At 67.7% G+C, this 57,287-nt stretch carries 51 protein-coding genes, 3 tRNA genes and 2 pseudogenes; 18 read left to right on the plus strand and 38 right to left on the minus strand.

Translation table 11 applies throughout. The features are described from left to right. Positions 1-324: 324 nt before the first annotated feature. The 8 genes from GH2_RS13995 to rsmD all read right to left on the minus strand — a co-directional run bounded on the left by GH2_RS13995 (position 325) and on the right by rsmD (position 6,553). Positions 325-1,293 (minus strand): NADP-dependent oxidoreductase, encoded by a 969-nt coding sequence (locus GH2_RS13995; RefSeq protein ID WP_066169238.1) that lies wholly within the window; start codon positions 1,291-1,293, stop codon positions 325-327. Positions 1,294-1,408: 115 nt separating this feature from the next. Then, on the minus strand, positions 1,409-2,260 hold the full coding sequence (locus GH2_RS14000; protein ID WP_066169594.1) for a helix-turn-helix transcriptional regulator: 852 nt from the start codon (positions 2,258-2,260) through the stop codon (positions 1,409-1,411). Positions 2,261-2,367: 107 nt separating this feature from the next. Further along, positions 2,368-3,246 carry a bifunctional DNA-formamidopyrimidine glycosylase/DNA-(apurinic or apyrimidinic site) lyase gene (gene mutM / locus GH2_RS14005; RefSeq protein WP_066169240.1) on the minus strand — a complete coding sequence of 293 codons (879 nt, stop codon included), beginning with the start codon at positions 3,244-3,246 and terminating at the stop codon, positions 2,368-2,370. 9 nt (positions 3,247-3,255) lie between these two features. Continuing rightward, complete coding sequence (gene rnc, locus GH2_RS14010) at positions 3,256-3,957, minus strand: ribonuclease III (RefSeq protein WP_066169242.1); 702 nt, start codon at positions 3,955-3,957, stop codon at positions 3,256-3,258. Next, the gene (locus GH2_RS14015) at positions 3,954-4,529 is read right to left on the minus strand and encodes a YceD family protein (protein ID WP_169802460.1); all 576 of its coding nucleotides are present in this window, start codon (positions 4,527-4,529) and stop codon (positions 3,954-3,956) included. The genes rnc and GH2_RS14015 overlap by 4 nt, the downstream gene beginning before the upstream one ends. Before the next feature lie 45 nt (positions 4,530-4,574). Continuing rightward, positions 4,575-5,363: a DivIVA domain-containing protein gene (locus GH2_RS14020; protein ID WP_066169244.1), complete on the minus strand. Its 789-nt coding sequence runs from the start codon at positions 5,361-5,363 to the stop codon at positions 4,575-4,577. A gap of 118 nt (positions 5,364-5,481) precedes the next feature. Next, a complete protein-coding gene (coaD, locus tag GH2_RS14025) occupies positions 5,482-5,970 on the minus strand; it encodes a pantetheine-phosphate adenylyltransferase (protein ID WP_066169246.1) in 489 nt (162 codons plus the stop codon). A 37-nt stretch (positions 5,971-6,007) separates the two neighbouring features. Then, on the minus strand, positions 6,008-6,553 hold the full coding sequence (gene rsmD / locus GH2_RS14030) for a 16S rRNA (guanine(966)-N(2))-methyltransferase RsmD (protein WP_066169248.1): 546 nt from the start codon (positions 6,551-6,553) through the stop codon (positions 6,008-6,010). Between the two features lie 65 nt (positions 6,554-6,618). On the opposite strand from rsmD, the gene GH2_RS14035 reads away from it, so the two are divergent. The 4 genes from GH2_RS14035 (at position 6,619) to GH2_RS14050 (ending at position 9,890) form a co-directional block, all read left to right on the plus strand. Further along, the gene (locus tag GH2_RS14035; protein ID WP_066169250.1) at positions 6,619-7,521 is read left to right on the plus strand and encodes a Sir2 family NAD-dependent protein deacetylase; all 903 of its coding nucleotides are present in this window, start codon (positions 6,619-6,621) and stop codon (positions 7,519-7,521) included. A gap of 106 nt (positions 7,522-7,627) precedes the next feature. Beyond that, the gene (ectA, locus tag GH2_RS14040) at positions 7,628-8,155 is read left to right on the plus strand and encodes a diaminobutyrate acetyltransferase (protein WP_066169252.1); all 528 of its coding nucleotides are present in this window, start codon (positions 7,628-7,630) and stop codon (positions 8,153-8,155) included. Between the two features lie 35 nt (positions 8,156-8,190). Beyond that, on the plus strand, positions 8,191-9,471 hold the full coding sequence (gene ectB / locus GH2_RS14045) for a diaminobutyrate--2-oxoglutarate transaminase (RefSeq protein WP_066169253.1): 1,281 nt from the start codon (positions 8,191-8,193) through the stop codon (positions 9,469-9,471). After that, complete coding sequence (locus GH2_RS14050; protein WP_066169255.1) at positions 9,468-9,890, plus strand: ectoine synthase; 423 nt, start codon at positions 9,468-9,470, stop codon at positions 9,888-9,890. The genes ectB and GH2_RS14050 overlap by 4 nt, the downstream gene beginning before the upstream one ends. A 284-nt stretch (positions 9,891-10,174) precedes the next feature. On the opposite strand, the gene proB is transcribed toward GH2_RS14050, so the two are convergent. From proB to GH2_RS14105, 11 genes are all read right to left on the minus strand, one after another. Next, positions 10,175-11,335 carry a glutamate 5-kinase gene (gene proB, locus GH2_RS14055; RefSeq protein ID WP_157086095.1) on the minus strand — a complete coding sequence of 387 codons (1,161 nt, stop codon included), beginning with the start codon at positions 11,333-11,335 and terminating at the stop codon, positions 10,175-10,177. After that, complete coding sequence (gene obgE / locus GH2_RS14060) at positions 11,325-12,827, minus strand: GTPase ObgE (protein ID WP_066169257.1); 1,503 nt, start codon at positions 12,825-12,827, stop codon at positions 11,325-11,327. Before obgE ends, proB begins: the two co-directional genes overlap by 11 nt. Before the next feature lie 107 nt (positions 12,828-12,934). Further along, positions 12,935-13,198 carry a 50S ribosomal protein L27 gene (gene rpmA, locus GH2_RS14065; RefSeq protein WP_066169259.1) on the minus strand — a complete coding sequence of 88 codons (264 nt, stop codon included), beginning with the start codon at positions 13,196-13,198 and terminating at the stop codon, positions 12,935-12,937. Positions 13,199-13,234: 36 nt separating this feature from the next. Then, a complete protein-coding gene (rplU, locus tag GH2_RS14070; RefSeq protein WP_066169262.1) occupies positions 13,235-13,546 on the minus strand; it encodes a 50S ribosomal protein L21 in 312 nt (103 codons plus the stop codon). A gap of 225 nt (positions 13,547-13,771) precedes the next feature. Further along, positions 13,772-17,143: a translation initiation factor IF-2 N-terminal domain-containing protein gene (locus GH2_RS14075; protein WP_066169264.1), complete on the minus strand. Its 3,372-nt coding sequence runs from the start codon at positions 17,141-17,143 to the stop codon at positions 13,772-13,774. Between the two features lie 315 nt (positions 17,144-17,458). Next, a complete protein-coding gene (gene ndk, locus GH2_RS14080) occupies positions 17,459-17,875 on the minus strand; it encodes a nucleoside-diphosphate kinase (protein WP_066169266.1) in 417 nt (138 codons plus the stop codon). Positions 17,876-17,938: 63 nt separating this feature from the next. Further along, positions 17,939-18,409, minus strand: coding sequence for a hypothetical protein (locus tag GH2_RS14085; RefSeq protein ID WP_066169267.1), 471 nt, complete (start codon positions 18,407-18,409; stop codon positions 17,939-17,941). A gap of 171 nt (positions 18,410-18,580) precedes the next feature. After that, positions 18,581-18,988, minus strand: coding sequence for a DUF4233 domain-containing protein (locus tag GH2_RS14090; protein WP_066169269.1), 408 nt, complete (start codon positions 18,986-18,988; stop codon positions 18,581-18,583). Continuing rightward, positions 18,985-20,394, minus strand: coding sequence for a bifunctional tetrahydrofolate synthase/dihydrofolate synthase (gene folC / locus GH2_RS14095; protein ID WP_066169271.1), 1,410 nt, complete (start codon positions 20,392-20,394; stop codon positions 18,985-18,987). The genes GH2_RS14090 and folC overlap by 4 nt, the downstream gene beginning before the upstream one ends. Next, entirely contained in the window at positions 20,391-23,084 is a 2,694-nt protein-coding gene (locus GH2_RS14100; RefSeq protein ID WP_066169273.1) for a valine--tRNA ligase, read from the minus strand. The genes folC and GH2_RS14100 overlap by 4 nt, the downstream gene beginning before the upstream one ends. A gap of 122 nt (positions 23,085-23,206) precedes the next feature. Then, entirely contained in the window at positions 23,207-23,662 is a 456-nt protein-coding gene (locus GH2_RS14105) for a MarR family winged helix-turn-helix transcriptional regulator (protein ID WP_066169275.1), read from the minus strand. An 81-nt stretch (positions 23,663-23,743) separates the two neighbouring features. Here GH2_RS14105 and GH2_RS14110 point away from each other — a divergent pair, with 81 nt between their 5' ends. Both GH2_RS14110 and GH2_RS14115 read left to right on the plus strand, forming a co-directional pair. Then, entirely contained in the window at positions 23,744-24,133 is a 390-nt protein-coding gene (locus GH2_RS14110) for a YidH family protein (RefSeq protein WP_066169279.1), read from the plus strand. Continuing rightward, the gene (locus GH2_RS14115; RefSeq protein WP_066169281.1) at positions 24,130-24,441 is read left to right on the plus strand and encodes a DUF202 domain-containing protein; all 312 of its coding nucleotides are present in this window, start codon (positions 24,130-24,132) and stop codon (positions 24,439-24,441) included. Before GH2_RS14110 ends, GH2_RS14115 begins: the two co-directional genes overlap by 4 nt. Positions 24,442-24,458: 17 nt before the next feature. Here GH2_RS14115 and mobA read toward each other — a convergent pair whose 3' ends face one another. After that, positions 24,459-25,070 (minus strand): molybdenum cofactor guanylyltransferase, encoded by a 612-nt coding sequence (gene mobA / locus GH2_RS14120; RefSeq protein WP_066169282.1) that lies wholly within the window; start codon positions 25,068-25,070, stop codon positions 24,459-24,461. 233 nt (positions 25,071-25,303) lie between these two features. Between mobA and GH2_RS22285 the strand changes: the two are divergent. Further along, positions 25,304-25,411: pseudogene (locus tag GH2_RS22285) on the plus strand (hypothetical protein); the annotation flags it as partial. A 98-nt stretch (positions 25,412-25,509) separates the two neighbouring features. Continuing rightward, positions 25,510-25,830 carry a hypothetical protein gene (locus tag GH2_RS14130; protein WP_066169286.1) on the plus strand — a complete coding sequence of 107 codons (321 nt, stop codon included), beginning with the start codon at positions 25,510-25,512 and terminating at the stop codon, positions 25,828-25,830. A 103-nt stretch (positions 25,831-25,933) separates the two neighbouring features. Here the strand turns inward: GH2_RS14130 and clpX are convergent, their stop codons facing one another. The 5 genes from clpX to GH2_RS14155 form a co-directional block, all read right to left on the minus strand. Next, positions 25,934-27,220 carry an ATP-dependent Clp protease ATP-binding subunit ClpX gene (gene clpX / locus GH2_RS14135; RefSeq protein ID WP_066169288.1) on the minus strand — a complete coding sequence of 429 codons (1,287 nt, stop codon included), beginning with the start codon at positions 27,218-27,220 and terminating at the stop codon, positions 25,934-25,936. Positions 27,221-27,381: 161 nt separating this feature from the next. After that, on the minus strand, positions 27,382-28,065 hold the full coding sequence (locus GH2_RS14140; RefSeq protein WP_066169290.1) for an ATP-dependent Clp protease proteolytic subunit: 684 nt from the start codon (positions 28,063-28,065) through the stop codon (positions 27,382-27,384). Positions 28,066-28,106: 41 nt separating this feature from the next. Beyond that, a complete protein-coding gene (locus GH2_RS14145) occupies positions 28,107-28,718 on the minus strand; it encodes an ATP-dependent Clp protease proteolytic subunit (protein WP_066169292.1) in 612 nt (203 codons plus the stop codon). 234 nt (positions 28,719-28,952) lie between these two features. Continuing rightward, positions 28,953-30,332 carry a trigger factor gene (gene tig / locus GH2_RS14150; RefSeq protein ID WP_066169294.1) on the minus strand — a complete coding sequence of 460 codons (1,380 nt, stop codon included), beginning with the start codon at positions 30,330-30,332 and terminating at the stop codon, positions 28,953-28,955. An 86-nt stretch (positions 30,333-30,418) separates the two neighbouring features. Further along, a tRNA-Pro gene (locus GH2_RS14155) sits at positions 30,419-30,492 on the minus strand. 157 nt (positions 30,493-30,649) lie between these two features. Here GH2_RS14155 and GH2_RS14160 point away from each other — a divergent pair. From GH2_RS14160 to GH2_RS14170, 3 genes and pseudogenes are all read left to right on the plus strand, one after another. After that, positions 30,650-30,723: transfer RNA gene (locus GH2_RS14160), tRNA-Gly, on the plus strand. An 82-nt stretch (positions 30,724-30,805) separates the two neighbouring features. Continuing rightward, a pseudogene (locus GH2_RS14165) lies at positions 30,806-31,092 on the plus strand (HIT family protein). 215 nt (positions 31,093-31,307) lie between these two features. Then, positions 31,308-32,012, plus strand: a complete 705-nt coding sequence (locus GH2_RS14170; protein ID WP_066169296.1) for a L,D-transpeptidase — start codon at positions 31,308-31,310, stop codon at positions 32,010-32,012. 96 nt (positions 32,013-32,108) lie between these two features. Here GH2_RS14170 and GH2_RS14175 read toward each other — a convergent pair whose 3' ends face one another. The 3 genes from GH2_RS14175 to GH2_RS14185 all read right to left on the minus strand — a co-directional run bounded on the left by GH2_RS14175 (position 32,109) and on the right by GH2_RS14185 (position 34,418). Then, on the minus strand, positions 32,109-33,014 hold the full coding sequence (locus GH2_RS14175) for a PE-PPE domain-containing protein (protein ID WP_066169298.1): 906 nt from the start codon (positions 33,012-33,014) through the stop codon (positions 32,109-32,111). A 101-nt stretch (positions 33,015-33,115) separates the two neighbouring features. Next, positions 33,116-33,934: an Fpg/Nei family DNA glycosylase gene (locus tag GH2_RS14180; protein ID WP_066169300.1), complete on the minus strand. Its 819-nt coding sequence runs from the start codon at positions 33,932-33,934 to the stop codon at positions 33,116-33,118. Between the two features lie 7 nt (positions 33,935-33,941). Then, positions 33,942-34,418: a ribose-5-phosphate isomerase gene (locus GH2_RS14185; protein ID WP_066169302.1), complete on the minus strand. Its 477-nt coding sequence runs from the start codon at positions 34,416-34,418 to the stop codon at positions 33,942-33,944. Positions 34,419-34,444: 26 nt separating this feature from the next. Here GH2_RS14185 and GH2_RS14190 point away from each other — a divergent pair, with 26 nt between their 5' ends. Beyond that, positions 34,445-35,458, plus strand: a complete 1,014-nt coding sequence (locus GH2_RS14190; protein ID WP_066169598.1) for a M48 family metallopeptidase — start codon at positions 34,445-34,447, stop codon at positions 35,456-35,458. Between the two features lie 47 nt (positions 35,459-35,505). Here the strand turns inward: GH2_RS14190 and GH2_RS14195 are convergent, their stop codons facing one another. Continuing rightward, positions 35,506-36,135: a mycothiol-dependent nitroreductase Rv2466c family protein gene (locus tag GH2_RS14195; protein WP_066169303.1), complete on the minus strand. Its 630-nt coding sequence runs from the start codon at positions 36,133-36,135 to the stop codon at positions 35,506-35,508. A gap of 117 nt (positions 36,136-36,252) precedes the next feature. Between GH2_RS14195 and GH2_RS14200 the strand changes: the two genes are divergently transcribed. Next, entirely contained in the window at positions 36,253-37,782 is a 1,530-nt protein-coding gene (locus GH2_RS14200) for an AMP-binding protein (protein ID WP_066169305.1), read from the plus strand. 10 nt (positions 37,783-37,792) lie between these two features. Continuing rightward, positions 37,793-40,384, plus strand: a complete 2,592-nt coding sequence (gene pepN / locus GH2_RS14205) for an aminopeptidase N (protein WP_066169306.1) — start codon at positions 37,793-37,795, stop codon at positions 40,382-40,384. Between the two features lie 78 nt (positions 40,385-40,462). Here the strand turns inward: pepN and GH2_RS14210 are convergent, their stop codons facing one another. Both GH2_RS14210 and ctaJ read right to left on the minus strand, forming a co-directional pair. Next, positions 40,463-40,945 (minus strand): DUF5130 family protein, encoded by a 483-nt coding sequence (locus GH2_RS14210; RefSeq protein ID WP_372434582.1) that lies wholly within the window; start codon positions 40,943-40,945, stop codon positions 40,463-40,465. After that, complete coding sequence (ctaJ, locus tag GH2_RS14215; RefSeq protein ID WP_066169311.1) at positions 40,932-41,180, minus strand: aa3-type cytochrome oxidase subunit CtaJ; 249 nt, start codon at positions 41,178-41,180, stop codon at positions 40,932-40,934. The genes GH2_RS14210 and ctaJ overlap by 14 nt, the downstream gene beginning before the upstream one ends. Before the next feature lie 166 nt (positions 41,181-41,346). Between ctaJ and GH2_RS14220 the strand changes: the two genes are divergently transcribed. Further along, entirely contained in the window at positions 41,347-41,739 is a 393-nt protein-coding gene (locus GH2_RS14220; protein ID WP_066169313.1) for a globin, read from the plus strand. Between the two features lie 161 nt (positions 41,740-41,900). Then, the gene (locus GH2_RS14225) at positions 41,901-43,529 is read left to right on the plus strand and encodes a glycoside hydrolase family 13 protein (RefSeq protein WP_066169315.1); all 1,629 of its coding nucleotides are present in this window, start codon (positions 41,901-41,903) and stop codon (positions 43,527-43,529) included. Between the two features lie 7 nt (positions 43,530-43,536). Here the strand turns inward: GH2_RS14225 and GH2_RS14230 are convergent, their stop codons facing one another. The 4 genes from GH2_RS14230 to ettA all read right to left on the minus strand — a co-directional run bounded on the left by GH2_RS14230 (position 43,537) and on the right by ettA (position 51,691). Continuing rightward, positions 43,537-44,238: a DUF8185 domain-containing protein gene (locus tag GH2_RS14230; RefSeq protein WP_066169317.1), complete on the minus strand. Its 702-nt coding sequence runs from the start codon at positions 44,236-44,238 to the stop codon at positions 43,537-43,539. Beyond that, on the minus strand, positions 44,235-44,753 hold the full coding sequence (locus GH2_RS14235; protein WP_084247502.1) for an acyl-CoA thioesterase: 519 nt from the start codon (positions 44,751-44,753) through the stop codon (positions 44,235-44,237). Before GH2_RS14235 ends, GH2_RS14230 begins: the two co-directional genes overlap by 4 nt. Positions 44,754-44,762: 9 nt before the next feature. Then, complete coding sequence (locus GH2_RS14240; protein WP_066169319.1) at positions 44,763-49,370, minus strand: NAD-glutamate dehydrogenase; 4,608 nt, start codon at positions 49,368-49,370, stop codon at positions 44,763-44,765. 647 nt (positions 49,371-50,017) lie between these two features. Next, positions 50,018-51,691, minus strand: coding sequence for an energy-dependent translational throttle protein EttA (ettA, locus tag GH2_RS14245; protein ID WP_066169321.1), 1,674 nt, complete (start codon positions 51,689-51,691; stop codon positions 50,018-50,020). Positions 51,692-52,001: 310 nt separating this feature from the next. Here ettA and GH2_RS14250 point away from each other — a divergent pair, with 310 nt between their 5' ends. Further along, positions 52,002-52,403 carry a TIGR02611 family protein gene (locus GH2_RS14250; protein ID WP_066169322.1) on the plus strand — a complete coding sequence of 134 codons (402 nt, stop codon included), beginning with the start codon at positions 52,002-52,004 and terminating at the stop codon, positions 52,401-52,403. A 20-nt stretch (positions 52,404-52,423) separates the two neighbouring features. Here the strand turns inward: GH2_RS14250 and GH2_RS14255 are convergent, their stop codons facing one another. Further along, positions 52,424-54,556, minus strand: a complete 2,133-nt coding sequence (locus tag GH2_RS14255; protein WP_084247513.1) for a bifunctional copper resistance protein CopD/cytochrome c oxidase assembly protein — start codon at positions 54,554-54,556, stop codon at positions 52,424-52,426. A 157-nt stretch (positions 54,557-54,713) separates the two neighbouring features. Here GH2_RS14255 and GH2_RS14260 point away from each other — a divergent pair. Beyond that, positions 54,714-54,786 (plus strand) — tRNA-Arg (locus GH2_RS14260). A 124-nt stretch (positions 54,787-54,910) separates the two neighbouring features. Here the strand turns inward: GH2_RS14260 and GH2_RS14265 are convergent. Beyond that, the gene (locus GH2_RS14265) at positions 54,911-56,059 is read right to left on the minus strand and encodes an FAD-dependent monooxygenase (RefSeq protein ID WP_307825451.1); all 1,149 of its coding nucleotides are present in this window, start codon (positions 56,057-56,059) and stop codon (positions 54,911-54,913) included. A 57-nt stretch (positions 56,060-56,116) separates the two neighbouring features. Then, complete coding sequence (locus GH2_RS14270; protein WP_066169325.1) at positions 56,117-57,253, minus strand: thiolase family protein; 1,137 nt, start codon at positions 57,251-57,253, stop codon at positions 56,117-56,119. Positions 57,254-57,287 lie beyond the last annotated feature (34 nt).

The following is a 57,287-nucleotide window of genomic DNA, read 5'->3' on the forward strand; positions in this document are numbered from 1 at the left end:
AGCCGGAGGACGAATGAGCAAGGCCGTGACGGTACTGACCGTTACCGACGATGAAACGATCCGACTATCGCTTCCGAGCACCTGAGCCAGTCGCAGAGCGACCGTGTTCGAGCACCTGGCGGCCCTCAAGGAGACCGGCCTGGAGCGGATAGATGCAGGTCCGGGGAGATCGTCAGCACCGGACGGTCGCGGTGGATCCGGTCAGTGCCAGCGGGCGGTGCCACGGCTCTGCCGCAGCGGCGGGCCGAGACCGCAGCTCAGGTCCAAGAACGCCCCGGATGCGTTGGAGTCTCGGTCAAGGCCCGCCGGATCGAGGCTGCCGGTTCAGCTGCCGAGGCGGGAGTTCGTCCGGAGCACGATCTTTCCCGTGCTGTGGCCGCTCTCGATGGCGCGGTGGGCGTCCGCGGCATCAGCGAGGTCGAAGACTTCGGAGACCGTCGGCACTAACACGCCGTGGGCAGCGAGGTCGGCAATCGCTGTCAGCCAATCCCGCTGCGTGTGCACATGGGTCGCGGCGAACCCGACCCCTGCCTGCTTGGCCGCGGCTTCGAGCCCCTCGGCCCCACCACCAAGGGCGATCAGCGTCCCACCGGTGCGCACTGCCCTCAGCGCGGTGTCCCGAGAGCCGGCGGCGAGACTGAGCGTCACGTCCACCATGCCGGCAAGCGCGTCGATCGCATCGCCATCGCGATAGTCGACGGTCTCGTCCGCTCCCAGTTCGCGCAGCCATTCGTGCTTGCCACTGCTGGCCACCGCGATGACCCTCGCTCCGAGGTGGTGAGCGAGTTGAACGGCGAGGTGCCCGACGCCGCCGCCTGCCCCGGTGATGAGGACCCGCTGGCCCGGCTGCACGGCGGTGGTGTCGGTGAAGGCCTGCCAGGCTGTCATCGCCGCCATCGGCAGCGCGGCTGCCTGGTCGTCGCTGAGGTTCTCCGGCGCAGGGACGAGGTCCGCAGCAGGGATGATCACGTGTTCGGCGTAGGCCGAACCAGGCTTGGGGAACCGAGCCAGGCCGAGCACCCGCTGCCCGGGGGACAGTCCGGCCACAGCGCTGCCGACGGCCTCGACGATGCCTGCGACGTCCCAGCCCGGCGTGTACGGAAGCGTGATGATTCCGGCCGCTGCCATGCCGCCTCCGGTGCGGGTCATCACGTCGATCTGATTGACGCCGGCCGCGGCGACCCGTACCAGGACCTCGTCCGGGCCGACGTCGGCTGCGGACGGCGGCGTCACGTCAACGACTTCGAGGGTCTCGGGCCCTCCGAACACTCGCTGGACGATCTGGGTGCTCATACGACTCCTTTTCATCGGGTGACGGTGCGCCCTTCATCTGCGAACCACACCGACCTCCCCAGCGTCCGCCTTCGCCGACGTTTCCGACAGGCACTCCAGGGGACCCCCACGAAAGTCATGTCCGAAGTGTCCGCGACCAGGCCCCCAGCAGCGAGAGCGCGTCCGCGGTCGAGCTGTCCGGGGCAGAGGTGTAGGTCGTGATGGACACGGTCGGGTCGCCGGGCAGCGCGAGATCGGTATAGATCAGGTCGAGGGTGCCGACGCCCGGGTGGTGGAAGGTCTTACGGCCCTGAGAATGGCGGTGGACGTTGTACTTGCCCCACCTCGCGGCGAAATCATCGCTGCGGGCTGCTAGTTCTCCAATCATGTCGCTGAGCTTCTCGTCCAGCGGGTCACGACCCGCAGCGGCGCGCAGCACGGACACGGTGAAGTTCCGAGCGCCGTCGTAGTCGCTGTAGAAGTCCTGAGCACGGGAGTCGAGAAACGCGAACCGAGCGAAGTTCGGTTGCCCGGTCATGCTGAACGGCCCCGGGTACAGCGCGCGCCCGAGGTCGTTGGCGGCGATGAGGTCCATCCGGGCGTTCTGCACAACCGCAGGCACCGTCATCGAGTCGATGACCTGCTGTACGGCCGCGGTCACCGCCGGTTCCTGCCGCGGCCTCCTGCTGACGCGGGGCGAGGAACGCGCGGTCCGGGCGAGATTGTAGAGATGGGCACGCTCGTCGTGGTCGAGTTGGAGCACGCGGGCGAGGGCCTCGAGCACGCTCTCGGACGCGCCGCCGAGTCCGCCGCGCTCCAGGCGTGTGTAGTACTCGACGCTTACCCCAGCCAGCATCGCGACCTCCTCGCGCCGCAGCCCGGGCACGCGGCGATCCCCGCCTCCGACGTAGGGCAGACCGACCATCTCCGGGGTGACTCGGCCCCTCCTGCTCATCAGGAAGTCCCTGATCTCACGGCTGATCTCCATGCGTTCAAGAGTAGGCGGGACCACCTGCGGCCCGCCCTCGCAGAGCAGATTCAGCGCCTGCACGCGTCCTCGGACGTTGGCTCACGATGGGCGCTGCCGCGCCACTGTCACCGAGTCTGGCGTCGCGCTCTCGGCGGCAGCTGACAGTTCGGACAGAAGTGGGATCCCCGATTCATGAACTGCTCTCGCAAGACCGGCGTCCCGCACCTCGGACAAGGCAGGCCGGTTCTGCCATATGCGCTTAATGATCTGTCGAAGTACCCCGACTGCCCGTTCACATTCACATACAGATCGTCGAAGGAGGTGCCGCCGACCTCGATCGCCTCCCCCATCACGTCGGTGATGTGGTCGACGAGTTCGCCGAGTCTGGCGCGCGGGATGCCTTTGGTCCGACGTCGCCCGTGCAGCTGGGCGCGCCAGAGGGACTCGTCGGCGTAGATGTTGCCGACGCCGGAGATGACGGTCTGGTCGAGAATCGCGCGTTTGATCTCGGTGTCCCGCCGACGGAGCGCGGACACCACGTCGTCGCGGCTGAACGCGTCCTCGAACGGGTCCGCGGCGATATGCGCCACCGATTCGGGCAGCTTCCGCGCGGGAGTGTCGACGAGGTCGTCGAGCAACCAGCCGCCGAAAGTCCGTTGGTCGACGAAACGGAGCTCGTGCCCGTCATCGAGGACGGCGCGAATGCGCAGGTGGATCGGATCCTCCGCACCCTGCTCTGCGATCAGCATCTGCCCGCTCATCCCGAGGTGGACCACCGCTGCGACCTCGTCCGACAGGTCGGAGGCCAGAAGCCACATGTACTTGCCGCGGCGTTCGACGCCGTCGACGTGCTTGCCGCGCAGGCGATTGACCAGATCCAGACCGCCGCCGACATGGCGTCGGACCGCCCTGGGATGCAGGACTTCGACGTCGCGGACGGTACGGCCCGCGAGGTGAACGGCGAGACCGCGGCGGATGGTCTCTACTTCAGGAAGCTCAGGCACGGCTGCTCGTCAGACTTTGTCGTTGAGCGCTTTCCACGCCAGTTCGGCAGCGTGCTGCTCGGCTTCTTTCTTCGTCTTGCCGACGCCCTGTCCCAACTCCTCGCCACCGACGACGGCGACGGCGGTGAACTCCTTGTTGTGGTCGGGACCGGTGGAGGTGATGGTGTACTGCGGCTGCCCCAGATTCCGCTCGGCCGCCAACTCCTGCAGCGACGTCTTCCAGTCGAGGCCGGCGCCGAGACGGCCCGCCCGCTCGATGATCGGCTCGAAGAGATTCATGATGACCTTCTTCGACACCTCGATGCCGTGATCGAGGAACACGGCGCCGAAGACGGACTCCAGCCCGTCAGCGAGGATCGACGCCTTGTCGCGGCCGCCGGTCAGTTCCTCGCCTCGACCGAGATGCAGGTGTGCCCCGAGTCCGCCGTCACCGAGGCCCCGAGCGACGTCGGCCAGCGCATGCATGTTCACCACGCTCGCGCGGATCTTGGCCAACTCGCCCTCGGGCCGGTCCGGGAAGCCCACGTACAACCGCTCGGTGACGACCACGCCGAGCACCGCGTCGCCGAGGAACTCCAGACGCTCATTGGTCGGCAGGCCGCCGTTCTCATAGGCGTACGACCGATGGGTCAACGCCAACTCGAGCAGGTCCCCACTCACGGTGATGCCGAGGACGTCGGTGAGCAGGCTGGGATCGGGGCGTTTGCTCACTGAGCGTCACCGGCCTCGTCGGCCCTGCCTGCCGCCTTCGGATCGTCGAGCCGCTCGGCGAGTTTGGCCCACCGCGGATCGATGATGTCGTGGCCGTGGTCGGGCTCGGCGTCGGTGAGTTTGACGCCGCAGATCGAGCACAGGCCGGGGCATTCCGGGGTACACAGCGGCGACAGCGGCAGGTCGGTGGCGACGGCGTCGATCACGACCTGCTCCAGGTCGATCTTCTCGTCGACGATCCGTTCCACCTCTTCGTCCTCGTCGGCAGTACGATCGGTCTCGCTGTCCGGGTAGGCGAACAGCTCGGTGAGGTACACCGAGATGTCCTGATCCAGCGGGTCCAGACACCGACTGCACTGCCCCTCGGCGTGCCCGCCGACGGTTCCGGTCACGAGCACGCCCTCCGACACCGACTCCAGCCGGAGATCGAAGTCCACCCGCCCTCCGGCCGGGATGCCGATCATCTCGGCGCCGATGCGATCGGGCGTATCGAAGGACCATGCCTTCTCGGTCAGCGAACCGGGGCGCCGGGGCACCGACCGGACGTCGATCACGAATCCAGAATCAGTCACTCAGACGATGTTACTTCGTCGGCCCCACGGGGATCGACGGACCGTTCAGCCGGCCATCTGGGCCGGGCCGCGCTGCGGCTCGGCGTCCACACCGTGCGGGTACTCCACGTAGTCGTGGACGCCGGCACCGGTACGCAGCTGCTGCCGACCGCGGTTCACCGACCGCAGAGTGCCGGTGAGGATCTCCTCGAAGTCCGCCAGCTTGTCGTCGACGTAGATGTCGCAGTCACCGCGCAGCCGATCCGATTCGGCGTGGGCGGCGTCGACGATCCGCTCGGCTTCCGACTTCGCCGCGGCGACGACCTCGGACTCCGACACCAGTCGTTGCTGCTCGGAGATGCCGTCGGCGACCGACTTGTCGTAGCTGGAGTTACCCGCGTCGACGACGCGCGCGGCCTCGGCGCGGGCCCGACCGGTCACCGACTCGTATTCGCGAGCAGCGCTGTGCTCCAGCCGCTGCGCCTCGTCGTTCGCGTCGCCGACGATGGCCTGTGCGTTCCCGGTGGCCTCGTCGATCATGCGGTCGGCGCGCGCCTTGGCCTCGGCGAGGATCCGGTCGGCCTCGGCCCGGGCGTGGGCGACCATCGACTCGGAGTCGTTCTCCGCGCCGGTGATCAGTCGATCGGACTGCTCCCGCGCATTCGAGACGAGCGTATCGCGCTCGTCGAGCACGTCCTGCGCGTCGTCGAGCTCACCGGGCAGCGCGTCGCGGAGATCGTCCAGCAGTTCCAGCACGTCGCCACGAGGAACGACGCATCCGGCGGTCATCGGCACGGTGCGTGCCTCTTCGACGATCGCGACCAGCTCGTCGAGCGTTTCAAATACGCGGTACACGATTACCCCAATCCGGCTCAGCCTCGGTACGGCGGCCTTTGATATGTCTGAGGCCATTGTGCCGAATGTTGCGGCTGTGACTGAGGAGGCGACGCGGGCGTGTCGCCGTGGTCAGGCATCACACCGTGCGTGTTCCGGAGATCCGATCGAGGAGCGCGGTGTGAATGTGAGTCGACAGGTAGGGCGTCACGTCGCCGCCGAGCTTGGCGACCTCTTTCACCAGCGAGCTCGACACGTGCGCGAACCGCGGATCGGTCAGCATGAACAAGGTCTCGCAGCCGGTGAGCTCCCGGTTCATCTGCGCCATCGGGATCTCGTAGGCGAAGTCGGTCTCGGACCGCAGGCCCTTGACCATGGTGTCGGCGTTCTCTTCGGTGAGCAGGTCGACGACGAGACCGGTCCAGCTCCGCACCTCGACGTTCGGCAGATCGGCACAGTCCTCCTCGATGAGCTTGATGCGCTCGTCGACGTTGAACATTCCCTGCTTATTGGGGTTCACCACCACCGCCACGACGACGCGGTCGAACCGCGCGGCGGTGCGCTCGACCACGTACCGATGGCCGAGGGTGAACGGATCGTAGGAACCAGGACAGACAGCAGCACTCATGTCTGCCGAATCTACTTGGGCCGCCCCGATCGCGGCGTCAGCGGCTCGCCATCACCACGACGCTGTCGCCGTACTGCTTGCTCGCCGCCTCGTCGAGCCCGTCGGGCCAGCTGATCTCACCGCTGCGGCGCCCGCGCTCCACCACGATCCAGCCGTCTTGGGAGAGCATCGTCGCGCACTGCGCGATCACCGCGTTCACTGTCTCCGTCGACACCTCGTACGGCGGATCGAGGAAGATCAGATCGAACTCGGCGCCCGGTGCGGCGACGAACGATTCGACGCTGCGATTGACGATGCGGACGCGGGCCGCCGCGCCGCACACCGAGATGTTGTCGCGAAGCACACCGGCGGCGCGACGATCGGATTCCACCAGGACGGCCGACGCCGCGCCCCGCGACACCGCCTCGATGCCGAGCGCCCCGGTACCCGCATACAGGTCCAGGACACGCAGATCCGAGAGGTCCATGCGCGAACCCAGCATGGAGAACACGGCCTCCCGCACACGGTCGGAGGTGGGTCGGGTGGTGTCGGCCGGAACGGAGAGCCGACGGCCACGGAATTCACCGGCGATGATTCTGGTCATATCGAGGTCATCGTACCCAGTCGCACGCCCGCCGGGCACACGTGCGGCGCAGTACCGTTGTCGGTATGCGCACTCGTACCGCCGCATGGACACCGGCTCGGGCCACCGTCGCCGATCCCGACCCGCAGCGTCGTGCCGAGGAACTCGCCGAGCGCATCGCCGACCGCCGCGTGGTCGTGCTGACCGGTGCGGGCATCTCCACCCCGTCCGGCATTCCGGACTACCGCAGCCCCGGGTCGCCGACGCGCAACCCGATGACCATCGACGTCTTCCTCGCCACGCCGGAGAACCGTCGCCGCTACTGGGCGCGCAATCACCTCGGCTGGCGCCACATGGACGCCGCCCGACCCAACGCCGCGCACCGGGCACTGGTCGCACTGCAGGACGCGGGCGTCGTCACCGGCGTCATCACCCAGAACGTCGACATGCTCCATATGAAGGCGGGTTCACGTCCGGTCGTCGATCTACACGGGTCGTACGGTCGCGTCCGGTGTCTGGACTGCGGCGCACTGTTCTCCCGGCACCGCCACGCCGAGGCCCTGGAGGCGGCGAATCCGGGTTACGCCCGTCGGGTCGCGTCGCGCGGTGCCATCGAAGTGGCGCCCGACGCCGACGCCGCACTCGAGGACATCGGTGACTTCGTGATGGTGAACTGTTCGAACTGCGACGGCGTCCTCAAGCCGGACATCGTCTACTTCGGCGAGACCGTGCAGAAGGAGGTCGTCGAACGGTCGTACGCGATGGTCGACGACGCCGACGCCCTGCTGGTCGCCGGGTCGTCTCTGACTGTCATGTCAGGCCTTCGCTTCGTCCGACGGGCCGCGACCACCGGCAAATCCGTGTACATCGTGAACCGCGGCGACACCCGCGGCGACGGCATCGCCGAACTCAAGATCGACCACCGCTGCGAAGTGGTCCTGCCCGCTGTCGCGACCCTCATCGGATACCGCCGTTCTTCGTTACTGTGATGTACACCACATTGGTTGCTTGAACTGCACAAAGGTCAGGCCTCGACGGGCCAATATGCAATCGGACCTGACTTTCATCTAACCGCCCGATAACCTCGATCACGTCATGAACCCGATTGAGAACACACCGGAGACAGACACCGGAAATACGGTCGCCTTTCGGCGGCCGCGGGCCCGTGACGGAAAAAGAATGTGGGAGATCGCTCGCGATTCGCAGGTTTTAGATGTGAATTCGCCGTATGCCTACGTTCTTTGGTCACAGGATTTTTCCGAGACGTCAATCGTGGCCGAAGTCGACGGCAATGTCGTCGGTTTCGTCACCGGATACCGCAGACCCGCCACTCCCGACACACTGATGGTCTGGCAGGTCGCCGTCGACGACGCGCAACGCGGAAAGAGGGTTGCCCAGCGCATGCTGTGCGGACTCTTCGAGCACTGCGCATCGGCAGGCGTGGTAGCCATCAACACCACGATAAGCCCCGATAATGAGGCGTCACAGCGGCTGTTCGCAGGCGCTGCCCGAGCCCTCGGCCTGCGCTTTGCGCGCGAGCCGTTCTTCAGCGCAGATCTGTTCCTCGACTCACACGAGCCCGAAGACCTGTATCTGCTTACGCCGGCGGCCGCCACTGAGTGAGCGCCGGCAAAACACAACGAGGAAATCTCGAACAAATGACTATCGAAACTGCACTGGACGATCGCACCTTCACCAAGCACGAATCTGAAGTCCGCTCTTACTGCCGCGGCTGGCCCGCCATCTTCGACACCGCACAAGGCAGCTGGATCACCGACGTCGACGGAAAGCGTTACCTCGACTTCTTCGCAGGCGCAGGCGCCCTCAATTACGGGCACAATAACCCTGAACTGAAATCTGCTCTCCTGGACTACATCTCGCGAGACGGCATCACTCACGGGCTCGATATGTCGACCGTCGCGAAGGGCGAATTCCTGGAGACGTTCGCCAGCAAGATCCTCGAGCCGCGCGGTCTGGACTACAAGGTCCAGTTCCCCGGCCCCACCGGAACCAACGCCGTCGAGGCAGCCCTCAAGCTGGCGCGCAAGGTGACCGGTCGCGAGGCCATCATCAACTTCACCAACGCCTTCCACGGCATGACCCTCGGTTCGCTCGCCGTCACCGGTAACTCCATGAAGCGCGCCGGTGCGGGCATCCCGCTCGTCCACGCGACCCCGATGCCGTTCGACAACTACTTCGACGGCGTCGTCGAGGACTTCAACTGGTTCGAGCGCGTGCTGGACGACTCCGGTTCGGGCTTCAACCGGCCCGCCGCCGTGATCGTGGAGACCGTGCAGGGTGAGGGCGGCGTCAACGTCGCCCGCGCCGAATGGCTGCGTGGACTCGCCGACCTGTGCAAGCGCCGCGACATCCTGTTGATCGTCGACGACGTGCAGATGGGCTGCGGACGCACCGGCGACTTCTTCTCGTTCGAAGAGGCGGGCATCGTGCCCGACATCGTCACGCTGTCGAAGTCGATCGGCGGCTACGGCATGCCGCTGGCGCTCACCCTCATCCGTCCCGAGTTGGACGTCTGGGAGCCCGGCGAGCACAACGGCACCTTCCGCGGCAACAACCCGGCGTTCGTCACCGCGACGGCCGCCATCAACGAATACTGGTCCGACGACCAGCTCTCGGTGCAGGTCAAGGCCAAGGGCATCGAGATCGCCCAGGCGTTCGATGAGATCTGCGCGCGTCACGAGGGTCTCTCGCACCGCGGTCGCGGCATGGTTCAGGGTCTGGTCTTCGAGCAGGCCGAACTGGCCGACCGCACCTGTGAGATCGCGTTCGGCAAGGGACTCCTCGCCGAGACGTCCGGTCCCAACTCCGAGGTCGTCAAGCTTCTCCCGCCGCTGACGATGACCAGTGAAGAACTCGCACAGGGTCTGGCAATCCTGAGCGAATCCGTCGATGAAGCCATCAAGGAGACCAACGCATGATCGTCCGCACCACCGAAGAGATCACCGGCACCGACCGCGAGGTGGCCGACCCGAAGGGCAATTGGGTCTCCAAGCGGATCGTGCTCGGTGGTGACGGTGTCGGATTCTCGTTCCACGAGACCACCATCAAGGCTGGATCGGTCAACGAGTTCCACTACGCCAACCACATCGAAGCGGTGTGGCTGGTCGAGGGCAAGGGCACCTTGCTCGACCGGGAGACCGGTGAGACCTACCCGCTGAGCGCGGGCAGCATGTACCTGCTGAACGGACACGAGCGGCACACGGTGACCGTCGAGGAGCAGATGCGCATGCTCTGCGTCTTCAACCCGCCGGTGGTCGGCACCGAGGTCCACGACGAGAACGGCGTGTATCCGCTGGTCCCCGTCCCGGTCGGCGACGGCAAGCACCGCAAGGCCTGATCACCTCTGCACAGAACCCCTCCCCTGACTCGGCGTCAGGCGGAGGGGTTCTCTGCTGTTCTCGGTCCCTACACGAGCCCTCGTCCGACCGATCCCAGCTGAGAACTGCCCGCTCAGACGCTCCCGACGGAACACTGCCGTCGGAGGATGCTGAGCAAGCAGTTCTCAGCACCATGTGACGGTAGGCGGCGCAGCGATACCAGGTCCAACGCAGTCCTCACGCAGAGCTGCGTCGGTTCGTTTTAGTTTCATACGTTCTCGTGATCGCACCACTTCGCGGCCAGTCAGGCGACCGGGACCAGATCGTCGGCGTGCACGACCGCGCGCCGCAGATCCGGCGGCAGCTCCGAGGTGGAGTGGCCGACCATTCTGGCGACGTCGTCGGCGTCGTACGACGTGACGCCCCGCGCACGCACCGCTCCGGTCTGATCACGCAGTTCCACCACGTCGCCGTCGGAGAAGTCTCCGACAACAGCGGTGATGCCCGCGGGCAGTAGCGAACGACGCCGCGCGGTCACCGCGGCGATCGCGCCGTCGTCGAGGGTCAGTGAACCGTGTGCCTCCGCAGCATGACGCACCCAGAACCGCCGAGCGGACAGCCGCGTGGGGCGTGCCTGAAAGACCGTGCCGACCGACGCGTCGCCGAGCGCCGTCGCAGCTTCCGACGCCGCAGCCAAGAGCACCGGGACACCCGAGTCGGCAGCCAGTCGCGCCGCCGCGAGCTTCGAGGCCATTCCGCCGGTGCCGAGCGCTCCGCCGGTGCCGGCGATGACACCGTCGAGATCCTCCGGACCGTCGACCTGCTCGATCAGTCGGGCCGGCTTGCCGTCCGGACCGGGCTTACGCGGATCCCCGTTGTAGAGGCCGTCGACGTCGGACAGCAGCACCAGCGCATCAGCGTGGACCAGGTGCGCGACCAGTGCGCCCAGCCGGTCGTTGTCGCCGAACCGGATCTCGTTGGTGGCGACGGTGTCGTTCTCGTTGACGACAGCGACGGCATGCAGAAAGCGCAGTCGATCGAGCGTCCGCTGGGCGTTGGCGTGGTGTGCGCGATTCGAGATGTCGTCCGCAGTGAGCAGCACCTGTCCCACCACGCGGTCGTAGCGACCGAACGACGTGCCCCACGCATGTGCCAGCCGCAGTTGCCCGACGCTCGCTGCGGCCTGCTTCGTGGCCAGATCGCGGGGGCGCTTGGTCAGCCCGAGCGGTGCGATTCCTGCACCGACCGCGCCGGAGGACACGACGATCACGTCCGACCCCGCGCGCATCCGGGCTTCGAGGGCGTCGACGAGCGCGTCGAGGCGCGCGTGATCGATCCCGTTCGCCATCTCCGTCACGGCCGACGATCCGATCTTGACGACGATGCTGCGTGCGTTCGCGATGTTCGCCCGCGCCGGACTCACGGCCGCACGATTGCTCCGTGCGGCCGTCGCGTCACTGCTCATCGTCGACGTCGCCGTCGTCGACACGACCCTCGCCCCAGCCGAGTTCGGTGTCGGCCGAGGCCTCGCGGCGGGCCTTCCGCGCCTGTTTGCGCTCGGCGGCGCCGACGCGGTCGTTGCGTTCCAGACGGATGTCGGTGCCTCGACCGGTCACCGGGACCGCGTCGCCCATCGGCGTGGTCGGCTCCCAGTCGAAGGTGACGGCGCCGATCGTCACCGGAGAGCCCGGTGTGGCGCCGCGCTTGACGAGCGCGTCCTCCACGCCGAGTCGGCTGAGACGATCCGCCAGATAGCCGACCGCCTCGTCGTTCTCGAACTGGGTCTGCCGAATCCACCGCTCGGGCTGCGCGCCGCGGACGATGAAGCCGCCTTCCACCTCCGGATCGTCGACGATCGTGAAACCGGTCTCGTCGATCGCCTTCGGGCGAATGATCGGACGGCGCGCGACGGGTTTGGCGTGCTCGGAGCGGTACGTGGCGACCATCTGGGCCAGCGCGTACGTGAGTTCGGTGAGCCCGATGTGGGCCACCGCAGAGATGCGGAAGACCGGCCACCCACGTTCGGCGACCTCCGCCTCGACGAACTCGGCGAGTTCGGCGGCATCGGGGACGTCGATCTTGTTGAGGATCACGATGCGCGGGCGGTCCGCGAGGTCGCCGAGCGAGTGGTCCGCGTCCAGGGCCGGCTGATAGGCGGCCAGTTCCGCTTCCAGGGCATCGATGTCGGAGAGCGGATCGCGGCCCGGTTCCAGGGTGGCGCAGTCGACGACGTGGGCGAGCACGGCGCAGCGCTCCAGATGACGCAGGAAGTCCAGGCCGAGTCCACGCCCGTCCGAGGCGCCGGGGATGAGTCCGGGCACATCGGCGATCGTGAACACTTCCGACCCAGCGGTCACGACGCCCAGATTCGGTGCGAGCGTGGTGAACGGGTAGTCGGCGATCTTCGGCTTTGCGGCCGACAGCACCGACACCAGCGACGACTTGCCCGCGGACGGGAAGCCGACCAGACCGACGTCGGCCACCGACTTGAGTTCGAGGACCAGTTCACGTTCCTCGCCGGGTTCGCCGAGCAGCGCGAACCCGGGCGCCTTCCGAGCGCGCGAGGCCAGCGCGGCATTGCCGAGCCCACCCCGACCGCCCTGCGCAGCAATGAACTCGGTGCCCTCGCCGACCAGGTCGGCGACGATCTCGCCGTCCGCATCGATCACCACCGTGCCGTCGGGCACCGGCAGAATCAGGTCGTCTCCGGTGCGCCCGGCACGGTTGCCGCCCTGCCCCGGCTGGCCGTTGGTGGCGCGTGCGTGGGGCCGGAAGTGGAAGTCGAGGAGAGTGTGCACCTGCGGGTCGACCACCAGTCGCACGTCTCCGCCGCGGCCGCCGTTGCCGCCGTCGGGACCGCCGAGCGGCTTGAACTTCTCGCGATGAACCGACGTACAGCCGTGACCGCCGTTGCCTGCGGTCGCATCGATCTTCACGCGGTCGACGAAGCGTGACATTCTCTCGCCTTCCTCGAAATATGTAGAGAGTACGAAAGAGGGCGGGTCTGGACGCTTAGCGACCCTACCCGCCCTCTTTCAAAGAGCTTGTGAGTTTCGTTGCCGGGTCAGACTGCTGCCGGCTCCGGGACGATGTTCACTGTCTTGCGACCGCGCTTCACGTCGAACTTCACGGCGCCCGCCTCGAGAGCGAACAGCGTGTCGTCCTTGCCGCGGCCCACGTTGACGCCGGGGTGGAACTTGGTGCCGCGCTGACGGATCAGGATCTCGCCTGCATTGACCTGCTGGCCGCCGAAGCGCTTCACGCCGAGTCGCTGGGCATTGGAATCGCGACCGTTCCGGGTGCTGGACGCGCCCTTCTTACTTGCCATCTGACTGTCCTCCTAGAAGATTCGAAACGAGCGAGACTACTTGATGCCGGTGACCTTGAGGACCGTCAGCTGCTGACGGTGGCCCTGGCGCTTGTGGTAGCCGGTCTTGTTCTTGTACTTGTGGATCCGAATCTTCGGGCCCTTGACGTGCTCGAGCACCTCGCCGGTGACGGAGACAGCGGCAAGCTTGTCGGCGTCGGTGGTCAGGTTTGCACCATCGACGACCAGCGCCACGGGCAGCTGCACAGAGCTTCCGGGCTCGCCGTCGATCTTCTCGACCTTCACAATGTCGCCCTCTGCGACCTTGTACTGCTTACCGCCGGTCTTGACGATCGCGTACGTTGCCATTCCCGCTGTCCTCTTACTCGTCTCATCGGGCCGGAGTTCGCAGGTCATCCCCTGCCAGTCCGGCGTACTTTGGTGTGTGTGGCCCCGAACCCACAGTGTTCGGGAACCCCTCCCGCTGCTGCGCGCAGCAATGCACGCGCCTGCGGAAGGCGACCTGTCAAGGCTACGGTACCGCGCCTGTCCAGGTCAAACTCTCGACGCGCCGGGCGCGCGCCGAGAGCAAGGTCACTCTTCGCCCGGCGGGGGCCCCGCCACGCGGCGTCCGCTCCGTCGTCGGGACGACCGCTTCACGGCGACGATCGGCTCCGTCGACTGCGGCGCCACCGTGGTCACCGGTCGGGTTTGCACATCGGGCTGCGCCTCGGTCTCGACCGGCGCCTCGACCGGAGTCGGTGCGGCGGTCCGCCGTACGGCGCGACGACGCCTACGCGCCGTCACGGCGACAGCCGGAGCCTCCGGCTGCGCCTCAGCAGGTTTCTCGACCGCAGCGGGCTTCTCGACCTCAGCAGGCTGTTGAGTCTGCACCGGCTTCTCGACCTCGACGGGTGCGTCGACCGTCGCCGTCGACTTCTCCCCCGCCGTCGACTTCTCCCCAGCCGGCGAGCCGTGCTCCGGATGGTCGCCGTGCGCCATGGCGCGGAACAGCGGGTGCTCGGCCGCGGGCTTGTGCGGAGCCTTCGGCTGCGCGTCCGGTTGCGGCGAGTGATGCTGCTGGTGATCGTGCTGCGACCCCGACGACTGCTGTCCGGACTGCTGGTCGCCGCCCCGTCGCCGCGAACGGCGCGAGCGCCGCGACCCTGAATCGCCGGCGCCGCGATTCGCGTCGTCGGCCGGGCGCACCTCGATCGGGTTCGCGTGAACGATGACGCCGCGACCCGAGCACGCAGTACACGTGGTGGAGAAGGCTTCGAGCAGCCCGGTGCCGAGCCGCTTCCGCGTCATCTGCACCAGGCCGAGGGAGGTCACCTCGGACACCTGGTGCCGGGTGCGGTCCCGAGCGAGCGCCTCGGTGAGGCGGCGCAGCACCAGGTCGCGGTTGGACTCCAGGACCATGTCGATGAAGTCCACGATGATCATTCCGCCGATGTCGCGCAAGCGCATCTGCCGAACGATCTCCTCGGCGGCTTCCAGGTTGTTCCGGGTGACGGTCTCTTCCAAGTTGCCGCCGGAACCGGTGAACTTGCCGGTGTTGACGTCGACCACCGTCATCGCTTCGGTGTGCTCGATGATCAGGGTGCCGCCGGAGGGCAGCCACACCTTGCGGTCGAGCGCCTTGGCGAGTTGCTCGTCGATCCGGTGAACGGTGAACGAGTCGGGAGCGTCCGCATGCTCCTTGGTGAACTCCTCGAGCCGTTCCGAGAGGTCCGGCGCCACGTCGCCGACGTAGCCGGAGACCTGCGCCCACGCGCGGTCGCCCTCGATGACCAGCTTGCGGAAGTCCTCGTTGAACAGGTCGCGGACTACCCGGACCAGCAGGTCCGGCTCCTCGTAGAGCGCCTTCGGCGTTCCCGACGCCTTGGACTTGTGCTCCTCAGAAGCCGCCTCGATGCTCTTCCACTGCGCTTCGAGGCGTTCGATGTCTGCCCCGAGGTCCTCGGCACTGACGCCCTCCGACGCCGTGCGGATGATGACGCCCGCCTCGTCCGGAACCAGCTTGGCGAGGATCTGCTTGAGACGCCGACGCTCGGTGTCGGGAAGTTTGCGACTGATGCCCGTCGACGTGCCGCCGGGCACGTACACCAGGTATCGGCCTGCGAGGGAGATCTGGGTCGTGAGCCGGGCTCCCTTGTGCCCGATCGGGTCCTTGCTGACCTGAACCAGCACGTAGTCGCCGGGCTTCAGCGCCTGCTCGATCTTCCGGGAACCGCCGTCGAGGCCTGCGGCCTCCCAGTTCACCTCACCGGCGTACAGGACGCCGTTGCGGCCGCGGCCGATGTCGACGAACGCCGCCTCCATACCGGGCAGCACGTTCTGCACGCGGCCTAGGTAAATGTTGCCGACCATCGACTGCGACGTCTCCGTCGTGACGAAGTGTTCGACCAGCACACCGTCCTCGAGAACCGCGATCTGCGTGTAGTCCTCGGTCGGCGCGTTGTGGTGACCGGCGTCGTGGATGGCGGTGTTGGCCGCGCGCTCACGCACCACCATCACGCGTTCCACCGATTCGCGGCGAGCCAAGAACTCCGACTCGGTGAGGATCGGCGGACGACGACGTCCCGCATCGCGACCGTCACGGCGACGCTGACGCTTGGCCTCCAGGCGGGTGGAGCCGGAGATGCCCTGCACCTCGTCGCGGACCCGCTTGGTGCGCGGTTCACGCTCATGCACGACGGTGTTCGGCGGATCGTCCTGCGACGACGCGTCGTCCCCATCGGATCCGCCGCGGCGACGGCGCCGGCGGCGACGACGACGGGTCGACGGAACGGAGCCGTTCTCGTCGCCGTTGCCGTCCGTCGCCGACTCCGTCTGATCCGAGGCGTCGGCATCACTGTCGGATTCGTCCGCAGTGGAATCTGCGGTCGTGGACTCTCGGTCGGACTCCGACGTGCCGTTGGCGGTGTCGTCGGCAGCAGCGCCGCCCGTGTCTGAATCATCGGAATCGTCTCCGTCGCCGTTCTCGGCGCCCTGATCGCCACGACCCCGACCGCGCCCTCGGCGTCCGCGACGACGACGGCGCGACCGGCTCTCACCGTGGCCGTCGTGGGCATCGCCGTTCGAGTCGTCGTCCGCGTCGCCATTCGAGTCGTCGTCCGTGTCGTGAGCGGCGTCGGCAGCCTCGGTGTCCCGGGTCGATGCGTCCGCCGGCACCGCAGGCTCAGCGGACTCCGTGGCAGTGGCTTCAGCGACAGGGGCTTCAGCGACAGGGGCTTCAGCGACAGGGGTCTCGGCGGCCGCAGGCTCGGTGACAGCAGGCTCGCTGGGAGCGGCGTCGCTGACAGTGGTCTCCGACGCAGCGGTGTCGCTCGCAGTCGTTTCGGGTGCAGAGGATACAGCGTCGCCGGCCGTCGCAGCCTTCTCCGCGGCGGCAGTGGCCTTCTTAGCCTTTCTGCCACCCGACTTCTTGGTCGCCTTCTTCGCGGGGCCGTCGCTCTTGTCGGCCGCGGCTGCCGTTTCGGCCTGAGCGGTGTCCGCGGGCGCGTCGACCTTTGTTGTCTTCGCCGCTGCCTTCTTCGCCGTCTTCTTGGGTGCAGGCGCGGCGTCGTCGGACTCTGCCGACAGGAACAGCGGAGCGGCCGCCTCGCCGCGGACGGGAGTCTGCGGCGCCGCCTGCTCGACCGCGGAGAACAACGACGGCTGGGCCGACGCCGCCTCCGAGGTGGGAGCGGGCTGATCGTTACTCGGCTGATCGGCAGCCGACTCGTCGGTTCCGGACTCGTCGGCGTCGCCGCTGAGTCGGAGCTCGACGGCTTCGGCGTCGGCCCGAGAGATCGACGACTGCGCGGTGCGCGCCGTCACCCCCATCTCATGCAAATGCACAAGCACCTCTTTGCTGGTCAGTCCCAGCGTTCGGGCGAGCGCATGCACGCGGAGTCGAAGGGGAAATTTTTCCGCTGACTGATCCGCCGTAGCGTCAGCCTGCGACCCGTTATCGGTCACGTGGTCTCCTCAAGACCCCCGGGCGCGTCGAAATAAAGCAACGCGGCCACGCGAGGGCCTTTCCAATGTGTGCCGGCCCATCGACCGGGTGTTATGTGGTCTTCGCGTCGTCATGACGCCTTGCTTGACGCAGGCCTCGGACCGCTGCCGGACCCCTGTGGGGATCGGACGGAACCGGGTACCTCAAACTGGCTGTGCGTCGGCCGTCGGCACCAAAGCGTGATGCCGTCGACTTGGCAAGTATCCCACATCACGGGCCTGTGCCCGCACACGAGTGGAGAATTAGCCCCCGCGCGCCGCGCTGCGGGGTACGAATCAGGAGTTCAGAGCGGGAAACCAGAGAGCGATCTCACGTGCAGCAGACTCCGGCGAGTCCGATCCGTGAACGATGTTGAACTGGGTCTCGAGGGCGAAGTCACCGCGGATGGTGCCGGGCGTCGCCTTCTCGACCGGATCGGTGCCGCCGGCCAACTGACGGAAGGCGGCGATGGCGCGCGGCCCCTCCACGACGGCCGCGACGAGCGGGCCCGAAGTGATGAACTCGATCAGCGAACCGTAAAAGGGACGCTCGGCATGCTCGGCGTAGTGCCGGCCTGCGACGTCGTCGGTCACGGTGCGCAGTTCCAGCGCAGCCAAGTGCAGGCCCTTGCGCTCGATGCGCGCGAGTACTTCGCCGACCAGTCCGCGCTGGACGCCGTCGGGCTTGATGAGGACGAGAGTCTGTTCAGTCACGGGAGACACTCTAATGGAGAGTCCCGCGCGGGTGCCGACGCAGGCCCGCGGCCGGGAACACCGCTACTTCGGGCAGTACTGCTTCTCGACGGCGTAGAAACCGTAGTTGAACAGACCACCGCTGCCGTCCGGGCCGTCGATGATGATCTGCAGGCAGGCACCGGGCGTGTCCTTGGCCGACTTCAGTTCACGTTCGAGGTTCGTCGCCATGCCGCGGTTGGCGTCCACATAGGCCGGCGGCACGGGCAGGTTCCGAATCACGTCGTCGGCGCCGCGGTCGTCGAGCCACAAGGTGGCCGAGCGGGTCGCGAGGTAGCCGAGCGCACCGTCGGCCACCGGCATCGGAATGCTCGGTTCCGGGATGCCGTCGAGTTCGGGCTCACTCGAGGCGGACGGAGCTGCGGAACTGCTCGGCGCCGCTGTGGCGAGCGGGCCCACCGCAGCCATCGGCGCGACGACCGCGACGCCTGCCGCGATCACGCCGACTGCGGCCCATCGACGAGTCCGACCCAACACAGTGCTGCTGTTTCCCATATCCCCACTTCTCGCGGTCTCGGTTCCCCGAACCGGTCTTCGCTTTCAGCGCCGCCTGCATGGCGCACGACACAACAATTCGTGAGTGTAACCGAAAGTACCGAGGAAACCGACTCTCCCTCGCCGCCGTCGATCAGACGACAGACCCCAGGATACCGGGTGTCCCGGCCGCTACACGGGACGTTGTCCGAAGAGTCGTCCCTCCTCGATCCGCTTGGCGACGTCGCGCTTGATGTAGGCGATGTAGAGCCACACGCAGGCGAAGACGGCGCCGACCACGGCGATCGACCAGTGAAAGAAGCCGCCGCCGATCACGAACACCTGCATCACCAGGTTGATCTCCAGCGCACGAGGCGCCTTCTGCCGTCCGGACAACAGGATCAGCGCCAGCACCACAACGCCCAGGTACAGTCCCGACGCCCACGTGACGCCGGTGTCGGTCAGCTTCGCGACGACGGGGAAGGCGAGCGCGACGACGATGACCTCGAGGATCAAGGTGCCCGCCATGACACCGCGGAAACCCTTCCACGGGTCGGTGGTCGGCGGAGTGAACTGCCCCGCCGTGGGCTTCTCGGTCATGACGGCTCCTTGCCGAAGAGAGTGCGGGCGGCTCCGGCGGTGACCACGGAACCGGTGATGACAACGCCCGCGCCCGACACCGAACCGTCTTCAGCGGCTTCCTCGGCGAGGGCGATCGCGGCCTCGACCGCGTCGGGCAGGAACGGCTCGATGACCACGCGGTCTTCGCCGAAGACCTGGTTTGCGATGTCGGCGAGCACATCGGTGTCGAGGGCGCGCGGCGACCCGTTGTTCGTCAGGACCACCACGTCGAGCACGGGCTCCAACTCGGTCAGCACGCCGCGGGCGTCCTTGTCGCCCAACACGCCGACGACGCCGACGAGGCGGCGGAAGTCGAACTCCGAAACCAGGGCTTGTGCGAGCGCGCGGGCGCCGTGCGGATTGTGCGCGGCGTCGATGAAGACGCTGGGCGCGCTGCGCAGCCGCTCCAGCCGACCAGGGCTGGCGACGGCAGCGAACCCGAGTCGGACGGCCTCCACGTCGAGTTGCCTGTCCGCGCCCGCACCGAAGAAGGCCTCCACCGCAGCCAGGGCCAGCGCCGCGTTCTGTGCCTGATGTGCGCCGTGCAGCGGAAGGAAGACCTCGTCGTACACGCCTCCGAGACCGCGGATCGTCAGCAGTTGGCCGCCGACGGCGGTCACCGACTCGACGACCGTGAACTCGGAGTCCTGCCGGGCGACGATGGTGCCCGCCTCGACCGACTCGCGCAGCAGGACGTCGGTCACCTCCGGTTGCTGCGGTGCGATCACGGTGATGGGGTCCATCGGGATCACGGCGTCGGAGGGGCCGGGCTTGATGATGCCCGCCTTCTCGCCTGCGATCGCCGACAGCGTGTCGCCGAGGTAGTCGGCATGGTCCAACGCGATGGGCGTGATCACCGTGACCTGCCCGTTGATCACATTGGTGGCGTCCCAGCGGCCGCCCATGCCCGTCTCGACGACGGCCACCTCGATCGGCGCTTCGGCGAACGCCGCGTAGGCGATCGCGGTGAGCACCTCGAACTTGCTCATCCGCGGTCCACCGCTCGCGGTCGACGAGTCGTCGACCATCGTGATGTACGGCTCGATGTCGCGGTACGTGTCGACGTACGTACGCGCGGGGATCGGATCGCCGTCGATCGCGATGCGTTCGGTCACCAGCTGCAAATGCGGGCTGGTGATGCGCCCGGTGCGCCGGTGGAAGGCCTGCAGCAGCGAGTCGATCATCCGCGTGACCGACGTCTTGCCGTTGGTCCCGGCAACGTGGATCGCCGGGTAGGCGTGCTGCGGATTGCCGAGCAGTTCCATCAGCGCGTTGATACGCGTCAACGACGGCTCGATCTTGGTCTCCGGCCACCGCGTGTCGAGCTCGGCCTCCAGCGCGTGGAGGTCGGCGAGATCGTCGGCGGAGTCGGGTGCGCGGCTCACTGCTCGCCCAGCGCGACGAGCTTGGCCTTCAGCCGCTCCACTTCGGCGATCGCCAGTTCCTGTCGCGCCTTGATCTTCGTGACGACCGCCTCGGGGGCCTTGGCCAGGAACTGCTCGTTACCGAGCTTGCCGGTGGTGCCTGCGAGCTCCTTCTCCGCGGCCGCGAGATCCTTGGCGGCGCGCTTGCGCTCGGCCTCCACGTCGACGGTGCCGGACGTGTCGATCGCGACCGTCGCCGTTCCCGACGACAAGCGCACCTCGACGGTGGCGGTGGCCGAGAAGCCCTCGTCGGCGGTCTCGAGCCGAGCCAGGGAGTCCAGGTAGGCGCGCTGATCGGTGAGTCCGACGGCGTCGAGCCCGTCGACGGTGGCCGCGACTCGCTGCCCCGGATTCAACCCCTGATCGCTGCGGAACCGGCGGACCTCGGTGATGAGCTTCTGCAGGTCGTCGATGCGGGTGGCCGCGACGGCGTCGCGCTCGGCTCCGGACGGGGCGGGCCACGGTGCGATCACGACCGATTCCTCGCCGGTCAGCGCCTTCCACAGCGTCTCGGTGACGAACGGCATCACCGGCGACAGAGCGCGCAGCAGCGGGTCCAGGACGTTGCCCAGCACCAGTCCGGTGCGGGTCGCGCGGTCACCGCCCTCGGCGACCTGCACCTTGGCCAGCTCGAGATACCAGTCGCAGACCTCGTCCCACGCGAAATGGTAGAGCGCCTCGCAGGCCTTGGAGAACTCGTAGCTCTCGAACCCTTCGTCGACCAGCGTGAGGACCTGATCTAGGCGATCGAGGATCCAGCGGTCGGCGTCGGTCAACAGATCGCGCGCGGGCAGATCGTCGACCACCGCACCGTTCATCATGGCGAACTTGGTCGCGTTGAACAGTTTGGTCGCGAAGTTGCGCGAGGACTGCGCGTGCGATTCGCCGACGGAGATGTCGCTGCCCGGATTGGCGCCGCGAGCCAAGGTGAACCGCAGGGCGTCGGCGCCGAACCGCTCCACCCAGTCGAGCGGGTCGATGCCGTTGCCCTTCGACTTGCTCATCTTGCTGCCGTGCTCGTCACGGACCAGGCCGTGCAGGAAGACGTCGCCGAACGGGACGTGTGCCGAGCGGTCCGATTCGCCGTCGCGCTGATCGAACCCGGCCAGATCGAGTTTGCCGACGTACGTGCCGAACATCATCATCCGCGCCACCCAGAAGAACAGGATGTCGTAGCCGGTGACCAGGACCGACGTCGGATAGAACTTCTCGATCTCGGCGGTGCTCTCCGGCCAGCCCATGGTCGAGAACGGCCAGAGACCGGAACTGAACCAGGTGTCGAGGACGTCGGGATCCTGCTCCCAGCCCTCGGGCGCGGTCTCGTCCGGACCGAAGCACTCCACCTCGCCGTTCGGGCCGTACCAGATCGGGATGCGATGACCCCACCACAACTGCCGCGAGATGGTCCAGTCGTGCATGTTGTCGACCCAGTCGAACCAGCGCGGTTCCTGGCTCGCCGGATGGATGACGGTGTGGCCGTCGCGGACCGCGTCGCCCGCCGCCTTCGCGAGCGACTCCACGTTCACCCACCACTGCATGGACAGCCGCGGCTCGATCGGCTCGCCCGCACGCTCGGAATGGCCGACGCTGTGCAGGTACGGGCGGACTTCCTTGACGATGCGCCCCTGGTCCGCGAGCGCCTCGCGGACGGCCACGCGGGCGTCGAAGCGGTCGAGTCCGTCGAACTGCGTTCCGGTCCCCTCGATGGTCGCGGTGGCGTCCATGATGGTGATCATCGGGAGGCTGTGCCGCTGACCGATCGCGAAGTCGTTGGGGTCGTGCGCCGGCGTGATCTTGACGGCGCCGGAACCGAACTCGGGGTCCACGTAGTCATCGGCGATGACCGGGATCTTCCGATCCAGGAACGGGTGATCGAGTTCGACGCCGATGAGGTCGCGGTAGCGCTCGTCGTCGGGGTGCACGGCGATCGCGGTGTCGCCGAGCATCGTCTCCATCCGGGTGGTCGCGACGACGATGTGCGGCTGTGCGTCGTCGAGCGAGCCGTAGCGGAACGAGACCAGTTCGCCCTCCACGTCCTCGTACTTGACCTCGATGTCGGAGATCGCCGTCTGCTGCGCAGGCGACCAGTTGACCAGGCGCTCAGCGCGGTAGATGAGGCCGTCGTCGTACATCTTCTTGAAGATGGTCTGCACCGCGCGGGAGAGCCCCTCGTCCATGGTGAAGCGGTCGCGGCTCCAGTCCACGCCGTCGCCGAGTCGACGCATCTGACCCGCGATGGTGCCGCCGGACTCAGCCTTCCACTGCCAGACCCGCTCGATGAACGCCTCGCGGCCCAGCTCTTCGCGGGTGACGCCTTCGGCGGCGAGCTGCTTCTCGACGATGGTCTGCGTGGCGATGCCCGCGTGGTCCATGCCCGGCAGCCACAGCACCTCGTAGCCCTGCATCCGCTTGCGTCGCGTCAACGTGTCCATCAGCGTGTGGTCGAGTGCGTGGCCCATGTGCAGGGAGCCGGTGACGTTCGGCGGCGGCAGCACGATGGAGTAGCCGGGCTTGTCGCTCGCGGCGTCCGCGGTGAAGTAGCCGGCGTCGACCCACCCCTGATACAGGTCGGCTTCGACGGTTCCGGGGTCCCAGTTCTTTCCGAGTCCGTCGGCGGGGTTCTGTGTTTCACGGGATGCAGCACTGGTCACGCGGACAATTCTAGAGAACACCTCGATCGGCGTTCACCTGCGCATCGCCGCGCGCGTCCCCGTCGACTGAACATCCGCGGTCGCGGTGATCCAGGCCACCTCCGCCGATCGACGAAACCGAGTCAGGCGGGCTGGTCCAACCGCTCGGCGAGGGCGCCCAGTGCGGGCACTGCGGCATCGATCGCGGCGCGCTGATCCGCGGTCAGACCCGCGAGGGCCGCCGAGATCCGACGCTCGTTCGCCTGCGTCCACGCGCGCAGCCGCTCCCGACCCTCGTCGGTGAGCACCACCATCACCGCTCGCTTGTCTTCCGGCACGGTTTCGCGGGTCACGAGTCCCGCCTTCAGCATCTGGTTGACCAGGGTGCTGACGGTGTTCACCGCCATGCGGTGCTTACGCGCCAGATCGCCGATCCGCAGTCCCGGCTCCCGATCCAACCGCTGCAGGAACTCCACCTGCGCCATCGGCAGGGATTCCCAGGCGAACTCCTCGCGGACGCTCGACCGCAGCGAGCGCCTCAATTGAGTGATGGCGGCGGTCAGCGCCCACGCGGTATCGCCTGAGGTCGAGTCGGTCATGTAATCTACTTCTGTAACAGAACTAATTCGGTCGGAGTTAGGCCGTCGGCGCACGTCGCGCCAGTCCACAGAGTTGAGGCAATGAGCACCACACCTCCGAAACGTCGGCCGCACGCAGTCTACTCGGTCGGTGACGAGCCCGATGTCCGGTTCTCCCTCGCCAATGAACGCACCGCCCTCGCCTGGGTCCGCACCGCACTCGCCCTCATCGCTGGCGGAATCACGCTCACGACTGTCGCGAGCCTGACGTCGTCGCCATTGATCGTGCACATCCTGTCGATCGTCGCGTGCGTCGCAGGCGGCGTGCTCGCGGTGGTCGCACTCCTGTCCTGGCAACGGAACGAGCGAGCACTTCGGCTCAATCAGCCGCTCCCGCCGCCGCTCCCGCTGCCCTGGTTGGTCGCAGGCATCGCGATCGCCGCCATCGGTCTGATCGTCTTCGCGGTGATCGCGATCATCGGCGCCGCATGACCGGCGATCCCGGACTTCAGCCCCAGCGCACCGCCCTGGCATGGCAGCGCACCGGCCTGGGCGTTCTCATCACCGCCGGGGCCGCAGGCATCGCTGCGCTGCGCCACGGCTTTCCCCTATGGGCGCTCATCACGCTTCTCTGCGGCCTGCTGATCTGCTACGTCGCCGTGCGGCACTTCCCCAAGGGCCCCGACCGCGACGTCGGGACCGACTCCATCTGGACGTCGATGACCGCGACCGTCGCCGTCGTCGTGGCAACGTCGCTCGCCGGCACCGTCCTCGCCGTCGCCGGAACCTTCTCGGCCTGATCGGACGACGCGCGCAGTCAGGATGCTCGCGAGATCCGCAGCCGGTGCAGGTCCTCGGGTGCATCCACGTTCGCGAGCCACTCCGGATCGGAGACGCCGACGCGGTGAGTCACCAACGCATCGAGGGCCGCGACCATCCGCAGTTCGCCGCCCGCGACCAGTTCGGCGAGCCGATCGGCCACCCGCGTCCGGTAGATGCCGGCCATCGGGTGGTCGCGGCCCATGTCGTTGGCGACGACAGCGTCGGCCGACTCGGCGAGTCCGTCCATAAGTTCATCGATCAAGCCGGTGTCCACCAGCGGCATGTCGGTGGCGCACACGAAGGCCGCCTCGGCACCGGCCTTCTCCGCGGCGCGCAACGCCTCGACCAGTCCGCCGAGCGGCCCACTCCCGGCCTTCTCTGTCGTCACCCACTGCAGATCGGTCTCATCCGCCAGATCGAGGTACGCCTGCGAGGTCAACGGTGCTGCGACCAGCACCGGATCGCAGCGGGAACTGATGGTCCATGCGATCTTCGACAACATCGGAACGCCGTCCCATTCCAGCGCCGCTTTGTCTTGTCCCATGCGGCGAGAGCGCCCGCCCGCGAGAATGATTCCGGCCAGTTTCTTCTCACCCGTGCTCGTCATGCGCTCAGTGTGACAAAGACTGCCGCAGACCGGGCCGGAGTTGACGCAACCCGATCGTCAGACCACGAAACGCCCTGGGCGTCGAACTTCGCTCAGGGTTGAAGCCTGCGCGAACGTCGACGCTCAGGGCGTTTTGCGCCAAGCCTGGAGCGACCGGCGGCCGCCGCACTCGACAACGCCACGTCCATGTCGGACTCCCCGACGACGAAGTCGTCATCGTCGACGGCCTGCCCGTGGCGTCCGTGGCGAGGACGGCCGTCGACGTGGCGGCGGCGAGTGACTTCGCGGCAGCGCTCACGGCGCTGGACAGTGCTCTCCGCCTCGGCGTCACGCACGACGAGCTCGTCGAGATCGCCGAACGGCACCGCCTGCGCGGCATCGCGATGGTCAGGCACGCGCTCCGGTACGCCAGCGGCCTCGCAGCCAACCCCGGCGAATCGTGGAGCCGCGCCCAGATCATCGAGGCCCGACTGCCCGCGGCCGTTCTCCAACGCCACTACGTGTTGTTCGACGGATCGAGCGTCTATCCCGACTTCGACTGGGCGGCCGCCTGGTCGGCGAGTTCGACGGTCTCCGCAAGTACTGCCGCGACATCCGCCCCGGCGAGAAGGTCGAGGACGTCGTCGTCCGGGAGAAGCTCCGGGAGGACGCCCTGCGCGAGATCGTCGACGACGTGGTCCGGTGGATCTGGCGCGACCTCGAGGAACGGACGATGGTCCCGAAAGTGATGCGGAAGATGCAGCGTCTCGGCCTCGCCTGACCTTCGCGCACGGAAACGCCCTGGGCGTCGAAGAACGCTCACACTTGAAGTCTGTGCGAACGTCGACGCCCAGGGCGTTTGTCGATGGATCGCTGGAGCAGGCCTACGCCGACTTCTCCCGCGGCCCGTTGTCCTCGTTCCGCGGAACGATGGTCGGCAACACGTTGTCGCGCACGGTCTCGCCGGTGACGACCACCTTGGCGACGTCGTCGCGGCTCGGGATGTCGTACATCACGGGAAGGAGGACCTCCTCCATGATCGCGCGGAGACCGCGAGCACCGGTGCCCCGGTGGATCGCCTGGTCGGCGACGGCCTCGAGCGCGTCCTGGGTGAACTCCAGTTCCACGCTGTCCATGTCGAACAAGCGAACGTACTGCTTGACGAGCGCGTTCTTCGGCTCGGACAGGATCGAGACCAGCGCCTCCTTGTCGAGGCTGGTGACCGACGCGACCATCGGCAGCCGGCCGATGAACTCGGGGATCAGACCGAACTTGATCAGGTCCTCGGGCATCACCTCGGCGAAGTGATCGACCGTCTCGGCCTTGTCCTTGCTGGGGACCTCGTTGCCGAAGCCGATCCCGCGCTTGCCGATGCGCTCGTCCACGACCTTCTCCAGACCCGCGAAGGCGCCCGCGACGATGAACAGCACGTTCGTCGTGTCGATCTGGATGAACTCCTGGTGCGGATGCTTGCGTCCGCCCTGCGGCGGAACACTGGCCTGCGTACCCTCCAGGATCTTCAGCAGCGCCTGCTGAACGCCCTCGCCCGACACGTCACGCGTGATCGACGGGTTCTCGCTCTTGCGGGCGATCTTGTCGACCTCGTCGATGTAGATGATGCCGGTCTCGGCACGCTTGACGTCGTAGTCCGCGGCCTGGATCAACTTGAGGAGGATGTTCTCGACGTCCTCGCCCACATAGCCGGCCTCGGTCAGCGCAGTGGCATCGGCGATGGCGAACGGAACGTTCAGCATCTTCGCGAGCGTCTGTGCCAGGTAGGTCTTGCCGCAGCCGGTGGGGCCGAGCATCAAGATGTTCGACTTCGCGAGTTCGACGATCTCGCCGCCGGGCGCACGCTTGTCGCTCTTCTTCTCTCCCGCCTGAATGCGCTTGTAGTGGTTGTACACGGCCACCGCGAGGGTGCGCTTGGCCGTGTCCTGTCCCACCACGTAGTTGTCCAGGAAGTCGCGGATCTCAGCGGGCTTGGGAAGCTCGTCTAGCTTCACGTCGCTGGACTCGGCGAGTTCCTCTTCGATGATCTCGTTGCAGAGGTCGATGCACTCGTCACAGATGTACACACCCGGACCGGCAATGAGCTTCTTGACCTGCTTCTGGCTCTTGCCGCAGAACGAGCACTTCAGGAGGTCACCGCCGTCTCCCATACGCGCCATGTGGCTGCACCTACTTCCCTATCTGCGAACTACCTCGACGGTACCCGCGCCCACTGTCTTCGACGAGCCGAAATGCGGCAAACACTGAGATTAAAGGCCGACGGCGTCGAACCAGGCATCTGTGCCCGGGCGTGTCGACGACGTCGGCCCCAACGCCCTCGCTAGCTCGTGCGGGCCGACTTCTTGCGGTACTCGAACACCTCGTCGATGATCCCGTACTCCTTGGCCTCCGCGGCCGTCAGAATGTTGTCGCGATCGGTGTCCTTGCGGATCTTCTCGGGATCCTGACCGGTGTGCGACGCGAGGATCTCGTCGAGGCGCTTGCGGATGCGTTCGATCTCCGCGGCCTGGATCTCGAGGTCGGAGACCTGGCCCTGGTAAGCGCCACCGGTGCGCGGCTGGTGGATCAGCACGGTCGCGTTCGGCAGTGCGGCCCGCTTGCCGGGCGTGCCGCCCGCCAGCAGGATCGCGGCGGCCGACGCGGCCTCGCCGAGGCACACCGTCATGACGTCGCAGTGCACGTACTGCATCGTGTCGTAGATCGCGAGCATGTCCGGCACGCTGCCGCCGGGCGAGTTGATGTACATGGTGATGTCGCGATCGGGGTCCTGGCTCTCCAAGACCAGCAACTGCGCCATCACATCGTTGGCGACGGTCTGATCGATCGGCGTACCGACGAACACGATGCGCTCCTCGAACAGCTTGGCGTACGGGTCGTACTGCCGCTGACCGTTCGGGGTGTTCTCGATGAATTGCGGGAGGATGTAGCGGGCCTCGATGCTCTTGTATGCCAGCGCCGCATCCGGGATGCCCGCGCGAACGTCGGCGGGAAGCGAATTAGTCATGGGTTTCTCCGTAACCGTGGGTATGTGGAATTCGGATGCGGTCAGGCCTGCGCGCCCGCGGTGGTCACCACGTGGTCGACGAAGCCGTACTCCTTGGCCTCCTCGGCGGTGAACCAGTTGTCGCGGTCGGCGTCGGTCTCGATCTTCTCCAACGGCTGGCCGGTGAACTGCGCGTTCAGGCGGTTCATCTCGCGCTTGGTCGCGGCGAACTGCTCAGCCTGAATGGCGATGTCCGCGGCGGTGCCGCCGATGCCCGCCGACGGCTGGTGCATCATGATGCGCGCGTGCGGAAGGGCGTGGCGCTTGCCCTTGGTCCCGGCGGCGAGCAGGAACTGTCCCATCGAGGCCGCCATGCCCATCGCGTAGGTGGCGACGTCGCACGGGGCGAGCTGCATCGTGTCGAAGATCGCCATGCCCGCCGTGACGCTGCCGCCCGGCGAGTTGATGTACAGGTTGATGTCCTTGGTCGGGTCCTCGGCCGCAAGCAGCAGGATCTGCGCGCAGAGCCGGTTCGCGATGTCGTCGTCGACCTGGGTGCCGAGGAAGATGATCCGTTCCCGCAGCAGACGTTCGAAGACCGAATCGGTCAGGTTCAAGCCGGCGACGCCTGAGCTCATCGAGGGCGTGTACAGAGTGCTCACTGGTTGTCCCATCTGTCTAACGGTGAGTGTCTCCCCGGAGGGCTTGTTCCCAAGCCCGGCGAACGCGTGTCGCATCCGCTCGCCGAAGAAGCTGTCACCGAGGTTAATCAATTTCACCCCCCGAGATGTTCCGTCGACACCACTAATTCGCTTACAGCAGAACAGGTGAGACGGCCACCCGGAGACGCCGACAGCCGGGACGATCACTCGTCCCGGCTGTCGGAAGTGGTTGATCGAAACCGTTGATCAGGCGTCGTCGTCTGCGGTCTCGTCGGCGCCGGTCTCGGCGTCCTCGGCCTCGTCGTCGGCACCGCCGAAGAAGGCCTTGGTGTCGATGGTCTCACCGTTGGTGTCGGTCACCGTGACGTCGGAGATGACCTCGGCGAGCGACTTGTTGCGGCGGACGTCGGCGTACAGCGCACCGATCTGGTTCGCCTGCTGCAGCTGCGAGATGAACTCCTGCGGAGCGATGCCGTAGCGCTGCGACTGCATCAGGATCTGCTGGGTCAGCTCGTCCTGCGAGACCTCGACCTCGACCTTGTCGGCGATGGCGTCGAGCAGCAACTGGGTGCGGACCGACTTCTCAGCCTCGACCTTGCTCTCTTCGTTCCACTCGTCGCGGGTCTTGCCCTGCGCCTCGAGGAAGCGGTCGACCTGAGCGTCGTCGTGGCCCAGCGCGTGGACCAGCTGATGCTGGACCGACTCGACCTCTTCGGTGACGACCGACTCGGGCAGCGGGAACTCGACGGTCTCGAGGAGCTGCTCCAGGACGGCGTCACGGATGGCTCCGGCCTGCTCGTACTTCTTGCCCTCGGAGACGCGCTCGCGAAGGCTGTCGCGCAGTTCGTCGACGGTGTCGAACTCCGACGCCATCTGAGCGAACTCGTCGTCGAGCTCCGGCAGTTCACGAACCTTCACCGAGTTCACGGTGGCCGTGATCTCCGCTTCCTGTCCCGCATGATCGCCCGCGACGAGCTTCGAGGTGAAGGTGGCCGACTCGCCCGCCTTGACTCCTTCGATGGCCTCGTCGAGTCCCTCGATCAGCGTGTCGCTGCCGACCTCGTGCGAAAGCCCCTCGGTCGACGCGTCCTCGACGGGCTCGCCGTCGACGGTGGCCGACAGGTCCAGCGAGACGAAGTCGCCCTCGGTCACGCCGCGGTCGGCACCGACCAGGGTGCCGAAGCGGGCACGGAGGTTGTCGAGTTCGGTCTCGACGTCGGCCTCGGCGACCTCGATCGGATCCACCTCGACGGCGATGGAGGAGAACTCCGGCAGCGTGATCTCCGGGCGGACGTCGACCTCGGCGGTGAACTTGACTGGCTCGCCGTAGACGAGCTCGGCCAGGTCGATCTCCGGCTGGCTGATCGCCTTGATGTCGGACTCGGTGATGACCTCGGAGTACTTGCCCGGGAGGGCGTCGTTGACGACCTGCTCCAGGACGGCCTGGCGGCCGACGCGCGCCTCGATCAGCTTGGCCGGCGCCTTGCCCGGACGGAAGCCCGGAATCCGGATCTGCTGAGCGAGCGACTTGTAAGCGCGGTCGAAGTCACCGGAGAGATCCTCGAACGCGATCTCGACATTCAGCTTGACTCGGGTCGGGCTCAGCTGCTCGACGGTGCTCTTCACGGTGTTGGTACTCCTTAGTCGGTCTTGCTGTCAGCACGTGTTGTTCTCGCCGCTCACCGGCTCAGCCGACCGGCCACGACACGTCGTCGGGATGACAGGATTTGAACCTGCGACCCTCCGCTCCCAAAGCGGATGCGCTACCAAGCTGCGCCACATCCCGATGGCGGCGCCAGTGCTCCGGCACAGCCAAAGGGACATAGTACGGGCTGGGTACGCCGAGACACTAACCCGGCTCCCGTTTTGTGAATCCGCCGATCGCTCGGTAAAGTTCGTCGGGCGCACTTCCGCCGCCGTGATTTCTCGGCGCGTGAGGCACCGCGGGTGTAGCTCAATGGTAGAGCCCTAGTCTTCCAAACTAGCTACGCGGGTTCGATTCCCGTCACCCGCTCCAGCAGCTCAGGGCCGCTCTCCCACTCGGAGAGCGGCCCTGATCTCGTTCCCGGGCCACACAGTGCGGCGATAGAGTCGACGGCATGAGCGATCAGTGTGTGTTCTGCGGAATCATTGACGGCGTCATCCCGAGCTCGAAGGTCTACGAGGACGAGCAGACCTACGCATTCACGACGCCGACGGCGTCAACCTGCTGAACTGCTGCGGCGCGGACGCCTGGCAGACGGTCTTCCACTTCCACATGCACGTGATCCCCCGCTACCGGGACAAGACCAAGGACGAGCTGGTGCTGCCGTGGCGGCCCGACGTCCCCGGCGACCGGGACGCGTTGGCCGCGGTCGCCGCGCGCCTGGCCGGCGCACTCGACTGACGGCCGGCGAGCGCCGCCGCACGCCCGCGATACACGTTTCATCAGCATCGGCGCATGTGAATGTCATCACCGACGTGACCTGCGCGTTCATGTGGTACACAGGGTAGTCTCGTCGCAGAAGTGTTGGCGCAGATACAACGGTTGTGTAACGATACTTCTCGGGCGCCCACGGGGGTGGCGCTCGATTCTGACCACATAACGAAGGTAGAGACGACGTGTTTTCCACCAAGTCTTCGGGCCGCCGGATCAGCCGTGTCGCTCGAGTCATTGCTGTGGCGACTGCCGCCGCCGCGCTGGCCATGGGGGCACCGGCAGTGGCCAACGCAGAGACGGTGACCATTGTCCCGGGCCTTCCGGGCATCGAGGTCCCGGAACTGCCCACCGTGCCCGGTCTCCCGACTCCGTCGCAGCCGCAGGAGAAGAAGCAGACTCCGAAGCCGCAGCCGAAGAGCACCACTCCGGAGAAGCCCGGCATCCCCGCCGAGCCGAACGTGAAGTCGCCCACCGGCTGGGTGGCTCTCGCTGTCGACGGCGACCACCAGATCTACTGGTGGAAGGATCACAAGTTCGTCAAGCAGATGCCGATCTCGATGGGCACTGACAAGCACGCGACTCCGAACGGTGTGTACCACACCAAGGAGAAGTACCGCGACATGTACATGGACAGCTCCACGTACGGCGTTCCGGTCGACTCCCCGGAGGGCTACCGCACCTACGTCGAGTACGCCACGCGGATGTCGTGGGACGGCATCTTCATCCACGCCGCTCCCTGGTCGGTCGCACAGCAGGGCGTCTCGAACGCCAGCCACGGCTGCATCAACATCAGCACGGCCAACGGCAAGTGGGTCTACGACACCATCGGTAGCGGCACCCCGATCGTCGTTCGCGGCACCGTCGGCGGCCAGTACAACGGCACGTAAATCCGACGGCACGTAAGCCAGACGTTCAGTCTTCGCTGACACATAAAAGAACCGGGCTCTTCGATCGCGGATCGCAAGGGCCCGGTTCTTCTGTGCTCAGGCCCCGGACGAACAGTCCAGTCGCCTGCCGCCCATCGTGGCCTGCAGTTGCAGCCAGTGGGCCAAGGTCTCGCAGCCGGTGATCCGCGGGTCGGTGAGCGGTGCCCGACGGTACGGCTGCGTCGCGTACGAGACGTGGCTGCCGCCGATCGGATTCCGGAGGCGCCACCGCCCCACCGCGATCTCCGGCGGCAGGTAGCCGCGCACCTCGCGGATCGCCGTCCGCACCCGGTGAACGTCCCGACGCCATTGCGCAGGCGTGACGCGCGTGGCGTCGGCGTTCTGCATCCGCCTGCTCATGACCCGTGCCGTCGCATGGGCGGCCCAGCGTCGCATCTGCGTCAACGACAGCGAATCGGTCAGATCGGCGACGTCGCGGATCAGCGAGTCGTCACTGGCGTTGCAGATCATGTCCGACGGTGCTCCGACCCAGTATGCGGGCAGCCCTTCCGGCAGGTCGCCGCCCTCGCCTGCCACACCCCATCCCGCGCATCCGTCGACGACGCCGCGCGGTTGGTTCGGATCGGCGACGAAGCCGACGGCCGCGATGGTGCGCATCAGTCCGAATGCGGCGGGATGAGCGAGGAACGTCCTGATGACCGCCGCGCCCTGCGAGTAGCCGATCAGCATCACGGGCCGATCGGCGGCCCTGATGGCCTTGGCGAGAGCTGCGACGCCCGCGGCGACGCTCTGGGTGTAGCTGATGCCGTCGTGGTGCGGCGCGGGTCCGTAACTGGCCGGATAGCCGACCCAGCGCGCCTCGAAGCGGTCGTCGAGCCGGTCGGTGACGGCGCGGAGCATCCCGGTGACGTGGGTGCGGGCATCGCCGGTGTACGACTCCCCTGTGCCTCCGACGGTCAGAACCATGAAACTCGAGCGTGTGGACTGCTGCGTCTGCTTCATGACCCGAGCATGCCCGATCAGCCTGGGAGCGGCGCAACGGCCGTCTGAAGGTTTCCTGAAGAGTCGCTGCGAGAGCCGTCCCACGGTACGGCTGGGCCACGTCAGGACTGGCAGGACGGACACCAGAACAGATTGCGACCTTCCATCTCGGCCCACTCGACGGCGGTTCCGCACAGTCGGCACGGTTCGCCCGCCCGGCGATAGACGTACGTCCGCGGTCGATCAGCCGCATAGGCCGGAGCACCGTGATCGTCGTCGGGCCGCACCACGTGAATGTGCCCGCGGCGCACGCCGATCGGCATCAGGTGCAGCAGGTCGGCCCAGATCTCGTCGAACTCGTCACGAGTGAGGGTGGTACCCGGACGGTGCGGATCGACGCCGACGCGGAACAGCACCTCGGCGCGATAGATGTTGCCGATCCCGGCGACGACCTTCTGGTCCATCAGAAGCGAACCGATCGCGCGTCGCGACCGGGCGATCGCCCGCCACGCGATCTCGGGGTCCGCGTCGGCGCGCAGCGGATCGGGACCGAGCCGCGCCAGGAGCGCATCGAGTTGCTCGGGGGTGTAGAGCTCGCACGCGTTGGGGCCGCGGAGATCGACGCCCGACTCGTCGCCGACCAGACGCATCCGAACCTGGCCCGTGGGCTCCGGCATCGGCAGGGGCTCCTCGCGGAAGGTCCCGTAGATGCCGAGGTGGATGTGCACCATCCGACGCGTTGCCGACGCGCCGCGACCGCCGTCGTCCCAGCGATGGATCAGATGCTTGCCCCATGCCTCGGCAGCACGGAACACCATGCCGTCCAGCAGCGCCGCTTCCGGCGAGAAGCGGCCCTGAGGACTCGAGACGGACAGCCGCTGCCCGCCGAACTGTCGCTGCTGCCTGCGGGCCAGCCGGTGCAGCGCATGCCCTTCGGGCACGGACGCGCTACTGAGTGTCGGGCAGGGCCGGTGCTTCGCCGGTGCGCTCGTACTCGGCGAGGATGTCGATGCGACGCTGGTGACGGGCCTCGTCGGACCATTCGGTCGCGATGAAGGCGTCGACGATCGCGAGCGCCTCCTCGGTGGAGTGCATGCGTCCCCCGACGCCGATCAGCTGGGCGTTGTTGTGCTGGCGGGCCAGCTGGGCGGTCTCGACGCTCCACGCAAGTGCGCAGCGCGCGCCGGGAACCTTGTTCGCGGCGATCTGTTCGCCGTTTCCGCTGCCGCCGAGCACGATGCCCAGGCTGCCGGGATCGGCGACGGTGCGCTGAGCGGCCGCGATGCAGAAGGCCGGGTAGTCGTCGAGCGCGTCGTATTCGTGAGCACCGCAGTCGACGACCTCGTGACCGCCCGCGGTGAGGTGTTCTGCGATCTGATTCTTGAGTTCGAAACCGGCGTGATCGGCACCGAGATAAATGCGCATGGCCAGAGTTTAATAGATTGGCGTACGTGGATACCCACGGGCCAATTCCCTCAGTCCCCGGCATCGACGACCCGCGCATCGTCGAGCCGCCCGCCGATCTTCCCGGGCCGCATGCGGTCTGGCGTTCGCCGGCCGTCTACGCCGCAGCGCCCAAACGACATCCGTGGGAGATCCCGGTGCTGGTGATCGGAGTGCTGATGGCCGTCGGCGCCTACGGCGTGGTGGTGACTCTCGTCGCGTTCGGCGAGGTGTCGGAACTGCTGCTCGTGGCGCTGGTCCTGCCGCTGGTCGTCTTCCTCGCGCGCGGCCTGAACTACGCGACCATGCGCGTCAACGGCATTCAGATGTCGCCGACGCAGTTCCCCGAGGGCTACCGCATGGTGGTCGAGGCCGCGGCGCGGTACGGCATGGAGTACGTGCCCGACGCCTTTGTGGTGAGCGGCAACGGCCAGATCAACGCGTTCGCGTCCGGGCACGGTTTCCGCCGGTACGTGGTGATCTACTCCGACCTGTTCGAGGTCGGCGGACGAGCGCGCAGCCCGGAGGCCCTCGAGTTCGTCATCGGACACGAGGTCGGCCACATCGCGGCGGGCCACGTCTCGTACTGGCGTCAGTTGTTCAGCAGCGTGATCATGGGCGTCCCATTCCTGGGAGCACTGCTCTCCCGCGCGCAGGAGTACACCGCCGACAACTATGGCTATTACACGCGGCCCGACGGCGGGCACGCCGCGATCGGGCTGCTCGCCGGCGGCAAGTATCTGCTGGGCGCGGTCGACTTCGACCAGTTCGCCGACCGCGCGACACACGACAGGGGCTTCTTCGTCACGGTGGCGAACGCACTGTCGTCGCACCCCGTGCTCACCTGGCGCGCAGCAGCCCTCCGCGACCGCACGCGGGCCGGAGCCATCCTGCTGCGGCCCAGGAACATCGTGCGCGGAATCGGCAGCGGCGCCGTGACGCCGGTGCCCGCCCCCGCACCGCCGACCAGCCTCCCACCGGGGTCGTTCCCCAATGAGCTGGATCAGACCGGCCTCTACTGATCAGCGCTGCACTGATCGGCGCTGCAGGCGCGAGACTCCGATGGGGATCAGTCGAACTCCGGATCCTCGTGCCGGGTCCGCTTGAGCTCGAAGAAGTGCGGGTACGACGCCAGTGCGACGGCCCCGTCCCAGACCCGCCCCGCCTCTTCGCCGCGCGGGATGCGGGAGAGCACCGGACCGAAGAACGCCGAACCGTTGACGTGAATCGTCGGCGTGCCGACGTCGTCGCCCACCTTGTCCATGCCCTCGTGATGACTCGCGCGGATCGCCTCGTCGAACTCGGTGGAGGTGCCCGCCTCGTACAGGTCCGCCTCCAGACCCGCCGCCTCGAGGGCCGCCGGAAGCGCGACCGCGTAGTCCTTGTTGTCCTCATTGTGGAAGCGGGTGCCGATCTCGGTGTACAGGCGCTCGAGTACCTCGTCCCCGTGGCGAGCCGCCGCCGCGGCCAGGACGCGGACCGGTGTCCACGCCGTCTCCAGCATCGCGCGGTACCCCTCGTCGATGTCCTTGCCCTCGTTGAGAACGGCGAGGCTCATGATGTGGAAATTCACGTCGATCGTGCGCACCTGCTGCGCTTCGAGGATCCATCGCGAGGTGATCCAGCACCAGGGGCACAGCGGGTCGAACCAGAAATCGACGCGATCGACAGTGTCTGCGGACGCAGTGTTCTCAGCCATGGCTCCCATTCAACCCGAAACTTCGCGGACATCGCCGCCCACCGGCCATCTGACCCAGTGAGATTGTCGGCAGTGAGATAGTCGGGGCAGAGTCCCACGCGCACACGAAAGGCCGCCATGACCGGGTACACGTCGATCCTCGATCGCTTCTTCCACCATGCCGAGCACCGGGCGGATGCTCCGGCCTTCGACCTCCCCGACGGCAGGTCGCGCAGTTACGCGGACATCGCGAGCACGGTGCGACGGATCGCGGCGCGTCTGGTCGCCGACGGCGTCGCCCCCGGCGACCGCGTCGCGATGCAGGTCGACAAATCGCCGGAGGCGATCGCGCTGTACCTCGCGACACAGCAGATCGGGGCGGTGTTCCTGCCGCTGAACACCGCCTACACCGGCGCCGAGGTGGACTACTTCCTGACCGACGCGGAACCGGCCGTCCTGGTGTGTGCACCCGATCGCGCCGACGACTATCGCTCCCGCACCGCTGGACTCGTCGTCGAGACACTCGGCACGGACGGCGACGGCAGTCTGCTCGCCGGCTCGCTGCCCGAACGCACGGACGTTCACGCGGCCGCGCGCGACGAGCCGGCGGCGATTCTGTACACCTCCGGCACCACCGGCCGGTCCAAGGGCGCGGTACTGACGCAAGAGAACCTGTCGTCGAACTGCGACGCGTTGCGGGAACTCTGGCAGTACTCCCCGACCGATCGGCTGATCCACGCCCTGCCGATCTTCCATGTCCACGGACTGTTCGTGGCCGCGAACCTGACGCTCACCACCGGCGCCCGGATGCACTTCCTCCCGCGTTTCGACACCGACGCCGTCATCGATCTGCTCCCCGACTCGACCGTGTTGATGGGCGTGCCGACCTTCTACACCCGACTGCTGGCCGACGCGCGCTTCACCCGAGAGCGGACCGAGAGCATGCGCCTGTTCATCTCCGGCTCGGCGCCACTGCTCGCCGCCGATCACCGCGCCTTCGCAGAACGCACCGGTCAGGCCATCCTCGAGCGCTACGGCATGACCGAGACCGGGATGAACACGTCGAATCCGTACGACGGTCCCCGCAAGCCGGGGACAGTGGGCTTCCCGCTCCCCGGCGTGGAACTGCGCATCGTCGACGCCGAGTCGGGACACCCCGTCGCCGACGGTGAGACCGGCATCATCGAGGTCCGCGGGCCGAACGTCTTCGCGGGCTACTGGCAGATGCCGGAGAAGACCGCCGCCGAATTCCGTCCCGACGGCTTCTTCATCACCGGCGACGTGGCTCGGCGCGACGACGACGGGTACGTGTGCATCGTCGGGCGGGAGAAGGACATGGTGATCTCCGGCGGCTTCAACGTGTACCCGATCGAGATCGAGGAGCTGCTCGACGCGCATCCGAGCGTCACCGAGTCCGCGGTCATCGGCGTTCCGCATCCCGACCTGGGTGAGGCGGTCGTCGCCGTCGTGGTGCCTGCGCCCGGCCAGACACCGGACGCCGCCGAGCTGCTCGCGTCGATCGGCGATCGACTGGCCCGGTTCAAGCAGCCACGCGCTGTCCGGACCGTGGACGCGCTGCCGCGCAATGTGATGGGCAAGGTCCAGAAGGCGCAGCTGCGTGCGCAGTTCGCGGAGTTGTTCCGCACCGGCGACCACACCGGTGATTAGGGTGTGAGGGGTGAGTGCACCGAATCTGACACGCGATGCGGCGGCCGAGCGCGCCGCCCTCCTCTCCGTCGACACCTACCGGATCCACCTCGACCTGACCGATGGCGCCGGGGCGCCCGGCGTCGAACGATTCACCTCCACCACGCAGGTCACGTTCAGCGCCACCGCGGGCGCCGACACCCTCATCGATCTGGTGGCGCCGCGCCTGGTGTCCGCGAAGCTCAACGGGACGGCGCTCGAGGTCGACGCCTTCGACGAGTCGGTCGGCCTCTCGCTGCCGAATCTGGCGGCGCAGAACACCCTCGAGGTGGTCGCCGAATGCGCATACTCGAACACCGGCGAGGGCCTGCACCGGTTCGCCGATCCCGCCGACGACAACGTCTACCTGTACTCGCAGTTCGAGACCGCCGACGCCAAGCGGATGTTCGCCTGCTTCGACCAGCCCGACCTCAAGGCCGTCTACGACATCACCGTCGTCGCCCCCGCCGACTGGCAGGTGATCTCGAACGGCGCGACCGAAGACGCCTCGGAGACGACCGCCGAGGGCGCCGTGGTGCATCGCTTCGCCACCACCGAGATCATGAGCACCTACCTGGTCGCGCTGATCGCCGGTCCGTACGCGGTGTGGTCGGACGAGTACCGCGACGACCACGGCGTGATCCCGCTGCGTCTGTTCTGCCGCGCGTCGCTCGCCGAGTTCATGGACGCCGAGCGGCTGTTCACCGAGACCAAGCAGGGATTCGGCTTCTACCATCGGGCCTTCGGCGTGCCGTACGCGTTCGGGAAGTACGACCAGTTGTTCGTCCCCGAGTTCAACGCCGGCGCCATGGAGAACGCCGGCGCGGTGACGTTCCTGGAGGATTACGTCTTCCGGTCCCGGGTGACGCGCTACCTGTACGAGCGCCGTGCGGAGACCATCCTGCACGAGATGGCGCACATGTGGTTCGGCGATCTGGTCACCATGCAGTGGTGGGACGACCTGTGGCTCAACGAGTCGTTCGCCACCTTCGCCTCGGTCCTGTCGCAGGTGGAGGCCACCGAGTACACCAACGCCTGGACCACGTTCGCCAACGTCGAGAAGTCGTGGGCGTACCGCCAGGATCAGCTCCCGTCGACGCACCCGGTGGCCGCAGACATCCCCGACATCGCCGCCGTCGAGGTCAACTTCGACGGCATCACCTACGCCAAGGGCGCATCGGTGCTCAAGCAGCTCGTCGCGTACGTCGGTCTGGATCCGTTCCTGACCGGGCTGCGCGAGTACTTCGCCGACCACCGGTTCGGCAACGCGACGTTCAGCGACCTGCTCGGTGCGCTGGAGCGTTCCTCCGGCCGCGATCTGTCCGACTGGGGCGCCCAGTGGCTCAAGACCACCGGCATCAACGTGCTGCGCCCCGAGTTCACCGTCGACGACGACGGCCGCTTCACCTCCTTCGCCGTCCTGCAGGAAGGCGCGGTTCCCGGCGCAGGCGAGACCCGTGTGCACCGGATGAAGATCGGCGTGTACACCGACACCGACGGCGCCCTCACCCGCAGCCACGTCGTGGAGCTCGACGTCGAAGGCGACCGCACCGAGGTGCCGGAGCTGGTCGGCGTGTCCCGCGGTGACCTGGTTCTGCTGAACGACGACGACCTGACGTACGCGTCGGTGCGCCTGGACCCCGAGTCGCTGGCGACCGCCACCGCCCGGATCGGCGACATCGCCGACTCCATGCCACGCACCCTGGTCTGGTCGGCAGCCTGGGAGATGACCCGCCAGGCCGAGATGACCGCCCAGGACTTCATCGCCCTCGTCGGTCGCGGGATCGGCGCGGAGACCGAGGTCGGCGTGGTGCAGCGGGTCCTGCTGCAGGCGGCGACGGCGCTCGAGTCGTATGCGGATCCCGCCTGGACCGCAGCGAGCGGTCGTACCGACCTCGCCGACCGGCTGCTGGAGCTCGCGCGAGCGGCCGAAGCCGGATCCGACCATCAGCTCGCCTTCGTCACGGCGCTGCTCGGGTCGGTCACCACCGACGCGCAGCAGCCCGTGCTGCAGGCGCTGCTCGACGGCGCCGACCCCGCGGAGTCGGGCCTCCCGGGCCTGGTGGTGGATCACGAACTCCGGTGGAAGCTGGTCAAGGCACTCGCCGCGCACGGCACCCTCGGTGACGACGCGATCGATGCCGAGGCCGCCGCCGACAACACCGCGGCAGGTGCGCGGCACGCCGAGGCGGCACGCGCCGCCCGACCGACCGCCGAAGCGACCGAGCAGGCGTGGGCGACCGCCTTCGGCGACGATTCCATCGCGAACGTGACGGTCCGATCGATCGTCGAGGGACTCGCGCGCCCCGGCAGGCAGGAGCTGATGACTCCGTACACCCAGCGCTACTTCGACGACGTCGCCGCACTGTGGGAGCGGCGGACCAGCGAGGTGGCACAGACCGTGGTGATCGGCCTCTACCCGGGTTGGGACGTCAGCGAGGACGCGCTCGCGAAGGCGGACGCCTTCCTGGCCGCCGAGCGGCCGGCGGCGCTGCGACGCCTCGTCGTGGAGGGCCGCGACGCCGTCGCACGAGCACTCCGCGCCCGTGCCCTGGACAGCGGGCACGCGGCACCCCGCGGGTAGTTCCACCACCCAGCACAGAAGGGTCAGGCCCCGCCGTACGGCGGGGCCTGACCCTTCTGATGGGCTTGCGTCAGCAGCTCAGGGGCGGTCGACGGCGGTGGCCATCACGCGGAGTGCGGCGACGAGGCCGTCGATCAGATCACCCTGCTTGAACGAGGAGAGCGCAGCGGAGACGCCCAACTCGGCGACGCGATCGTTGACGCGACCGGCGACCTGCGCGCCCGAGACGACGACGACGTCCTTGGTGTTCGGAGAAACGGCGATCAATGCGCCGTGAGCGGGCTCGGGAGCCTGCGCGAGGATCTCGCGGGCACCGGCCACCACATCGGAGCCGAGTTCGCCGATGTAGACCGAGAAGCGGACGTGCGCCACCTCGCTGGTCTCGCTGAGCGCATCGTCGAGCAGCACCAGATCGTCGCGGCTGAACGGCGGGGTACCGAATCCGTCGCCGGGGTACAGCGCCGCCGACACCCGGCCGCTGCTGGTCACGACCGTGCCGAGCGGCAGAGCGCCCGCCCGTGCGACGGCGGTGGACTGCTGGGTCACGTCACCACTTGCCACTTGCGGAGCCTCCCTCGATATCGCCCGACTCAACGTGTCGGCTGAGCGCCATCGGCTGGATCTCGGTAGCACTGAGCAGGAGCGGGCCGTTCTCCCACTTCTGGTCAAGCGTGTACTCGTTGATCTTCGGCCGCTTCAAACCATGTGAGAACGCCATCGAAACGATGCAGAGCGCGACTGCGAGCAAGCAGAGCACCACAACGGTCATTCCGACGGGGACAAGAAGCTGGTCCACACCCCACCCTTTCGACTAGCGCTCGGAGCTAAGCGCGACGATCTGCCTCGTGCAGATCAAGTGAGACCAATTTATCGCACCGCCCCCGCCGCTGTCCCCGTAGGGCCTACACCGGGTAGTAGATGTCGCACCGCAGTAGGCACACCGATCGCGGCCATAGTGGACAATGGGCCCGGTGAGCACGTTCTACGAGGAAGTCGGCGGACACGAGACCTTCCGCCGGATCACGGCGCGATTCTACGAAGAGGTGGCGCGCGACGAGATCTTGAAGCCGATGTACCCGGAGGAGGACCTCGGTCCCGCCGAGCGCCGCCTGCGCATGTTCCTGGAACAGTACTGGGGCGGACCGCACACCTACAACGACGAGCGCGGACACCCGCGCCTGCGGATGCGGCACGTGCCGTACACGATCGGTTTCACCGAGCGCGACGCGTGGCTGCGCTGCATGACCATCGCGATCGACTCCATCGAAAGCGACATCCTCGACGACGACCATCGGACGGCGATCCACAACTACATGAAGTCGGCCGCCGACATGCTGGTCAACAGCACGTACTGAGCTCGGGGATTTCCGGTAGAGAAGTCGGGTAGAGAAGACTGAAGGCCGACGCGTGGCGGACGGCGACGACAGCCAGATGGCGACAACAGACAGACGGCGACAACAGACAGACGGCGACAACAGACAGACGGTGAGGAATCCGAACGGTGAGTGAGCAGAGCATGACGAGTGTCTCCGGCGCATCCGATGATCAGTGGTGGCGCTCGGCAGTCGTCTACCAGGTCTATCCCCGATCGTTCTCGGACCTGTCGGGCGACGGCGTCGGCGATCTTGCCGGGCTGATCGACAAACTCGGCTACCTGGAACTGCTCGGCGTCGACGCGATCTGGCTGTCCCCGATCACGCGTTCGCCGATGGCCGACCACGGCTACGACGTCTCCGATCCGCGGGACATCGACCCGCTGTTCGGCGATCTGGCGACGTTCGACGAACTCCTCCGCCAAGCCCACGACCGGGACATCCGCGTCACGATGGACCTGGTGCCCAACCACACCAGCGATCAGCACGCGTGGTTCGCCGACGCCCTCCGCGCGGCGCCCGGCAGCCCCGAACGGGCCCGCTACCACTTCGTCGACGGCCGCGGCGAGAACGGCGACGAGCCGCCCAACAACTGGACCAGCGTGTTCGGCGGGCCCGCCTGGAGCCGAATCGTCGAGGCCGACGGCCGCCCCGGACAGTGGTACCTTCACCTGTTCGCTCCCCAACAGCCGGACTTGAACTGGGACAACCCCGAGGTCCTCGCCGATCTGCAGACCACCATGCGGTTCTGGCTCGACCGCGGCATCGACGGATTCCGCATCGACGTCTCCCACGGCATGGCCAAGCCGCCCGGCCTGCCCGATCTGGAGCAGCCCGCTGAAGTCCTCCGGCACACCGACGACGATCCTCGGTTCAACAACGACGGCGTCCACGAGATCCACCGGGCCATCCATCGGGTGATGGACGAGTACCCCGGCACGTTCAACGTCGGCGAGGTGTGGGTCAGCTCGCCCGGCGCATTCGCGAAGTACGTGCGCCCGGACGAACTCCACCTCGGCTTCAACTTCGCGCTCGCGACCGCCGACTTCGACGCCGACGCCATTCGCCGCGCCATCGACGACTCTCTCGAGGCGACGTCGTCGGTCGGGGCGACGCCCACCTGGACGCTGTCGAATCACGACGTCCCCCGCGAGGTGACCCGCTACCAGCCGACGGGCGCTCAGGCCGCGGGACTCTCCCCCGCAGAACTGCTCGCGATCGGCACAACCCGGGCGCGGGGCATGATCATGTTGGAGTTGGCGCTCCCCGGCACGGTCTTCATCTACAACGGCGCCGAGTTGGGGTTGCCCGACGTCGATCTGCCCGACGAGGCGCTCGTCGACCCGGTGTGGGAGAACTCCGGGCGCACCGATCGCGGACGCGACGGATGTCGCGTGCCGCTGCCGTGGGAGGGCTCGGAGCCGCCGTTCGCCTTCACCCCGCCCGGCGCCGCCGCCGAGCCGTGGTTGCCGCTGCCCGCGGACTGGGCGGGATTGACGGTCGAAGCACAGCTCGAGGACATCTACTCCACTCTGTCGCTGTACCGCCAGGCGATCGAGTTGCGGTACGCGCGACTGGAGTTCTCGGGAGACACGGTCGAGTGGTACGGCGCGCCCGACGGCTGCCTCGCGTTCCGCCGGCCCGGCGGTCTGATCTGCGCAACAAATGCCTCCGCCCAGCCCGTCCCCCTGCCGCCCGGCCAGATCCTGCTGGTCAGCACGCCGTTGGAGGCGGGTCTCCTGGTTCCCGGCGCCACCGCCTGGCTGGTGTAGGCGGCGCTCAGACCACGCCGAGGTTCAGGACGGCGCGGCGCTGATAGACCGAGCCGAAGCGCGCGTCCACCCGCACCCAGCTCGACGACACCCGGACCCTGATCGGTTCGTCGGCGGCGATGTCGGCCAGCGGCGAGGTCTCGCTGATCTCCCGGCCCGCCGCGTCGCGGACGAACCCCATCGCGGTGAGCGAGAAGACCGCGCGCATCGACACTTTCGCGACCTCACCGGACGCGTCGGGACCGTGCGCACTCACCTCGATCACCGTTTGATCCAGCAGTGACGACGCCATGCCCAAGGCACCCGAGTCGGTGCGTGCAACGTCGGCGCCGCTGCGTGCGAGCGCCACGAGTTCCCGGGCCGGGACGTCGTCGAGGTGGGTGAATCCGTCGGCGGGCGGCAGTGCGCCCTGCCACGCGCCGGGCAGCGCGAATCCCAGCGACACCGGCCCCTCACCCGACAACGATGCCGCCATCGCGCCGACGTCGCAGATCACGTCGGACGGGCTGACGGTGCCGAACACCGAGCGGGTGGCGAGAATGTCGAAGCCGGTCCGAATCCACAGGCCCACACCACCGTCCGGCCGTTGCTGGGCGCGCAGGACGCCCGAGTCGTCGACGCGGCGGGCCCGCTCCAGAAACGCGGCGAGGTCGGTGCGATCCGACGCGGCGCGGGGCACCAGCTCACGATCCGCCGCATCCCCGGTCATGCGGTCACCGGAGCGCGCAGGAACGACTGCAGGTAGGCCTTCTCCTCGGGCGGCATCCGACGCGGCCGCTGCGTGTCGATGTCGAACGACACCAGTTGGGTCGACGCCACGACCGCGGGTTTGGAGTCCGGCGCGGCGCCGTGCGGCCGCACCTCGTAGCCGACGGTGAAGTCGACGGCGCGCAGCTTCTCGACGAACATGGTGACTGTGATCGGCGACTCGTCGTGTCGGATCTGACCCTGATACTTCACGTGCAGGTCGGCCACCAGGCAGCCCTTCCGCATCGGAGCGGTCGGCTTGTCGTCGTAGAACAGCCACGGGATGCGCGCCTCTTCGAGCAGGGTCACCATGCGCGCGTGGTTGATGTGGGCGAAGACGTCCATGTCCGACCACCGCACCGGCACCGTGACCACGTAACCGCGGTCGGTGGCGTGACCGTTGTCGGCGAAAAGCCTTCGCTGGTCGGTGCTCTCGCCGCCTGCCTGCGGTGCTTCGGTCTTCACGTCGTCAGCCATGCCGTGACACTAACCCACGATCCCGCGCAGCGATCGCACGGCCACCGAGAGCGTCGCCAGGTTCCACTCGCCGCCTGCCGCGAGATCGGCGAGCGTGGCCTGCGCGCGACCGATGAGCGCCGACCGCGCCTGCGCCCAGTCGTCGATCTTCTGTTCGGCGGGCTCGTCCGGCTCCGACATGGTGAGAATGGCGCGAGTCAGGGCTCGGAGCACCGATTGGAGCTCGTCGCGCAGCGACAGCCGAGCCAGCACAGTCCAGCGGTCGCCGTGCGCCAACTGGTCGATGTGCGTCGAGAGCTCGTCGATCCCGAATCGTTCGACGACGGCGAAGAACAGTTCTCCGACCTCGTCGGGCGAGCGGTCGGCGATCTCCGCCAGGTCCAGGACGTCGAGCAGGAGCAGCCGATGCGGGCTGAGTGCGACCGCCTGCGCTGCTGCGGGCCGCACTCCCGCCGTCACCAGGATCGTGCGACGATTCTCGACTTCGCCGGAGGCAGTGCCGCTGAGCCACTCGTCGAGCCGTCCGCCGAGGTCGGCGACCTCGGCGTACCGGGTGGTCTCCGCCGCCATCGCGAGCGGCTGCGGTCGGTGTGTCAGGAACCAGCGGGCGCCGGCGGCCAGCAGTCCGCGCACCCGTCGGGTGGCGTCGTCGACCACTGCGACCGCGACCCTCTCCCCGCGCAGTTCCGCGAGCAGCGCACCGATCCCGAACACCCGTGTCGCGACCACGGTGGCCCGCATCGCATCGTCGACGTCGGTGCCGGAGGTCTCGGCCAGGGCGTACAGGTGCGTCATGCCGGCGTCGGCGACCACCCGGTTCACCAGCATCGTCGTCACGATCTCCCGCTTGAGCCGATGCGCGCGGATGCCGTCGGCGAACTTCTCGCGCACCGGGTCCGGGAAGTACGACGCCGCGAGGGCGTCGAACATCTCGTTGTCCGGCAGCGACGACTGCAGCAGCCGGGCTTTGGCGTCGAGCTTGACGTGCGCCATCATCGTCGCGAGCTCCGGACTCGTGAGCCCGCGCCCGAGATCGCCCGCACGGCGTCGCTGCAGCCCGCGGGGCGTCGGAAGCGCCTCCAGCTCCAGGTCGACGCCCGCCGCGGCCAGGTAGGCGAGCATCCTGCCGTGCAGATCGGTGTCGTCGTCGGCGGTGCCGCGCGCCATGCCGAGTTCGGCGTTCTGGTCGATGTTGTCGGCCAACACCAGCTCGGCGACGTCGTCGGTCATCGACAGCAGGAAGTCGTCGCGGTCGTCGACGGCGAGGGTGCCCGCGGACACCTGCGCACCCAGCAGCACCTTGATGTTGACCTCGTGATCCGAGCAGTCGACGCCCGCCGAATTGTCCATCGCGTCGCTGTTGATGCGGACACCCGCGAGATCGGCTTCGATGCGGCCCCGCTCGGTGACCCCGAGGTTGCCGCCCTCGCCGAGGACCTTGACGCGCAATCGGTTCCCGTCCACCCGGATGGCGTCGTTGGCCTTGTCGCCGACCGCGGAGTCGGCCTCCGTGGAGGACTTCACGTAGGTGCCGATGCCGCCGTTGTACAGCAGGTCGACCGGCGCCAGCAGAATCGCCCGGATCAACTCCGGCGGCGAGAGCGCGACGACGTCGGCGGCGAGGCCGAGCGCCGCACGCATCTGCGGGCTCACGTCGACGGACTTCTGCTGCCGCGACCACACCCCGCCGCCTGCCGAGATCAGCGTGCGGTCGTAGTCGTCCCACGACGACCGCGACAGCGCGAACAGCCGAGCCCGCTCGACGTACGACGTCGCGGCCTCCGGTTCCGGGTCGACGAACACGTGCCGGTGATCGAACGCCGCCACCAGTCTGGTGTGGCGGGACAGCAGCATGCCGTTGCCGAACACGTCGCCGCTCATGTCGCCGATGCCGACCGCGGTGAAGTCCTGGGTCTGCGTATCGACGCCCATCTCCCAGAAGTGCCGTTTCACCGATTCCCACGCGCCGCGGGCGGTGATGCCCATCGCCTTGTGGTCGTAGCCCACCGAGCCGCCCGACGCGAAGGCGTCGGAGAGCCAGAAGTCGTACTGGTCGGCGACCGCGTTCGCGATGTCGGAGAACGCCGCGGTCCCCTTGTCCGCGGCGACCACCAGGTACGGGTCGTCGCCGTCGCGCCGCACCACGCGCGCGGGCGGCCGCACCGCACCGGTCGCCGGATCCAGATTGTCGGTGATCTGCAGGAGCGCACCGATGAAGGTGCGGTAGCAGGCGGCGCCCTCGTCGCGGAACGCCTGCTGATCGACGGCCGGGTCGCCGGTTGGCGCGACCGGTTCGCGGACCACGAACCCGCCCTTGGCGCCGACCGGCACGATGACCGCGTTCTTCACCGCCTGCGCCTTCACCAGTCCAAGGATCTCGGTGCGGAAGTCCTCCCGCCGATCCGACCACCGCAGTCCGCCGCGGGCGACGTCGCCGAACCGGAGATGGACGCCCTCGACGGTCGGCGAGTACACGAAGATCTCGAACTGCGGCCGCGGTTGCGGCGCCTGCTCGATCGCGCCGGTGTCGAGTTTCACGGCGATGGTGCGGCGGATGCCGGGCCGATGCTCCTCGATGTAGAAGTTGGTGCGCAGCGTCGCCTGGACCGCGGTCGCGAGCGCGGAGACCACCCGGTCGGCGTCGAGGCTGAGGATCTCGGCGATGTGTCCGCGCAGGCTCTCCGCCGCGGCGGCGCGCCGGTCGGTCCCGCCGGTGTCCGGATCGAAGCTCGCCGCGAACAGCTCGACGAGAGCGCGGGTCACGGCGCGGTGGCCGCCGAGGACCTCGGCGACGTGCGCGAGGGTGAAGCCGACACCGCACTGGTTGAGGTACCGCGTGTAGGTGCGGATGATCGCGACCTGCCGCGAGGGCAGGCCTGCGCGCAGGACCAGTTCGTTGAGCCCGTCCACTTCGGTCTCCCCCAGCCACATGTCCGCGAAGGCGTCGGCGACGCGCTCGTCGAGCCCCGGCGTGGCGTCGAGCTCCACGTGGGGCGCCGGGTGGACGGTGAAGTCGTAGACGTTGACGGCGACGCCGTCGGGACGGTCGACGGTGTGCGGATGCTCGTCGATGACCGTGAGTCCGAGGCTCTGCAGCATCGGCAGGAGCTCGGTGAGCGCGGCCGTCTGGTCCGCCAGGTACAGCACGAAGCGCCACGCCTCGTCGACCGTCCGGTCGAGGTGGACGTGCAGGTCGTCGACGGCCAGTCGCGCTGCGATCGGCAGGTCGACGGCGGCGTCGGCGGGCTCCCGCTCGTCCCGGTAGCGCTCACTGACCGTGCCGAGCAGCCGCGCCGTCTCCGGGTCGGCCGGCCGCAGTTCGCGGACCCGGTCCGACCACGTGCGAACCTCCTCGGTGAGGTGCTCGAGGAGGTCGCCACCCACAGCGGTCGACACGTCGGCCTCGGTCCGCATCACCACTTGCAACTGTGCGAGCGGCGAGTGCGACAGCCGGGTGAGGAACTCGGTCTGGCTGCCGTCCAACTGGTCCTCGAGCAGGGCGACGATCCGGGCGCGGACGTCGGACGAGTAGTGCTCGCGCGGCATGAAGACCAGGATGCTGGCGAAGCCGTCCGCGCCGGTGCGCGCGTAGAAGCGCGGATCGCGCGTGGTCTGAGCGTCGAAGAGGTGCGCGATCCGCCGCGTCAGATCCTCGCTGTCGGCGACCATCAGTTCAGCGAGCGGGTACGTCTGCAGTAGTTCGAGGGCGGCCAGCCCACCGTACGAGTCCTCCGCCAACGCCAGCCCGTGCAGCACGTCGGCGACCTTGCCGCGGACGCCCGGGATCGAGCGCACCGACTGGTACGCGCCGATCGAGGTGATGGTGCCGACCACTTGGTGCTCGCTCCCGTCCACCCGCACTCGCAGCATGATCGGGAACCGGGTGCGGAGCAGGCCGGTCGGCAGGTAGGCGTGGTCGACGGTCACCGGATCGGCGGCCGCGAGCGGCTGCGGTCGGGACGTCGCCGCGTCGCGCCACACGCCGAGACCGCCCGGCCCCGGGCCGGCCTCGCGGTACCCCACGGCCAAGAAGTTGTCGCGGATCGCGAACCAGCTCAACAGGTCGGCGTCCTCGTCGTCGTCGCTGATGGACTCGGTCAGGTCCGACAGCCGACGGGCGATCTGAGCGCCGTCGACGTGCACGGCCCCCGCCCGCACCAGGGCGCCGCCGATGTCGGCGCGCAGCAGATCGGTGTCGCACCCGCCCGCGGGACCGGTCGTCACGCTGATCCAGGACTCGGCGGCCGGCCCGCCTCCGACGCCGGGCGCCGACTCCTCGAGACCGACGATCCGGCCGTCGCCGTCCCGGCGCACCGCGAGGATCGGATGCTCGTTGGCGGTGATCGTCAGGCCTGCGGCGTCGATCACCGCGAGCACGGCTTCCACGAGCAGCGGGATGTCGTCGGCGACCACCTGCACTTCCACCGACCCGTCGTCGAGCTCGGTGGTCCCGACCGACGTCTCCCCCGCTTCACGGACGTCGCCCAGAGCCAGGTGTCGCGCCAGCCGAGACCACGAGTCCCCGGACACCTCAGTGGTGTCCGGGGACTCGGGGAAATAGAACGCTGCGAACTCGGCAGCGAGATCATCGTCCGGTCGATCCGACGAGCCGTTCACGTCAATCCGCCTCCCTCGCCTGAGGGGAGCGCACGCGAGCCGACCAGCGGGACCGCTCCACCTCGTCTACTCATCCGGCACGAGAGTACCGCTCCCAGACCGAGTTCGAGGCTCGTCCCGACCGATCGACGATCAGATGATTGACTCTCGGTGACGGTCGTCCCCACGTTGGTCGAGTGCTGCCTGCGAGCGTAGCGAGCACGCAGTTATCGAGACCGCCGCGAGTTCCGCCGGCATCAAGGGGCTTTCCGCTGCCATCGTGTGGTGATCTCGGCACTGCTCCGACGGATCGCGAGCCGCAGCCGGCTCCATGGAGTGAAGCGGCGGCTATGTGACAGTAGGCGGCGCGCGGCGCGGCGACATCAGATCGAACGCAAGCCTTGCGCGACGCTGCGCCGGTTCGTCTTTTCATACGCTCTCGAGACCGCAAGCCTGGTTGCGGTCCCTCCCGGGGACGCAGATCTCGATAGAGCCCCGCGCTCGCTGCTCTTGCACGAGGGACGTGACCGACCTGAGGAGTGACGGTTACCGGGAATCAATCGTGTGTCCTGCGTCGGAAATTGCGTTCGTGTTGATGTGGATCAGGCGTTCACCGGGCCGCAGCAACCGCAAGCGAATTTCCGACGCGGGACACTAGGGCGACACGCCTAGTCGCGCGTGAGGCGGCGGTGCGTCACGCTGTGCGGACGCGCGGCGTCGGCGCCCAGGCGCTCGATCTTGTTGGCCTCGTACGCCTCGAAGTTGCCCTCGAACCAGTACCACTGGCCTTCGGCGACGTTGCCCTCCCACGCCAGGATGTGGGTACAGGTCCGGTCCAGGAACCAGCGGTCGTGCGAGATCACGACGGCACAGCCAGGGAACTCCTGCAGCGCGTTCTCCAGTGAGCTCAGGGTCTCGACGTCGAGGTCGTTGGTCGGCTCGTCGAGGAGGATCAGGTTGCCGCCCTCCTTGAGCGTCAACGCCAGGTTCAGGCGGTTGCGCTCACCGCCCGACAGGACCTCGGCGGGCTTCTGCTGATCGGAGCCCTTGAAGCCGAAGGCGCTGACATAAGCGCGCGACGGCATCTCGTTCTGTCCGACCTCGATGTAGTCGAGTCCGTCCGAGACCACCTCGAAGACGGTCTTCTTGGGGTCGATGTTGGCGCGGCCCTGGTCCACGTAGCTGAGCTTGACCGTCTCGCCCACCTTGACGTTGCCGGAGTCCGGCTCCTCCAGCCCGACGATGGTCTTGAACAGCGTCGTCTTGCCGACGCCGTTGGGACCGATGACGCCGACGATGCCGTTGCGCGGCAGCGTGAACGAGAGGTCCTTGATCAACACCCGGCCGTCGAAGCCCTTGTCGAGGTTGCTGACCTCGACGACCACGTTGCCCAGGCGCGGCGGAGTCGGGATCTGGATCTCTTCGAAGTCGAGCTTGCGGTGCTTCTCGGCTTCGGCCGCCATCTCCTCGTAGCGGGCCAGGCGAGCCTTGTTCTTGGTCTGGCGGGCCTTGGCGCCCGAACGGACCCACGCGAGCTCCTCCTTGAGGCGCTTCTGCAGCTTCTGGTCCTTCTTGCCCTGCACCTCGAGGCGCTCGGCCTTCTTCTCCAGGTAGGTGGAGTAGTTGCCCTCGTACGGGTGCAGCTGACCGCGGTCGACCTCACAGATCCACTGGGCGACGTGATCGAGGAAGTAGCGGTCGTGCGTCACGGCGAGCACGGCGCCGGCGTAGTTGGCGAGGTGCTGCTCCAGCCACAGCACGCTCTCGGCGTCCAGGTGGTTGGTCGGCTCGTCGAGGAGGAGGAGATCGGGCTTCTGCAGCAGCAGCTTGCACAGGGCGACGCGGCGACGCTCACCACCGGAGAGATGGGTGACCGGCAGGTCCGGCGGCGGGCAGCGGAGCGCGTCCATCGCCTGCTCGAGCTGCGAGTCCAAGTCCCACGCGTCGGCGTTGTCCAGCTCCTCTTGAAGCTTGCCCATCTCCTCCATGAGCTCGTCGGAGTAGTCGGTGGCCATGAGCTCCGCGACCTCGTTGAAGCGGTCAAGCTTCACCTTGATCTCGCCCATGCCCTCTTCGACGTTCTCCTTGACCGTCTTCTCCTCGTTGAGGGGCGGTTCCTGGAGGAGGATGCCGACGGTCGCGTCCGGGTCGAGGAACGCCTCACCGTTGCTCGGCTGATCGAGTCCGGCCATGATCTTGAGGATCGACGACTTGCCCGCACCGTTCGGACCGACGACGCCGATCTTGGCTCCCGGGTAGAACGACATGGTGACGTCGTCCAGGATCACCTTGTCGCCGTGCGCCTTGCGGACCTTCTTCATCGTGTAGATGAACTCAGCCACGATTATCGCTCCTAGCTGCAGCGTTGTGCTGCGACGAATGCTTTTCTCACCCTTGATGCGCCTCCCGATCTCGCTCGGCGGCAGCATGGCTCGGCGACCATCCTATCGGGCCGGGCACACTCCTCGCCTCGCACGTGCCGGGTGACCGACGCCGAGCCCGCACTGCCGACACGGTCCCGTTCCATTCCCGATCCGGGAGTGCAGTGTGTCACACTGGGAACCGCCGCGGCCCCGGCGATCGTTACCACTGAGTACGAGTCGCCACAGGCGGCCGATACGGACACGTCCCCAACGAGAGGTACACGCCGATATGCGACTGCGGTTGAAGGTATGGCACCGGCAGCGGCGCTACGTCATCCGGCAGCGACCGGTCCTCAACCACTTCTATCGGGTCGGCGTCGGCGTCATCGGCACTCTTCTGGTCTTGGCGGGCATGGTGATGATTCCGCTGCCCATCCCCGGACCCGGCTGGGTCACCTTCTTCCTCGGCCTCGCGATCCTGTCCACGGAGTTCGAGTGGGCCCACCGCGTGACGTCGTTCATGCGCCGCCTCCTCCACCGGTCCGCCGTGATCACCGCGCACGTCGTGCACAGTGCCCGCGCCTGGAAGAATCTCTTCCTCGACTATCAGACCGGCATCCTCCACCTGCGGACCTGGGCCGAGCACCAGCACCGGTTCGGATTCGGGCAGTTCCAGCTGGCCGCCGCGTAAGCGGCCGACACCGCGCTCGATCAGCTCGGCGGTGTCGTTCCATTCGACGGCGTGGTTCCACGCGTCTTGATCGTGTCCGACGCGGCGTCGACGGGAGTGTGGTCGACGGGTGCGTGCTGCGGTTCCGGCGCATTCATCTGACGCAGCATCTGGTTGTAGCTCTCGAGTTCCGCGTCGTGGTCGCGGTCTTCCTTGCGGTCGAACCGCTTGGCGGCACGACTGTCTGAACGGTTCCACTGCACCAGCAGCGCCAGCATCACCACGACGAGCGGGAACTCGCCGGTCGCCCAGGCGATGCCGCCGCCGACTCGCTGATCGGCGGCCATGTCGTACGCCCACGGATGCTGCAGCGAGACGTACCACTTCTCGGCGATGATTCCGCTCGTCATCATCAGGGCGACGCCGAAGAAGGCGTGGAACGGCAGAGAGCCCATCACCACGCCCAGCTTCGCGACCGGACTGATGGTGCGCGGCGCCGGATCGATGCCGATCGTCAGCCAGTAGAACAGATACCCGCTCACCAGGAAGTGCAGGTTCATCAGCAGGTGCGCCGAATGGTTCTCGACGACGACGTCGAAGAGTCCGCCCAGGTACAGCACGTAGAACGACCCGACGAACAGGATGACGACCAACACCGGGTGCGTCATGAATCGCGAGTACTTGCTGTGGATCCCCGTCAGGATCCACTCGCGCAGCCCCGGCGGATTACCGCGCCCGGCGGCGGGCAGTGCCCGCAGCGCCAACGTGACCGGACCGCCGAGCACCAGCAGGACCGGAACCAGCATCGACAGCATCATGTGGCTCATCATGTGCGTGCTGAACATGGCAGGCGAGTAACGACCCATGCCGGATGAGGTGGCGAAGAGGAGTGCGGCGCAGCCGAGGAGCCAGGCGACGGTCCGCCCGACCGGCCACGCGTCACCGCGCTTGTGAAGGCGGTACACGCCGCGCAGATAGACCAGTGCGGCGATGATCGCGAGGCTGCCGAAGATGATGTCGAAGCGCCAGTCCAGCAGCAGGCTACGCGCCGACGGCGGTCCGTTGAGGTCGTACCCGATCTTCAGCTCCATGGGCGAGACGTTCGCCGTCGCCAGGACCGGGGGCGGCGTGCGCGAGAGCCCGGCACCGAATCCGAAGGCCACCGCGAACACGACGAGTTCCACCGCGGCGAACCGCACGAACAGCGACTTCCGCGGAGTGTCCGTCGCCTCCAGTTCCCGGAGCGTGAAGGCGCGGTGCGCGCCGCCGATCAGTCCCGCCACCACGACGGTGACGAGTTTCCCGACGACGACGAGTCCGTAGGTGGTGGTGAACAAGTCGGCCAGCGGCATCCGCACCAGCGCGTTGAGGACGCCGCTGACGGCGACCACGATCACGCACCAGAACGCCACGCGCGAGTATCGGGAGAGCGCCAGGTTCCGCCATCGCCCGTCGCCGAACGCATAGGCGAGCACGACGAGCAGTCCACCCGCCCAGACCGCCGCGGCGACGATGTGCAGGATCAGACTGTTGGTCGCGATGTCGTGCGCGCCGCCGGCCGACGAGTGCCCGAGGAGCGCCGACGGCATCAGCGACAGAAATCCTAGGATCAACGCGGGGAAGGTCCACCCCCAGTGGAAGGCCAGCCGCGAGATCAGGCCTGCTCCGATAGCGAAGACCGCGGTCCACATCCAGTATTTGCCGTCGGCGACGATCTGATAGGCCGTCCACAGCGTCTCCGGACTGTTCCAGAACTCCTTCAGCGGCGAACCGCTGACATTGGAGATCGACAGCGGAATCATCAGGAACGCGCACACCGCCCAGGTCGCGAACGACCACGTCGCCCACCGCATGGCGCGGTATCCGCCGACGTCGAGCTGTCCGTCACTCTGCGGCGGCACGAAGAAGGCGGCGAACACGAGGCTGCCTAAGCCGGCGGCCGCACTCAACTGCCCCACGACCGTCGCGACCGGCAGCCCGTACGTGGTCAGCCAGCCGGCGTCGGGCACCCCAAGCAGTTGCAACGCGGTCGACGCCGACGCCGCGGTGACGACCACGGATGCGACCGAGCCGACGACGGCGATCAGCAGGATCAGTACTGCTCGGAACCGCGACGGATCGGTGAGTCGATCACGTACGGGTTCCTTCACCGCCTCAGCGGACGTCACTGTCATGGTGTCCACTGTAGGACGCGATATAGTAGGCCTTCGCCGCCCACGATGTCGGGCGGCACGCCTCCGCTCCTCGGCGCGGGAATGCGCATCTGTTGAGCGCATGCCCACTGAACTGCGGAGACACCCTCTGTGCTGCCCGAACATGCGGCACAGCCCCGCCTCCGTAGCTCAGGGGATAGAGCAGCGGCCTTCTAATCCGCCGGTCGTAGGTTCGAATCCTACCGGGGGCACCGCGAGCTCCGAGTTCACCGACAGAATTGCCCGTGAACAGGAGTTTCGACGTTTCTCGGGCACGTCGTCGGGCCCGGACCCGAGCGAGCGCCACACGGTCGTGAGAACCCTCACGTTCTGACGCTAACCGCCGATCCGACGCCATTGGCGGGTAAAGGCGTCCGGTCCGGCGACGGCGGCGACGTGTCCCATCATCACCGAGTCGGGGAGCACCCGCGTCGCCCGGATGATCGCTCCCATGACTGCGTTCGGTCGGGCGTTCACCGCACGACCGATCGCGGCGGACTCGGCGACCACCCGCCGCACACGGCGAGTCCGGATCTGTTGATAGTCGCCGAGCGCGTCCGTGAGCGACGCACGCCGGTTCAGCACTGCGGTGAGGATCGCGGCGTCCTCGATCGCCTGGCAGCCGCCCTGCCCCAGGTGCGGACGCATCGGGTGCACGGCGTCGCCGAGGCCGACGATGCGGCCCGACGACCAGCGCCGCGCGGTCGCGCGATCGTAGAGGTCGGTACGACTCACCGCCTCGGGCGCGGTCGCCGCGAGCACCTCACCGATCGGCTCCGGCCAGCCCCGCGCCAGCGCCACGACTTCGGCGAGTTCGTCGGCGAACACCGCGCCCTCGGGTTCGCGGCGGGTGGCGAACCAGTACGTGTGACCGTTCGGCAACGGGACGATCCCGACCTCGACGGCCTCGCCGAAGACCTCGCCCGCGAGGTCGGCGCGCACCGCGGTGTCCGCGATGCCGCGCCACGCCGTGTAGCCGGTGTATCGACTCACCAGCCCGGCGTTGAACATGCGGATGAGGCGCGATCCGACGCCGTCGGCGGCGATCAGCAGATCCGCCTCCACCGACGTGCCGTCGGAGAGGTCGACGACGACGCGGTCGCCGACGGTCCGCCCGGCGACTGCCGCCACGCCGTACCGGACCGCATCGAGCGGCAGCGCTGCGGACAGCACGTCCCGAAGATCGACGCGGCGGAGCACCGCGAGCGGTTCGCCCAGCGCCGCGGTGAGCGCCTGCGCGCCGGGGCGACGAAACCACGTGCCGTCGCGCCAGCGCATGGCTCCCCCGCTGATGCGCGCCGAGGCGTCGCGCACCGGATCGCCGAGACCGAGCGTGTCGAGCGCGGCGAGCGCGTTGGGCCACAGGCTGATCCCGGCGCCCGACGTCGTGTCGGTGCGCCGTTCCACAACGCTGACCTCGTGACCGGTGCGCACCAGGCCGGCAGCGACGGTCAGCCCAGCGACGCCGGCTCCTGCGACGACCACCCGCACTCGATCACCCTGCCCACTCAACCCCTGCCCGATCACCCCTGCCCGATTACCTCAGAGCAGTTCCAGAATCGTGGCGTTCGCCATCCCACCCGCCTCGCACATGGTCTGCAGACCGTACTGGATGCCGTTGTCCCGCATGTGGTGAACGAGTCGGGTCATCAGGATCGCACCGGAACCGCCGAGCGGATGGCCCACCGAGATCGCGCCACCGACCGGGTTGAGCACCTCATCGGGCACCCCGATCTCGGCCTGCCACGCCATCGGCACCGGGGCGAACGCCTCGTTGACCTCGTAGGCGCCGATGTCGGAGGCCGCCAGCCCGGACCGCTCGAGCGCCTTCTTGGTGGCGGCGATCGGCCCGGTGAGCATGATGACCGGATCGTCGCCCGCCAGGGTGGCGGTGTGCACACGGGCCATCGGCGTCCAGCCGTTCGCGGCGGCGATCTCACTGCTGGTGATGAGGAGTGCGCCCGCGCCGTCGGAGATCTGCGACGCGTTGCCCGCGGTGATCACGCCCTCCGGATCGAACGGAGTCGTGAGGCCCCCGAGCTTCTCGACCGTGGTCCCGCGGCGCACGCCCTCGTCGGCGGCGAGCCCCTCGGAGATCGCGGCGATCTGCCCGTCGAAGACGCCCGCGTCCTGTGCTGCGGCGGTGCGCTCGTGCGAGCGCGCCGAGTAGGCGTCGAGCTGCGCACGCGACAGGTTCCAGCGCTTGGCCATCATCTCGGCGCCGAGCCCCTGGTTGAATCCGTCGACGCCGTAGCGGTCCAGCACCGAGGCCGGGTAGGGCGCGCCGTCGCCGCGGGCGGCGCCCATCGGCACCCGCGACATCGATTCGACGCCGCCCGCGATCGCGATGTCGTACTGTCCGGCGATCACGCCCGCCGCGGCGAAATGCACCGACTGCTGGCTGGATCCACACCGCCGGTCGACGACGGTTGCGGGCACCGACTCCGGCCAGCCCGCAGCGAGGACGCCGACGCGACCGATGCTGCCCGCCTGATCGCCGACCTGGCTGACGCATCCCCAGATCACGTCGTCGACGGTCGCGGGATCAATGCCCACGCGGTCAGCGAGGGCGGTGAGCACGTGAGCGCTCAGGTCGCCGGGATGGATGTCGGCCAAGGCGCCGTTGCGTTTGCCGATGGGGGTGCGGACGGCGTCGACGATCACTGCATCTGTAGTCATTCCTCTGTTCTACCTAACAAGCGCTCGGTTGGGA

The sequence above is a fragment of the Gordonia hydrophobica NBRC 16057 genome (genome assembly GCF_001592365.1).
In the GTDB taxonomy this organism is placed as follows: domain Bacteria; phylum Actinomycetota; class Actinomycetes; order Mycobacteriales; family Mycobacteriaceae; genus Gordonia; species Gordonia hydrophobica.

Excerpts from the sequence above, each read along its gene's own strand:
- GH2_RS13995 (WP_066169238.1), bottom strand. The coding sequence starts at position 1,293 with ATGAGCACCCAGATCGTCCAGCGAGTGTTCGGAGGGCCCGAGACCCTC.
- GH2_RS14000 (WP_066169594.1), bottom strand. The coding sequence starts at position 2,260 with ATGGAGATCAGCCGTGAGATCAGGGACTTCCTGATGAGCAGGAGGGGC.
- coaD (WP_066169246.1), bottom strand. The coding sequence starts at position 5,970 with ATGAGTGCTGCTGTCTGTCCTGGTTCCTACGATCCGTTCACCCTCGGC.
- rsmD (WP_066169248.1), bottom strand. The coding sequence starts at position 6,553 with ATGACCAGAATCATCGCCGGTGAATTCCGTGGCCGTCGGCTCTCCGTT.
- GH2_RS14035 (WP_066169250.1), top strand. The coding sequence starts at position 6,619 with ATGCGCACTCGTACCGCCGCATGGACACCGGCTCGGGCCACCGTCGCC.
- ectA (WP_066169252.1), top strand. The coding sequence starts at position 7,628 with ATGAACCCGATTGAGAACACACCGGAGACAGACACCGGAAATACGGTC.
- ectB (WP_066169253.1), top strand. The coding sequence starts at position 8,191 with ATGACTATCGAAACTGCACTGGACGATCGCACCTTCACCAAGCACGAA.
- GH2_RS14050 (WP_066169255.1), top strand. The coding sequence starts at position 9,468 with ATGATCGTCCGCACCACCGAAGAGATCACCGGCACCGACCGCGAGGTG.
- proB (WP_157086095.1), bottom strand. The coding sequence starts at position 11,335 with ATGAGCAGTGACGCGACGGCCGCACGGAGCAATCGTGCGGCCGTGAGT.
- obgE (WP_066169257.1), bottom strand. The coding sequence starts at position 12,827 with ATGTCACGCTTCGTCGACCGCGTGAAGATCGATGCGACCGCAGGCAAC.
- rpmA (WP_066169259.1), bottom strand. The coding sequence starts at position 13,198 with ATGGCAAGTAAGAAGGGCGCGTCCAGCACCCGGAACGGTCGCGATTCC.
- rplU (WP_066169262.1), bottom strand. The coding sequence starts at position 13,546 with ATGGCAACGTACGCGATCGTCAAGACCGGCGGTAAGCAGTACAAGGTC.
- GH2_RS14085 (WP_066169267.1), bottom strand. The coding sequence starts at position 18,409 with ATGGGAAACAGCAGCACTGTGTTGGGTCGGACTCGTCGATGGGCCGCA.
- GH2_RS14090 (WP_066169269.1), bottom strand. The coding sequence starts at position 18,988 with ATGACCGAGAAGCCCACGGCGGGGCAGTTCACTCCGCCGACCACCGAC.
- GH2_RS14105 (WP_066169275.1), bottom strand. The coding sequence starts at position 23,662 with ATGACCGACTCGACCTCAGGCGATACCGCGTGGGCGCTGACCGCCGCC.
- GH2_RS14110 (WP_066169279.1), top strand. The coding sequence starts at position 23,744 with ATGAGCACCACACCTCCGAAACGTCGGCCGCACGCAGTCTACTCGGTC.
- GH2_RS14115 (WP_066169281.1), top strand. The coding sequence starts at position 24,130 with ATGACCGGCGATCCCGGACTTCAGCCCCAGCGCACCGCCCTGGCATGG.
- mobA (WP_066169282.1), bottom strand. The coding sequence starts at position 25,070 with ATGACGAGCACGGGTGAGAAGAAACTGGCCGGAATCATTCTCGCGGGC.
- clpX (WP_066169288.1), bottom strand. The coding sequence starts at position 27,220 with ATGGCGCGTATGGGAGACGGCGGTGACCTCCTGAAGTGCTCGTTCTGC.
- GH2_RS14140 (WP_066169290.1), bottom strand. The coding sequence starts at position 28,065 with ATGACTAATTCGCTTCCCGCCGACGTTCGCGCGGGCATCCCGGATGCG.
- GH2_RS14145 (WP_066169292.1), bottom strand. The coding sequence starts at position 28,718 with ATGGGACAACCAGTGAGCACTCTGTACACGCCCTCGATGAGCTCAGGC.
- GH2_RS14175 (WP_066169298.1), bottom strand. The coding sequence starts at position 33,014 with ATGAAGCAGACGCAGCAGTCCACACGCTCGAGTTTCATGGTTCTGACC.
- GH2_RS14185 (WP_066169302.1), bottom strand. The coding sequence starts at position 34,418 with ATGCGCATTTATCTCGGTGCCGATCACGCCGGTTTCGAACTCAAGAAT.
- GH2_RS14195 (WP_066169303.1), bottom strand. The coding sequence starts at position 36,135 with ATGGCTGAGAACACTGCGTCCGCAGACACTGTCGATCGCGTCGATTTC.
- GH2_RS14200 (WP_066169305.1), top strand. The coding sequence starts at position 36,253 with ATGACCGGGTACACGTCGATCCTCGATCGCTTCTTCCACCATGCCGAG.
- GH2_RS14220 (WP_066169313.1), top strand. The coding sequence starts at position 41,347 with ATGGGCCCGGTGAGCACGTTCTACGAGGAAGTCGGCGGACACGAGACC.
- GH2_RS14225 (WP_066169315.1), top strand. The coding sequence starts at position 41,901 with ATGACGAGTGTCTCCGGCGCATCCGATGATCAGTGGTGGCGCTCGGCA.
- GH2_RS14230 (WP_066169317.1), bottom strand. The coding sequence starts at position 44,238 with ATGACCGGGGATGCGGCGGATCGTGAGCTGGTGCCCCGCGCCGCGTCG.
- GH2_RS14235 (WP_084247502.1), bottom strand. The coding sequence starts at position 44,753 with ATGGCTGACGACGTGAAGACCGAAGCACCGCAGGCAGGCGGCGAGAGC.
- GH2_RS14250 (WP_066169322.1), top strand. The coding sequence starts at position 52,002 with ATGCGACTGCGGTTGAAGGTATGGCACCGGCAGCGGCGCTACGTCATC.
- GH2_RS14255 (WP_084247513.1), bottom strand. The coding sequence starts at position 54,556 with ATGACAGTGACGTCCGCTGAGGCGGTGAAGGAACCCGTACGTGATCGA.
- GH2_RS14270 (WP_066169325.1), bottom strand. The coding sequence starts at position 57,253 with ATGACTACAGATGCAGTGATCGTCGACGCCGTCCGCACCCCCATCGGC.